General features: G+C 73.2%; 54 protein-coding genes (2 of these 54 cut by a window edge). 35 read left to right on the top strand and 19 right to left on the bottom strand.

Annotated elements, in window-relative coordinates:
• The 3 genes in view from GXW83_RS23405 to GXW83_RS23395 are tightly spaced (at most 36 nt apart) and all read left to right on the top strand, a layout consistent with a single transcriptional unit that may run on beyond the window.
• Positions 1-221, top strand: the 3' portion of a protein-coding gene (locus GXW83_RS23405; RefSeq protein WP_182445022.1) for an arginine deiminase. Its footprint begins 1,012 nt before the window's first position; only the last 221 of its 1,233 coding nucleotides appear in the window; the start codon falls outside the window, past its left edge; it ends in the stop codon at positions 219-221.
• Between the two features lie 36 nt (positions 222-257).
• The gene (argF, locus tag GXW83_RS23400; RefSeq protein ID WP_182445021.1) at positions 258-1,259 is read left to right on the top strand and encodes an ornithine carbamoyltransferase; all 1,002 of its coding nucleotides are present in this window, start codon (positions 258-260) and stop codon (positions 1,257-1,259) included.
• 1 nt (position 1,260) lies between these two features.
• Positions 1,261-2,238, top strand: a complete 978-nt coding sequence (locus tag GXW83_RS23395; RefSeq protein ID WP_182445020.1) for a carbamate kinase — start codon at positions 1,261-1,263, stop codon at positions 2,236-2,238.
• Positions 2,239-2,251: 13 nt separating this feature from the next.
• Here the strand turns inward: GXW83_RS23395 and GXW83_RS23390 are convergent, their stop codons facing one another.
• Positions 2,252-2,884, bottom strand: a complete 633-nt coding sequence (locus tag GXW83_RS23390) for a hypothetical protein (protein ID WP_182445019.1) — start codon at positions 2,882-2,884, stop codon at positions 2,252-2,254.
• Positions 2,885-3,280: 396 nt separating this feature from the next.
• On the opposite strand from GXW83_RS23390, the gene efeU reads away from it, so the two are divergent.
• Positions 3,281-5,389: an iron uptake transporter permease EfeU gene (gene efeU / locus GXW83_RS23385; RefSeq protein WP_370466755.1), complete on the top strand. Its 2,109-nt coding sequence runs from the start codon at positions 3,281-3,283 to the stop codon at positions 5,387-5,389.
• A gap of 73 nt (positions 5,390-5,462) precedes the next feature.
• Positions 5,463-6,695: an iron uptake transporter deferrochelatase/peroxidase subunit gene (gene efeB / locus GXW83_RS23380; RefSeq protein ID WP_182445017.1), complete on the top strand. Its 1,233-nt coding sequence runs from the start codon at positions 5,463-5,465 to the stop codon at positions 6,693-6,695.
• 39 nt (positions 6,696-6,734) lie between these two features.
• Here the strand turns inward: efeB and GXW83_RS23375 are convergent, their stop codons facing one another.
• The 3 genes from GXW83_RS23375 to GXW83_RS23365 form a co-directional block, all read right to left on the bottom strand.
• Entirely contained in the window at positions 6,735-7,136 is a 402-nt protein-coding gene (locus GXW83_RS23375; protein ID WP_182445016.1) for a hypothetical protein, read from the bottom strand.
• A 9-nt stretch (positions 7,137-7,145) separates the two neighbouring features.
• Positions 7,146-9,425, bottom strand: coding sequence for a hypothetical protein (locus GXW83_RS23370; RefSeq protein ID WP_182445015.1), 2,280 nt, complete (start codon positions 9,423-9,425; stop codon positions 7,146-7,148).
• A 257-nt stretch (positions 9,426-9,682) separates the two neighbouring features.
• On the bottom strand, positions 9,683-11,185 hold the full coding sequence (locus GXW83_RS23365) for a bifunctional phosphatase PAP2/diacylglycerol kinase family protein (protein ID WP_182445014.1): 1,503 nt from the start codon (positions 11,183-11,185) through the stop codon (positions 9,683-9,685).
• A gap of 125 nt (positions 11,186-11,310) precedes the next feature.
• Here GXW83_RS23365 and GXW83_RS23360 point away from each other — a divergent pair, with 125 nt between their 5' ends.
• The 17 genes from GXW83_RS23360 (at position 11,311) to GXW83_RS23280 (ending at position 23,549) form a co-directional block, all read left to right on the top strand.
• On the top strand, positions 11,311-12,156 hold the full coding sequence (locus tag GXW83_RS23360; RefSeq protein WP_370466754.1) for a DUF1206 domain-containing protein: 846 nt from the start codon (positions 11,311-11,313) through the stop codon (positions 12,154-12,156).
• Positions 12,157-12,389: 233 nt separating this feature from the next.
• Positions 12,390-12,596, top strand: coding sequence for a hypothetical protein (locus GXW83_RS23355; protein ID WP_182445013.1), 207 nt, complete (start codon positions 12,390-12,392; stop codon positions 12,594-12,596).
• A 215-nt stretch (positions 12,597-12,811) separates the two neighbouring features.
• On the top strand, positions 12,812-13,618 hold the full coding sequence (locus GXW83_RS23350; protein WP_182445012.1) for an AfsR/SARP family transcriptional regulator: 807 nt from the start codon (positions 12,812-12,814) through the stop codon (positions 13,616-13,618).
• 180 nt (positions 13,619-13,798) lie between these two features.
• The gene (locus tag GXW83_RS23345; RefSeq protein ID WP_182445011.1) at positions 13,799-14,557 is read left to right on the top strand and encodes a thioesterase II family protein; all 759 of its coding nucleotides are present in this window, start codon (positions 13,799-13,801) and stop codon (positions 14,555-14,557) included.
• Between the two features lie 128 nt (positions 14,558-14,685).
• Positions 14,686-14,946, top strand: coding sequence for an acyl carrier protein (locus tag GXW83_RS23340; RefSeq protein WP_182445010.1), 261 nt, complete (start codon positions 14,686-14,688; stop codon positions 14,944-14,946).
• A gap of 79 nt (positions 14,947-15,025) precedes the next feature.
• The gene (locus GXW83_RS23335) at positions 15,026-15,409 is read left to right on the top strand and encodes a SchA/CurD-like domain-containing protein (protein WP_182445009.1); all 384 of its coding nucleotides are present in this window, start codon (positions 15,026-15,028) and stop codon (positions 15,407-15,409) included.
• Positions 15,410-15,445: 36 nt separating this feature from the next.
• Positions 15,446-15,901, top strand: a complete 456-nt coding sequence (locus GXW83_RS23330) for a DUF1772 domain-containing protein (protein ID WP_182445008.1) — start codon at positions 15,446-15,448, stop codon at positions 15,899-15,901.
• A 452-nt stretch (positions 15,902-16,353) separates the two neighbouring features.
• Positions 16,354-16,785 carry a cupin domain-containing protein gene (locus GXW83_RS23325; RefSeq protein WP_182445007.1) on the top strand — a complete coding sequence of 144 codons (432 nt, stop codon included), beginning with the start codon at positions 16,354-16,356 and terminating at the stop codon, positions 16,783-16,785.
• Positions 16,782-18,059 carry a beta-ketoacyl synthase gene (locus GXW83_RS23320; protein ID WP_182445006.1) on the top strand — a complete coding sequence of 426 codons (1,278 nt, stop codon included), beginning with the start codon at positions 16,782-16,784 and terminating at the stop codon, positions 18,057-18,059. The genes GXW83_RS23325 and GXW83_RS23320 overlap by 4 nt, the downstream gene beginning before the upstream one ends.
• Before the next feature lie 2 nt (positions 18,060-18,061).
• Positions 18,062-19,321: a ketosynthase chain-length factor gene (locus GXW83_RS23315; protein WP_182445005.1), complete on the top strand. Its 1,260-nt coding sequence runs from the start codon at positions 18,062-18,064 to the stop codon at positions 19,319-19,321.
• Positions 19,322-19,375: 54 nt separating this feature from the next.
• Positions 19,376-19,843, top strand: a complete 468-nt coding sequence (locus GXW83_RS23310; RefSeq protein ID WP_182445004.1) for an SRPBCC family protein — start codon at positions 19,376-19,378, stop codon at positions 19,841-19,843.
• A 27-nt stretch (positions 19,844-19,870) separates the two neighbouring features.
• Positions 19,871-20,332, top strand: coding sequence for an anthrone oxygenase family protein (locus GXW83_RS23305; RefSeq protein WP_182445003.1), 462 nt, complete (start codon positions 19,871-19,873; stop codon positions 20,330-20,332).
• 57 nt (positions 20,333-20,389) lie between these two features.
• The gene (locus tag GXW83_RS23300) at positions 20,390-21,142 is read left to right on the top strand and encodes an SDR family NAD(P)-dependent oxidoreductase (protein ID WP_182445002.1); all 753 of its coding nucleotides are present in this window, start codon (positions 20,390-20,392) and stop codon (positions 21,140-21,142) included.
• Positions 21,142-21,492, top strand: coding sequence for an antibiotic biosynthesis monooxygenase (locus tag GXW83_RS23295; protein WP_182445001.1), 351 nt, complete (start codon positions 21,142-21,144; stop codon positions 21,490-21,492). The genes GXW83_RS23300 and GXW83_RS23295 overlap by 1 nt, the downstream gene beginning before the upstream one ends.
• 10 nt (positions 21,493-21,502) lie before the next feature.
• Positions 21,503-21,793, top strand: coding sequence for an antibiotic biosynthesis monooxygenase (locus GXW83_RS23290; RefSeq protein ID WP_225447201.1), 291 nt, complete (start codon positions 21,503-21,505; stop codon positions 21,791-21,793).
• Between the two features lie 136 nt (positions 21,794-21,929).
• Complete coding sequence (locus GXW83_RS23285; protein ID WP_182444999.1) at positions 21,930-22,667, top strand: SDR family NAD(P)-dependent oxidoreductase; 738 nt, start codon at positions 21,930-21,932, stop codon at positions 22,665-22,667.
• A 24-nt stretch (positions 22,668-22,691) separates the two neighbouring features.
• Positions 22,692-23,549 carry an LLM class flavin-dependent oxidoreductase gene (locus GXW83_RS23280; protein ID WP_182444998.1) on the top strand — a complete coding sequence of 286 codons (858 nt, stop codon included), beginning with the start codon at positions 22,692-22,694 and terminating at the stop codon, positions 23,547-23,549.
• A 115-nt stretch (positions 23,550-23,664) separates the two neighbouring features.
• Here GXW83_RS23280 and GXW83_RS23275 read toward each other — a convergent pair whose 3' ends face one another.
• Both GXW83_RS23275 and GXW83_RS23270 read right to left on the bottom strand, forming a co-directional pair.
• Positions 23,665-24,957 carry a cation:proton antiporter gene (locus GXW83_RS23275; RefSeq protein WP_182444997.1) on the bottom strand — a complete coding sequence of 431 codons (1,293 nt, stop codon included), beginning with the start codon at positions 24,955-24,957 and terminating at the stop codon, positions 23,665-23,667.
• 137 nt (positions 24,958-25,094) lie between these two features.
• Positions 25,095-26,720: an FAD-dependent monooxygenase gene (locus tag GXW83_RS23270; RefSeq protein WP_182444996.1), complete on the bottom strand. Its 1,626-nt coding sequence runs from the start codon at positions 26,718-26,720 to the stop codon at positions 25,095-25,097.
• Positions 26,721-26,990: 270 nt separating this feature from the next.
• Between GXW83_RS23270 and GXW83_RS23265 the strand changes: the two genes are divergently transcribed.
• Positions 26,991-28,010, top strand: coding sequence for a methyltransferase (locus GXW83_RS23265; protein ID WP_182444995.1), 1,020 nt, complete (start codon positions 26,991-26,993; stop codon positions 28,008-28,010).
• A gap of 79 nt (positions 28,011-28,089) precedes the next feature.
• Here GXW83_RS23265 and GXW83_RS23260 read toward each other — a convergent pair whose 3' ends face one another.
• Positions 28,090-30,225, bottom strand: a complete 2,136-nt coding sequence (locus tag GXW83_RS23260) for an MMPL family transporter (protein ID WP_182444994.1) — start codon at positions 30,223-30,225, stop codon at positions 28,090-28,092.
• Between the two features lie 538 nt (positions 30,226-30,763).
• Here GXW83_RS23260 and GXW83_RS23255 point away from each other — a divergent pair.
• Positions 30,764-32,302 carry a right-handed parallel beta-helix repeat-containing protein gene (locus GXW83_RS23255; RefSeq protein ID WP_182444993.1) on the top strand — a complete coding sequence of 513 codons (1,539 nt, stop codon included), beginning with the start codon at positions 30,764-30,766 and terminating at the stop codon, positions 32,300-32,302.
• A 68-nt stretch (positions 32,303-32,370) separates the two neighbouring features.
• Here GXW83_RS23255 and GXW83_RS23250 read toward each other — a convergent pair whose 3' ends face one another.
• Complete coding sequence (locus GXW83_RS23250; protein ID WP_182444992.1) at positions 32,371-32,850, bottom strand: hypothetical protein; 480 nt, start codon at positions 32,848-32,850, stop codon at positions 32,371-32,373.
• A 146-nt stretch (positions 32,851-32,996) separates the two neighbouring features.
• Here GXW83_RS23250 and GXW83_RS23245 point away from each other — a divergent pair, with 146 nt between their 5' ends.
• The 5 genes from GXW83_RS23245 to GXW83_RS23225 are packed head-to-tail and all read left to right on the top strand — an operon-like array spanning position 32,997 to position 37,692.
• The gene (locus tag GXW83_RS23245; protein WP_225447200.1) at positions 32,997-33,425 is read left to right on the top strand and encodes a cupin domain-containing protein; all 429 of its coding nucleotides are present in this window, start codon (positions 32,997-32,999) and stop codon (positions 33,423-33,425) included.
• Positions 33,415-34,788, top strand: a complete 1,374-nt coding sequence (locus GXW83_RS23240) for a class I tRNA ligase family protein (protein ID WP_182447516.1) — start codon at positions 33,415-33,417, stop codon at positions 34,786-34,788. The genes GXW83_RS23245 and GXW83_RS23240 overlap by 11 nt, the downstream gene beginning before the upstream one ends.
• Entirely contained in the window at positions 34,785-35,915 is a 1,131-nt protein-coding gene (locus GXW83_RS23235; RefSeq protein WP_182444991.1) for an FAD-binding oxidoreductase, read from the top strand. The genes GXW83_RS23240 and GXW83_RS23235 overlap by 4 nt, the downstream gene beginning before the upstream one ends.
• Positions 35,912-37,294, top strand: coding sequence for an FAD-binding oxidoreductase (locus GXW83_RS23230; protein WP_182444990.1), 1,383 nt, complete (start codon positions 35,912-35,914; stop codon positions 37,292-37,294). The genes GXW83_RS23235 and GXW83_RS23230 overlap by 4 nt, the downstream gene beginning before the upstream one ends.
• The gene (locus GXW83_RS23225; RefSeq protein WP_225447199.1) at positions 37,291-37,692 is read left to right on the top strand and encodes a hypothetical protein; all 402 of its coding nucleotides are present in this window, start codon (positions 37,291-37,293) and stop codon (positions 37,690-37,692) included. Before GXW83_RS23230 ends, GXW83_RS23225 begins: the two co-directional genes overlap by 4 nt.
• A gap of 110 nt (positions 37,693-37,802) precedes the next feature.
• Here the strand turns inward: GXW83_RS23225 and glnT are convergent, their stop codons facing one another.
• Positions 37,803-39,170, bottom strand: a complete 1,368-nt coding sequence (gene glnT, locus GXW83_RS23220) for a type III glutamate--ammonia ligase (RefSeq protein ID WP_182444989.1) — start codon at positions 39,168-39,170, stop codon at positions 37,803-37,805.
• Positions 39,171-39,341: 171 nt separating this feature from the next.
• Here glnT and GXW83_RS23215 point away from each other — a divergent pair, with 171 nt between their 5' ends.
• Positions 39,342-40,025 (top strand): SDR family oxidoreductase, encoded by a 684-nt coding sequence (locus GXW83_RS23215; protein ID WP_182444988.1) that lies wholly within the window; start codon positions 39,342-39,344, stop codon positions 40,023-40,025.
• A 117-nt stretch (positions 40,026-40,142) separates the two neighbouring features.
• On the top strand, positions 40,143-41,897 hold the full coding sequence (locus GXW83_RS23210; RefSeq protein ID WP_182444987.1) for a tryptophan halogenase family protein: 1,755 nt from the start codon (positions 40,143-40,145) through the stop codon (positions 41,895-41,897).
• 107 nt (positions 41,898-42,004) lie between these two features.
• On the opposite strand, the gene metK is transcribed toward GXW83_RS23210, so the two are convergent.
• The 3 genes from metK to GXW83_RS23195 form a co-directional block, all read right to left on the bottom strand.
• Complete coding sequence (gene metK / locus GXW83_RS23205; protein ID WP_182444986.1) at positions 42,005-43,225, bottom strand: methionine adenosyltransferase; 1,221 nt, start codon at positions 43,223-43,225, stop codon at positions 42,005-42,007.
• A gap of 120 nt (positions 43,226-43,345) precedes the next feature.
• Positions 43,346-44,236 (bottom strand): NAD(P)-dependent oxidoreductase, encoded by an 891-nt coding sequence (locus tag GXW83_RS23200; protein WP_182444985.1) that lies wholly within the window; start codon positions 44,234-44,236, stop codon positions 43,346-43,348.
• A 67-nt stretch (positions 44,237-44,303) separates the two neighbouring features.
• On the bottom strand, positions 44,304-44,663 hold the full coding sequence (locus GXW83_RS23195; protein WP_182444984.1) for an antibiotic biosynthesis monooxygenase: 360 nt from the start codon (positions 44,661-44,663) through the stop codon (positions 44,304-44,306).
• 217 nt (positions 44,664-44,880) lie between these two features.
• On the opposite strand from GXW83_RS23195, the gene GXW83_RS23190 reads away from it, so the two are divergent.
• Positions 44,881-46,101 (top strand): NAD(P)/FAD-dependent oxidoreductase, encoded by a 1,221-nt coding sequence (locus tag GXW83_RS23190; protein WP_182444983.1) that lies wholly within the window; start codon positions 44,881-44,883, stop codon positions 46,099-46,101.
• Between the two features lie 81 nt (positions 46,102-46,182).
• Here GXW83_RS23190 and GXW83_RS23185 read toward each other — a convergent pair whose 3' ends face one another.
• From GXW83_RS23185 to GXW83_RS23175, 3 genes are all read right to left on the bottom strand, one after another.
• Positions 46,183-46,935, bottom strand: a complete 753-nt coding sequence (locus GXW83_RS23185; protein ID WP_182444982.1) for an SDR family NAD(P)-dependent oxidoreductase — start codon at positions 46,933-46,935, stop codon at positions 46,183-46,185.
• Between the two features lie 82 nt (positions 46,936-47,017).
• Positions 47,018-48,367, bottom strand: coding sequence for an NAD(P)/FAD-dependent oxidoreductase (locus tag GXW83_RS23180; protein WP_182444981.1), 1,350 nt, complete (start codon positions 48,365-48,367; stop codon positions 47,018-47,020).
• Between the two features lie 58 nt (positions 48,368-48,425).
• Positions 48,426-49,715: a lysine N(6)-hydroxylase/L-ornithine N(5)-oxygenase family protein gene (locus tag GXW83_RS23175; protein ID WP_182444980.1), complete on the bottom strand. Its 1,290-nt coding sequence runs from the start codon at positions 49,713-49,715 to the stop codon at positions 48,426-48,428.
• Positions 49,716-49,984: 269 nt separating this feature from the next.
• Here GXW83_RS23175 and GXW83_RS23170 point away from each other — a divergent pair, with 269 nt between their 5' ends.
• Positions 49,985-50,506, top strand: a complete 522-nt coding sequence (locus tag GXW83_RS23170; RefSeq protein WP_225447198.1) for a flavin reductase family protein — start codon at positions 49,985-49,987, stop codon at positions 50,504-50,506.
• Between the two features lie 101 nt (positions 50,507-50,607).
• Here the strand turns inward: GXW83_RS23170 and GXW83_RS23165 are convergent, their stop codons facing one another.
• The 4 genes from GXW83_RS23165 to GXW83_RS23155 form a co-directional block, all read right to left on the bottom strand.
• A complete protein-coding gene (locus tag GXW83_RS23165; RefSeq protein ID WP_182444979.1) occupies positions 50,608-51,372 on the bottom strand; it encodes an SDR family NAD(P)-dependent oxidoreductase in 765 nt (254 codons plus the stop codon).
• An 89-nt stretch (positions 51,373-51,461) separates the two neighbouring features.
• On the bottom strand, positions 51,462-52,655 hold the full coding sequence (locus GXW83_RS23160; RefSeq protein WP_182444978.1) for a cytochrome P450: 1,194 nt from the start codon (positions 52,653-52,655) through the stop codon (positions 51,462-51,464).
• A gap of 133 nt (positions 52,656-52,788) precedes the next feature.
• Positions 52,789-53,172 carry a glycosyltransferase gene (locus tag GXW83_RS34365; protein ID WP_225447197.1) on the bottom strand — a complete coding sequence of 128 codons (384 nt, stop codon included), beginning with the start codon at positions 53,170-53,172 and terminating at the stop codon, positions 52,789-52,791.
• The gene (locus tag GXW83_RS23155) at positions 53,085-53,981 is read right to left on the bottom strand and encodes a nucleotide disphospho-sugar-binding domain-containing protein (protein ID WP_225447196.1); all 897 of its coding nucleotides are present in this window, start codon (positions 53,979-53,981) and stop codon (positions 53,085-53,087) included. The genes GXW83_RS34365 and GXW83_RS23155 overlap by 88 nt, the downstream gene beginning before the upstream one ends.
• 178 nt (positions 53,982-54,159) lie before the next feature.
• On the opposite strand from GXW83_RS23155, the gene GXW83_RS23150 reads away from it, so the two are divergent.
• Positions 54,160-54,870, top strand: coding sequence for a TenA family protein (locus GXW83_RS23150; protein ID WP_182444977.1), 711 nt, complete (start codon positions 54,160-54,162; stop codon positions 54,868-54,870).
• Between the two features lie 159 nt (positions 54,871-55,029).
• Positions 55,030-56,001 carry the 5' portion of an asparagine synthase (glutamine-hydrolyzing) gene (gene asnB, locus GXW83_RS23145; RefSeq protein ID WP_182444976.1) on the top strand. Its footprint extends 888 nt past the window's final position, so only the first 972 of its 1,860 coding nucleotides appear in the window; its start codon is at positions 55,030-55,032; its stop codon lies off the right edge, out of view.

The raw sequence follows: 56,001 nt of genomic DNA, 5'->3' as shown, positions 1-56,001 counted from the left end.
AGGACGTACGGGCCGCCGAACGCGAGCAGTGGGACGACGGCAGCAACTTCCTCGCCCTGGCCCCCGGCGTGGTCGTCGGCTACGAGCGCAACGTCACCACCAACACCTACCTGCGCAAGCAGGGCATCGAGATCGTCACCATCGCCGGCGCCGAACTCGGGCGCGGACGCGGCGGACCGCGCTGCATGAGCTGCCCGATCCAGCGCGACCCCGCCAACTGACCACCCTCCGCCCGCCACACACCACCGGAGCACCTGATGACCGCTGACCTCACCGGCCGCCACTACCTGGACGAGCTGGACTTCACCGCCGAACAGATCCACCACCTGCTGGACCTGGCCGCCGAACTCAAGCACGCCAAGCAGAACGGCACCGAGACCCCGCGGCTGACCGGCCGTCACCTGGCGCTGATCTTCGAGAAGGCGTCCACCCGCACCCGCTGCGCCTTCGAGGTCGCCGCCGCCGACCAGGGCGCCACCACCACCTACCTGGGCCCGGACGGCTCCCACCTCGGCCACAAGGAGTCCGTCGCCGACACCGCCCGCGTGCTGGGGCGGATGTACGACGGCATCGAGTACCGCGGCTTCGCCCAGTCCACGGTCACCACCCTGGCCGCCCACGCGGGCGTGCCGGTGTACAACGGCCTGACCGACGAGTGCCACCCCACCCAGAGCCTGTGCGACGTGTTCACCATGCGCGAGCACAGCGGCAGGCCCCTGACCGGGATCTCCTACTGCTACCTCGGCGACGCCCGCAACAACACCGCCCACTCGCTGCTGGTCATGGGCAGCCTGCTGGGCATGGACGTACGCATCGCCGCGCCCGAGGCGCTGTGGCCCGCAGCCGAGCTGGTCACCCGCTGCCGCGAGCTCGCCGAATCGAGCGGCGCGCGGATCACCGTCACCGAGGACATCGAGGAGGCCGTGCGCGGCGCGGACTACCTCTACACCGACGTGTGGGTGTCCATGGGGGAGAGCGCGGAGACCTGGGCCGAGCGGATCGGCCAACTCCTGCCCTACCAGGTCAACGCCAAGACCCTGGCCGCCACCGGCAACCCCGACACCGCCTTCCTGCACTGCCTGCCCGCCCTGCACGACCGCACCACCGGCCTCGGCGCGGACCTGTTCGCCCAGTACGGGCTGGACGGCCTGGAGGTCACCGACGAGGTGTTCGCATCGCCCGCCTCGCTGGTCTTCGACCAGGCCGAGAACCGCATGCACACCATCAAGGCCGTGCTCGTCGCCACCCTGGGAGCCTGACATGCGCATCGTCGCCGCACTCGGCGGAAACGCCCTGCTCCAGCGGGGGGAGCACCCCGACGCCACCGTCCAGGAAGCCCACATCCACCAGGCCGCCACCACCCTGGCCGAACTCGCCCTGGCCGGACACGAACTCGTCGTCACCCACGGCAACGGCCCGCAGATCGGGCTGCTCGCCCTGGAGAGCGCCGCCGACCCCGCCCTGGCCGCGCCCTACCCCCTGGACGTGCTCGGCGCCCAGACCCAGGGCATGATCGGCACCCTGCTGGTGCGCGAGCTGCGCAACAGGCTCCCCGACCGGGACGTGGTCGCGCTGGTCACCCACACCCAGGTCGACCCCGCCGACCCGGCCTTCCAGCACCCCACCAAGTTCATCGGCCAGACCTACACCCGGGCCCGGGCCGAGCAGTTGACCCGCGACCGGGGCTGGACCACGGCCCCGGACGGCGACGACTGGCGTCGCGTCGTCGCATCACCCCTGCCCCGGAGCATCCTGGAAGCCGCCACCGTCCGGTCGCTGGTCGCGGCCGGGACGGTGGTGGTCTGCGCCGGCGGCGGTGGCATCCCCGTCACCCGCAACCCCAACACCGGCCTGCTGCACGGCTGTGAGGCCGTGGTCGACAAGGACCGCACCGCCGCCCTGCTCGCCGGGCAGCTCGACGCCGACGCCCTGCTGATCCTCACCGACGTCGCCCACGTCTTCACCCACTACGGCACCCGCCGCGCCCGCGCGCTGCTCTCGGCCACCCCCGCCGAACTGCGGGCCCTGGCCCGGGAGCTGCCCGAGGGCTCGATGCGCCCCAAGGCCGAGGCCGCCGCGGCCTTCGTCGAGGACACCGGCGGCATCGCCGGGATCGGCCCCCTCGACGACGCGCTCGGCATCCTGCTGGGCACCACCGGCACCCTCGTCCGCCCGGACCGGCAGACGTCCCGGGACGGCGCGGTACCCGACCAGGCCCCGATGGAGGTGCGCTCCTGAGCGCACCCCGGGGTCAGCCGGTGCCGGGGGACTTGTCGGGGATGAAGTACATGACGAGGAACATCAGCAGGACCCAGGGGTAGCCGACGGTGTGCAGCACGGCGGTCGTCCATGCGCCCCCGGCCCAGCGCGTCAGCAGGGCGACCAGCAGGAGGTAGAGGGCGCCGGCGAGCGCCAGCAGCACGGCGGCGGGGGCGTCGTGCCAGGTGAGGCCGTGGTCGGAGGCCCGGTGCAGGGCGCTGGGCAGGTGCCTGGCCAGGGACCACAGGCCCAGGTAGAGGCCCAGGCAGGCGACGCCGAACGGCAGCGTCTTGAGCAGGCGTACGAACTTGCCCGACATCAGCGCCACCGCGAGCGTCGCGGCGACGGCGTCGGTGATGTCGCCGAGGACCGGGAGCGCCACCGCGATGCCCCCGGCCAGCAGGTCCGCCAGGACGCCGGCCACCACGCGTCCGGTGACGCTGGCGACGACGAAGCCCGCTGAGGCAAGGCTGGCCACGGCGAAGAACTCGATCGCGTGCGCGCGGTTCCACAGCGACCAGGCCAGGGCCACCGCATAGCAGGCCGTCAGGAGGACGGCCGCGGCCTCCCGCAGGGACGCCCTCCGCGTCCGCTCGCCCACACCGTCCGACGCGAGGTCCGACACCGGCGCTCCCCTCGCAGCATGCCGTCGTTACCTCCGCGTCTGCCCGCCGGGGCACGGCCTACGCGCCCGCTGCCGCTCGGTCGGGACGGTCGGCAGGAGATGGGTGTGAGTTCAGCGAGGGCCCGGGTCGGCCCGGTGAGGGCGGGAGCGCCGGAGCCCTGGGTCCGCCGCCGACAGGGAGCTGGAGACATCGCAGGTCAGAGCCGTGATCGTGGCGAGTGGCCGGGCCCCGGCGGGCAGCCGGGCAGCGTGCGGGTAAGCCCTCCTCAGCTGGTGCTCGGCGTTCGGAGCGGGTTCGGCGGGCGGAGGGGCGGCCCCTTGCAGCGGCCTGATTAGGGGTGCCTTACCTTATCTTCTGTGACTTGGGCTGAGGCTGTACCTAATCTGCTGATCGGTTTGCGCGAGGGCCTCGAGGCCGGGCTCGTGGTGAGCATCCTGCTGGCCGCGCTGCGCAAGACCGGGACGGACGGGCACCGGGTGTCGTCCGCGCCGGTCTGGCTGGGCGTGCTGGGCGCGGTGTCGGTGGCCGCCGGCTTCGCCGCGGTGCTGACGTTCTCCACCAGCGTGCTGTCCAGCGCGGGCCAGGAGGCCGTCGGCGGGCTGCTGAGCGTGCTCGCGGTCGGCCTGGTCACGGCGATGGTGTTCTGGATGCGCCGCACCGCCGCCGGACTGTCCCGGCAGCTGCGCGGCGAGGTGGAGCGCGCGGCGGCGGTCGGCGCGGGCGCGCTCGCGCTCACCGCGTTCCTCGCGGTCGGCCGCGAGGGCCTGGAGACCACGCTGTTCCTGTGGACGGCCGTCAAGGCGTCCGGCTCGACGGCCGCCCCGCTGGTGGGCGCCGGGCTGGGGCTGGCCGCCGCCGTGTCGGCCTGCTGGCTGCTGTACCGGCAGGCGGTGCGCCTCAACCTGGGGGTCTTCTTCAACCGCACCGCGCTGGCGCTGATCATGGTCGCCGCCGGGGTGCTCGCGTACGGCCTGGGCGACCTCCAGGACGCGGGCCTGCTGCCGGGCACGCACTGGATCGCCTTCGACCTGACCGCGCACCTGGACCCGAACTCCTGGTGGGTGTCGATCATCACCGGATGCACCGAGCTCGCGCCCCGGATGACGGTGCTCCAGGTGGTGGCCTGGACCGTCTACCTGGCCGTGGTGGTCCCACTGTTTGTCCGCGCCGCACGCCCCGCCCCCGCACCCCGGACCGCAGCCGAAGCCCCCGCAGCCGCCACCATGCCCGCCGCGACGCCCGCAGCCACGACGCCCGCCGCCCCCGACGCGGCCGAGGCCCCCGGCCGCTGGGTACGGCTGGCCGGGCAGCGCCCCTGGCCGGTGGCCGCCGTGCTGGTGGTCGTCCCGACGCTGGCCGCCACCGCCGCCGTCCTGGCACTGCCCTCCGCCGCCGCGGCCACGGTGACGGTCACCCGCACCCGCTGCGCCCAGGAGTGGACCTCCGCCCGGGCCGGCAGCCAGACCATCGCGGTCGACAACAGGACCGACAGGGCGGGCGAGATCGACCTGGTCAACGCCTCGGGCGCAGTGGTCGCCGAGATCGAGACCATCGGGCCCGCCACCACCGCCGACATGACCGCGACCCTGGGCAGCGGCTCCTACGCCATCAAGTGCCTGATGTCCGGCCAGGCCGCGGCCTCCTCGGCCAGCGTCCAGGTCAGCGGCTCCAGCGCCCAGGCCGCGCCCGCCGCGGTGAAGCCGGTCACGCTCCAGGAGCTGACCGGCCCCAACGACGCCTACCAGCACTACGCGGCGGGCGTGCTGGCCCGGCTCACCGCCGACGTCGCCGCCCTCCGCACCGACCTGACCGCCGGCAACCTGGCCGCCGCCAAGGCCGACTGGCTGACCGCCCAGCTGGACTGGGAGGAGGTCGGAGCCTCCTACGACAGCTTCGGCGACGCGGGCACCGCGGTCGACGGACTGCCCGACGGCCTGCCGAACGGCGTCCAGGACAGCGGCTTCACCGGCCTGCACCGGCTGGAGTACGGCCTGTGGCACGGCCAGAGCGCAGCGCAGCTGCTGCCGCAGGTGGCCACGCTCGGCGCAGACGTCGCCGACGTGAGCCGGAACCTGGCCACCGACGACGAGGCGGGCGACCCGACCAACCTGCCGATCCGCGCCCACGAGATCATGGAGGACGCGCTGCGCGACCACCTCTCCGGGATCGACGACGAGGGCGCCGGAGCCGCCTACCCGGAGACCTGGGCCGACGTGCAGGTCACCCGGACCGTGCTCGGCGAGCTGTCCGGCCCGCTCACCGCCCGGGCGCCGAAGCTGCTGCCGCTGGCGGAACAGCAGCTGGACGCGCTCCAGTCCGCGCTGCTGGCCACCCGCGCCGACGGCCAGTGGCAGACCCCGCAGCAGGCCCCGCAGCAGGCCCCGCAGCAGTCCATGCAGCAGCCCCCGGCCGCCGCCCGCCAGCAGGTGGACGCCGCCATCGGCGCCCTGCTGGAGACCCTGGACCAGGTCCCGGACCTGCTGGAAGTCCCGCCCAGCCACTGACCTGCCCGACGACACCCCCACCCGACGACACCCCCACCCGATGAGCACGTACCAGGAAGACAGGCGTCCGAAGATGAATGTCAGCCGTCGCAGGTTCCTCTCCGGCGCCGCCGCGGGCGCCGCCGGCACCGCCCTGACCGGCGGAGTGCTGATCGGCGGCGCGCAGGCCGACGCCCGCGCCGCCGACAGCGGCCCGGCCACGGCCGACTCCTACCCGTTCCACGGCGCCCACCAGGCCGGCCTGCTCACCCCCGGCCCGGCCGACAAGCAGGCCGCCGCCTGCTACGCGGCCTTCGACGTCACCGCCACCGGCAAGGCGGAACTGGCCGAGCTGATGCGGACGCTGACCGGACGGGCCCGCTTCCTGGCCACCGGTGGCACGCCCCCCGACCTGGGCGTCGGCCAGCCGCCCTCGGACAGCGACGTCCTGGGGCCGGTCGTGCCCGCCGACGGACTGACCGTCACCGTCTCCGTCGGCTCCAGCCTCTTCGACGACCGCTTCGGCCTGGCCGCGGACAAGCCCCGCAAGCTGACGCCCATGCGGATCTTCCCCGACGACTCGCCCGATCCGGCCTGGATGCACGGAGACCTGCACCTCCAGATCTGCGCCAACCACCCTGACACCGTCCACCACGCCATCCGCGACATCGCCAAGCACACCCGCGGCGCGATGCAACTGCGCTGGAAGATCGAGGGCTACAACTCCCCGCCCCGGCCCTCCGGCACCGGCCGCAACCTGCTCGGCTTCAAGGACGGCACCGCCAACCCCACCGGCACCACCGCGCAGCAGCTGATCTGGGTGGACGACCCGGCCGAGCCCGCCTGGGCCCAGGGCGGCTCGTACCAGGTGGTCCGGCTGATCCGGATGCTCGTCGAGTTCTGGGACCGGGTCTCCATCAACGAGCAGGAGGGCATGTTCGGCCGCCGCCGCGACTCCGGCGCCCCGCTGGACGGCACCAACGAGTTCGACACCCCCGACTACGCCGCCGACCCGCACGGCAACGTCATCCCCCTCGACTCGCACATCCGGCTCGCCAACCCGCGCACCCGGCAGACCGCCGACCAGCGGCTGCTGCGCCGCTCCTACAGCTACGACCTCGGCCTGGACCAGAACGGCGACATCCAGGCCGGGCACATCTTCACCTGCTACCAGCAGGACGTGCACCGGCAGTTCGAGACCGTGCAGACCCGGCTGATCGGCGAGCCGCTCATCGACTACGTCCAGCCCTTCGGCGGCGGCTACTTCTATGTCCTGCCCGGCCTGGCCGACACCACCGACTGGTACGGCCGCGCCCTGCTGGCCTGACCCGGCCCGGCCCGGCCAGCGGGGCAGCGCGGCCCCGGGTCAGAGGCGGATCTGCGACAGCAGGGCCAGCAGGGCGGTGGTGGCCACTCCGCCCAGGCCGTGCTCGAGTACCGCCCGGATCGACGCCAGGACGTCCTTGAGCAGGTGCTTCTCGGGCTCCGGCGAGTCGATCTGCCGACGTACCGTCTCCACCCGGGGGGCGATCTGCTCCAGGGCCTCCGCGCTCTGCTCCTGCCGCAGTTCCGGCAGCCGCTGCAGGTACTCCTCGATGAAGGCGCGGATCCGGTCGTCCTCGCCGCCCGGCTCCGCGCCGCCGCCGGAGACGGCCCGAGCGCCGGGGCCGACGGCCATCGCACCGATCCGGTTGTGGCCGCCGAACTGCTGGAAGCCGTGGTTCACCGAGGGCCCGCCGGGTACGTCGCCGGGTGTCTGACTGGACATCGCAACCGCCTATCGTGAGGTGGCCGGCTCGGTCTTCGCGGGGCCGGCCGGACTGACACTGGCTCCTTGGCCCACCGCCAGGTTCTCGACGGTGCTGGAGCCGCCCTGCTGGATGATCCCGTGGTTGAGGATCGTCTGCTGCTGCTGCTGGAAGTCGGTGGTGTCCACGCCGTGCGCGTCCAGGAAGTCCTGGAGCGCGGCCAGGGTGTGCCGGGTGAGCGCGTTCAGCACCCGCTTCCCGTCGTGCGGCTGGTAGTAGTTGGCGTAGGTCGGCTGGGTCACCCGCTCCCTGATGCTCAGCCGGGCGCCGTAGTCGAAGCCGCCGTCGTGCTCGATCGCCTGCCAGTCCCGCAGCATCCGCCGGTTCCGACGCTTTTCGAACCCCGCGTGGTCCACGGCGCCGAAGGGCGCCCCGAACAGCAGCGAACGGGTCCTCGGCAGGGCGGAGAGCATCACCGCCGTGCGCCGCCCGGCGGTGAGCGCGGCGGGCAGCAGGTCGACCGCGTGGTAGCTGCCGCGCACGCTTCCCAGCGTGTGCAGGTTGCACTGCACATGCACCGTCCGGCCGGTGAGGTCGACGTTCAGCAGCATGGACGGCACCACGTCCCCGCCCCACATCGGCAGGCACCCGGTCAGCCAGTGGCGCGCGGTACCGCTCGGGCTCAGGGCGATCTGCCGCAGCTGCTCCGGCTCCAACAAGGTCACCGGCACGCCGCGTTCGGGCAGGAAGCGCGGATCGCGGCCGACAGTGGCGCCGTGCACGAAGACCCGGTCCTGCACCAGCAGGCCCGCCAGCCGGTCGTGGTCCCGGTCGGGCTGCCGCTGCGACAACTCCGACCAGCACAGCCGGAGTTGCTCGACCAGCTCCCAGGCGTCGAACTCGGTCACCGGCGCACCGCCGCCGTCGGCGCCCCCGAGCGGGTGCGACGCGGGAAGGATGGGTATGGACAGCGACCAGCCGTCCTCGGGCGCGGCGAAGCCCGTGAACGGCGACCAGCCGCTGTAGAGGGTCACATTGCCCTGCTGCGCTTCGGCCAGCGCCTCCAGCCGGTCCTCGATCCAGGGGGCGGCGGGCGCGGGTTCGGGGGCCTGATCCGGACGGAAGACCGGCCGCCGCAGGGTGGTGCGCAGCAGCTCGTCGGTGGCGAGTGCGTCCCGCGCCACCAGGGTGAAGGCGGCGAGCAGCCCGAAGCCGAGCGCGAACAGCGCCGGCACGCCGTACAGGTAGCCGCCCAGCAGCCACTGGAGGAGCCCCGGCAGGTGCAGTGAGGAGATCCCGATGCCCAGGGCCAGGCAGAGCAGCAGCAGGAGCAGGCCGGTGAGGGTGAGCCGCAGGCCCGAGCGGCGGACGTTGATCCCCCCGCGCCCGCGATCGGCGGTCCGGTGCGCGCCGCCGAAGGCGGCATCGGTCACGCAGCCGCTGAGGGCGGACAGCACCAGCCCGGCCACCAGCAGCCACCCGGGGGCGACCAGCGCCATGCCCGCGAACACGGCGGACAGCCGCAGGTCGCGCCGGTAGCGCAGCTCCTGGGCGGTCAGGCAGTGCCGGGCCACCGGCAGCAGATCGAGCCCGGGGGAGGGGGCGACCGCGCCGAAGGTGTCGGCCAGCACCTTCTCGACCACCGTGCGGGCGAACGACCGGTCGGTGTACGCGGCCGCGCAGAGGTAGCGGGTGGTGTCGCCGGGCACCTGTCCGAGCGGGGCCGGGGACGCGTCTGTCACGGTGTCGATGCCACTTCTCCGTTCCTGCGGAAAGCCCTGCGGAAGGCCCTGCGGGGCCGGTGCCCGGCCCCGGTCGGCGGCGGCGGTGGCCGGGGCGGCCGGGTCGCCCAAGGCGTCCCCGGTGTGCAGCAGCCCGGTCACCGCGCCCATCAGCGCGCCGAACACGGCCGAGGTCGGCACGAAGGAGACGAACAGCTGCCCGTGCGGCTCCCCGACGCTGTGCCCGAAGCCGATCAGCACGGCCCAGCCCAGCAGTCCGGACAGGGCGCCGATCAGGGCCCCGGCGCCGATCGCGGCGGTCCAGCGGACCCGGCCCGCCTCCGCCCGCGTCATCAGCCCCGGCAGCAGCGCCAGTGCGCCGATCAGCAGCGTGGCGACCGAGGCCACCATGCTCCACTGCGCCGCGTCGCCGACGCCGGCGATCTCCGCGGACGACGCCTTCCACTCCGGCGCGGACACCACCTGCTGCATCCAGGAGACCAGGTAGTCCTGCGAGGCCGACGCCACCAGCGGCCGCTGCACCCAGGGACTGCCCACCACCAGCACGCCGGCACACACCGCGGCCACGCGTAAACGGGCCAACCCGACCACCCCCGTGGTAGTTCACCCTGCCCCGGTCCAAGCGGGGCCCGGGCGTTTCACTCTACCGCCGGTGCTGGCCCGGGCATGCCCGATGTGCGAAGGTCGTACCCGCCCGGGGGGACGCCCGGCCGGGGACCGGAACGGGTCCTGCGCCGTGCACGTCAGCGTCCGCAGCCCGCTCGTGGTTGCCCAGGGGAGGGAAACCGCAGCAGGCCGCCCGTGAGGACGGCGCCGGTGAGCAGTCAGCCCTGGTTCTGCGGCGGGAGGTAGAGGGTGAGGGCGCGGGGTGCCTTGTCGAGGATCAGGGTCCGGGCGGCGGGGCGTATCTCTCCGTCGTGGGCGTAGTGCTGCGTGTCGTGGAGGACGTCGATACGCAGCTGGGAGACGGCCGCGGCCTGGTAGACGCGCGACCGGGCCAGCGTGCCGGTCATGAAAGCCGCCACCAGCCGGGTGCGGGCAAACGGATGACCACCGTCCACGGCGCGGATGTCGAGGGCTCCATCGCCCAGGTCGCGCCTGAAGCTGGGGGCGAAGCCGGGCGGGTCGTAGCGCCCGTTGCCCGCGAACAGCAGCCACAGGCTGCGCTCCTGGCCGTCGACGACGGCGCGGGTCGGCTTGCCCTGGGCCAGCACCCTGGCCAGTCCGACCCCCAGCGCAGGCCACTTGCCCAGGTACTTCTGCAAGGACTCACGAGCGCGCACCAGTTCGGGATAGACCCCGATACTGAAGGTGTTCAGGAAGTACGCCGCATCCGGTTCGCCTTCTGCTCCGGCGTTCCGAGGGCCTTTGGACGTGACGCGTCCGAGGTCGACCGATCCGCCGTGCCCCTCCCGCACGGCGGCGACCGCGTCCTGCGGGGTGAAGATGCCCATATCGGCGGCGAAGTGGTTCAGGGTTCCGCCGGGAAAGACCGCGAGCGGGAGCCGGTGCCTGACGGCGATCGTAGCGGCGGCGCCCACAGTGCCGTCCCCGCCTGCCACGCCCAATGCACCGGCGCCTTCCGCTGCCTGCACGTCAGCAGCGGCCTGTTCCAGGAGGGCGACCAGGTCCTGGCCCTCCTCGCGCACGCGCACGTCCGCCTCGGGCAGGTGGGCGAGCAGTTCCGCCGTCACACTGTCGGCGCTGCCCGAGGACCTGTTGACCACGACCACCAGGCCCCGTCCTTCAGGCAGAGCCGGCAGCCGGACCCGCGCCGGGGCTGCCTGCGCCGGCTCGTCGTCGCGCAGCGGCCACCACCGGAGCGTCAGCGCCGCCACACCGGCGCCCAGCGCGGCCCCGGCCACCACGTCGCCCGGATAGTGGGCCCCGGTGTAGACACGGGATCCCGCGACCGCCAGGGCCAGGGGAATGGCGACGGCACCGAGCCAGGGTGACTCCAGGGTGACGGCTGTGGCGAATGCGGCAGCGGAGGCCGAATGGCCGGAGGGGAACGACGTGGTGATCGGTGAGCGGAGCAGGCGTCGCGCGGTCGGGACACTGGTGGTGACGGGCCGTCGACGGCCGACGAGTTGTTTGGCGACCACGTTGGCCGCGGTGGACGCCAGCGCCAGGGATCCGACGCCGCGCATGGCGGCCCGGCGGGCGCTGCGGTTCCTCGACAGCGCGAGGACGGACGCCCCGGCCAGCCACAGCACACCGTGGTTGGCCGCGCGTCCCAGCCGGGGCAGGACGGGGTCCAGGCCGGGTGGATGCGCGGCGGCCACACGGTCGAAGAGGCGCACGTCGAGGTTCTGCAGTCGTCCCATGTCCGCCGGATACCCCGAGTCGAAGCGAAAACACGGTCCTGGCGCGGAGGGTGCACGGGCGGTACTCGGGCAGGCGAAGGGCCAGTGGTGCGCTCAGCGCACCTGTGTCATGAGGGAGAGTCACCGTGGCGTCATCACATGTGCACAGAAGAGACAGCAGGGCCCGCGCCGGTTCTTCGTCGTTCCGCCGCCCCGGCGAGAAGAGTGCGCTGCGCGCCGCCGGCCGTGCGGGCTTCGCAGCGCGAGGCGTGGTCTACGTCCTGATCGGATTCCTGGCTCTGGAGATCGCCTTCGGCAGCGGCGGAGCGGAGGCGGACCGCCAGGGGGCGTTGCACCAGGTGGCCGCCCAGCCCTTCGGCCTGGCGATGCTGTGGATCCTGGTGGTCGGATTCGCCTGCATGACCCTGTGGCGCGCCTCCCTGGCGGTCATGGGGGAGGCCGGCCGGAAGAAGACCGGCAGCCGGGTGCTGAGTGCCGGACGCGCGGTTTTCTACGCCTCGGTGTGCTGGGGGACGGCAACCTACGCGGCTGGCAGCGGAAGCCAGTCGGGCGGCGATGCCAAATCCCAGGACTGGACCGCCTCTGCGCTCAAACTCCCGGGCGGGCAGGTCCTGGTGGCGATCGCCGGTGTCGTCCTGATAGGAGTCGGCACAGGCATCGCGGTCAACGCGGTCCGGCGCACGTTCCTCAAGAAGCTGGACACCGCCGCAATGAGCGCACGCACCCGCAAGGTGGTGACCACACTCGGCCTGGGCGGCAACGCGGCACGGGGCAGCGTCTTCACCGGTGCCGGGGTCTTCATCGTGATCGCCGCCATCGACTTCGATCCGCACCAGGCCAAGGGGATGGACGCCACCCTGCGATCGTTCGCCCATACCCCGGTCGGCCCCTGGCTGCTGGTCCTCGTCGCTGTCGGCCTGGTCTGGTTCGGGGCCTTCTCGTTCGCCTCCGCCCGCTGGCGCAAGCTCTGACCCCGGGTCGTCTTTCCGACGAACCGGGCGGTTTTCGGACGTTGTGAGCGCAGCCCTGTCCCTGCGCGTACCGGCGTGATCACATGGGCGGAACCGACAACCTTGGAGTGTCCATGCCCATGATGCCCCGCGCCCTGTCCGTCCTTGCCGCCGCAGCGCTGTCCGCGGGGGGTGTGCTCGCCGTCGGGAGTCCTGCTCAGGCGGACACTCCGCGGACGTCGTGTACGAGCGGCATGGGCAATGCGTTCTACAGCGAGATCTGGTTCTCGGGCTGCGGGACGCTGGTGCCCGCGCAGGACGGCTTCTACCCGTTCACGGTGGGCAACCTGTTCATCACCGACCAGAGCCACTACTACAACGACCAGGCTTCGTGCATGGTGTTGACCGCCGACGGGGCGGGCAAATATTTCGGCCAGGACTGCAGCTGGCTGGTCAACTGAGCTGAGGCCGCCGACCCGGCCCGCCCCCGCGGTCTGCGCGCCGGGGGAGGCCGGGGGCGGTGAGCCGGTGCCGGAGGTCGTGAGGAACTCACTGTTCGCGGGGCCCGGGCTCGTGGAACGCTCGGTCCAGGCCTCGCTTCAGGACGTGCTTCCCGCTTTCGAGCAGCCTGTCGTGAGTGCGCCGGTGCAGCTCCCGACGGGAAGGACGGCATCACGTGGAGATCAATGTACTGGGCCCGCTGACCGCATCCGAGGCAGGCGTCTCCATCGTCCCGAGCGCGACCAAGCCCCGCCAGATCCTGGCGCTGCTCGCGCTGAACGCCAATCAGGCCCTGACCGTCTCCGGGCTGATGGACGAACTCTGGGGGCCGGTGCTGCCCCGCAGCGCACCGGCGACGCTGCAGACCTACATCCTGCAACTGCGCCGCAAGCTGGACGGGGCGCTCGGCGCCTCGGTGCGCGGTGCGAAGGACGTACTGGTGACCCGCAACTGCGGCTATCTGCTGGCGGTCGACCCGACCGTCGTCGACGCCTGGGAGTTCGAGCGGCTCACCGCCGAGGGCCATGCCGCGTACGCGGCGGGCGACCCGCAGGCCGCGTCCCGGCTGCTGTCCGAGGCGTTGGCGCTGTGGCGCGGCCCGGCCCTGGTCGACCTCCAGCAGGGCCGACTGCTGGAGATGGAGGTGACCCGGCTCCAGGAGAGCTGGATCGCGGCGCTGGAGTGCCGCCTGGACGCGGACCTGAGGCTGCGCCGCCACCATGAGGTGCTCGGCGAGCTGGCCGGTCTGACCGTCCAGTACCCGCTGCGGGAGAAGCTGCACGCCCAGTTCATGCTGGCGCTCTACCGCTGCGGCCGGTCGGCCCGGGCGCTGGAGGCGTTCCGGCGGCTGCGGGCCGGATTCATCGACGAGCTGGGCCTGGAGCCCTCGGTGCGGATGCAGCAGCTGCACCGGGCCATCCTCAGCGCGGACCCGTCGCTGAACCGGGCGGACCTGATGGCGGGCGCGCGCGGACCTGCCTGAGGGCACGGCGCCGAGTCGGCCTCGAGGTCGCATTGAGCAGCCTTCCAGACCTGTTGTGGACGATCGTCGTATCCGCGAGAGCGGAGGACCGTCCACCAGGCGGCTGCCGGGCCCCTCGGGCCCGGTCGCCGTCCGTCCCGAGGAGGCGCTCATGACCGGTGTGCACACGGGATCGCCGGAGTGAGCGCGACGAGCGGATACCTGGCCGTCCAGCCGCGCCCGGCGGCGTCGCTCCGGCTGTTCTGCTTCCACCACGCCGGCGCCGGGGCCTCCTGCTACGCCCGGTGGGGCCAGCGGCTGGGGCTGGACGTCAGTGTCGTCCCGGTCCGCCTGCCCGGCCGCGAGGTCCGGCTGCGGGAGCCCCGGCACACCAGCGGCGAGCGGCTGCTGCGCGATCTGGAGCAGCACCTCGGCCCGCTGCTGGACGAGCCGTACGCGTTCTACGGCCACAGCCTCGGCGCGCTGGTGGCGTACTCCTTCGCGCTGCGGCACGCCGGGAACGGCGGCAGGGCGCCGGAGCTGGTCGCGGTCGGCGCCTGCTCCGCCCCGCACCTGGGGATGCCGCTGCTGGAGGACTCCGAGATGTCCGACGCCGAGCTGCTCGCGGTGCTGCACGAGACCGGCGGCATCGCGGAGCAGATGCTGCAGCGTCCGGCCTGGCTGCAGCTGACGATCGACATCATGCGCGACGACCTGCTGCTGGCCCGGAGCCTGCGGGCGGCGGCCGGGGAGCAACTGCCGTGCCCGCTGCTGGCGGTGGCCGGCCGGGACGACCTGCTGGTCTCGCCGGACGCGGTGCGGGCCTGGAACTCCTACACCCGTGCGGGATTCCGGATGCGGACGCTCGACGGCGACCACCTCTTCGTCCGCCAGACGGCGGTGACGGAGCTGCTCGGCGCCGCGCTGGTCGAGGAACTGCCGCTGGCCCCCGCACCCTGACGCCCGACTGCCCTGCCCGAGATGCCCCGCCCCCGATGCCCCGCGCCGGTCGTACGGCGCGGAACGGCGCACCGCCGGTCCGCCGTGACGTTGTTCTGCTGATCACCAGGAAGGACACACAGCACACCATGAGCGAATTCACGTTGCTGGAGCTGACCGCGAGACTGCGCGAGTGTGCCGGGGACGCCGAGGAGGGGGTGGACCTGGACGGGGACGTCCTGGACACCCCGTTCATCGAACTCGGCTATGACTCCCTGGCGTTGCTCCAGGTGACCGGAGTGATCAAGCGGGAGCTCGGCATCGAGCTGTCCGACGACGCCGTGGTCGAGGCGGAGACCCCCCGGCTGCTGCTCGACATGATCAACGCGAGTTCCACCCTGGCCGCCTGAGCCAGGCCCGATCCCCGGTATCCCTGATCCGTCCGGTGCCGCCGGCGATGGCGGCACCGGCCACCCCTGGAGGACTCCCATGCCGTACGCAGCGATCACCTATCGGGTCAAGCCCGGCCACGAGGAGGAAATCGCCCAGATCTTCGGCGGTTTCCAGCGCGTCGACACCCCGGCGCTGCCCGGCGCCGACGGCGAGCAGGCCGGACGCCTGCTCGGGACCGGCGTGTTCATCAAGGACGACATCCTGGTCCGCGTCATCCACTACGAGGGCGAATTCGCCGCCGTGGGCCGCCACATGGCCGCCCAGAAGGGGGTGCACCTGCTGGAGGAGAAGCTCGCGCCCTACCTCGCCGAGCAGCGGGACACCTCCAGCCCGCAGGGCTTCGCCGCCTACTTCCGCGACGCCACCATGCGGTCCATCGCCCAGCTCAGCGTGGAGACCCACCCGGCGGCGCAGGGCTGAGCCCGGGGCCCGGGCGGACGACAGGAGGGAGCCGCCGTGATCGACGTACTGACCGTCGCCGCCTCGCTCGGCAGCGGGATCACCGCCGGAGTGCTGTTCGCCGTCGCGCTGAGCGTGCTGCCCGCGCTCTTTGCGATGCCGACCGGGACGTACATCTACGCGCACAAGCTGCTGGGCCGGAACTGGGATCCGGTGATGCCCGTGATCGTGCTGAGCACCACGGCGCTGGACCTGGCGCTGGCCTTCACCCACCCCGGAGCCGGGGCGCGGTGGCTCTACGCGGGGGCCGCCGTGGTGATGCTGTCGGTGTCCGCGGTGTCGCACCTGTGCAACGTGCCCATCAACCGGCGGGTCAAGGCGGTGGACGACCCCGGGCGGATCCCCGCCGACTGGGAGGATCCGCGGCCGCTGTGGCGCCGCTGGCACCTGCTGCGCACCGGCCTGTCCGTGGCGGCCCTGCTGCTGTGCAGCACCGCCGCGGCCCTGCACTGAACGGCCCTGCACTGACGGGCTCCGCACTGAACGGCCCCGCACAGCAAGGGGCCCACCGGGGCCCGGTACCGGCGCCGCGCTGACGGGTGGTCACGTCGGCGCGGCGCCGACGCGCTCCCGGCGGGCGGGCCGGTCCGGATCCGGGGGACAGATCCGGTCACGCGGCCCGCCCGCGGCAGGCGCCCGCCGGGGGTGCGGGCGAGGGAGCGGCTCGCTCCCGGGAACCATCCTCACCCCGCCGCTAGCAGGCGACTCGAACCCGGCTGGGGCCGGTCCGCTCCACCTGCGGATGAAGGCCGATTCGAGCCTGTCTTGAGAGCCATCGGGGACCGTTCCGGACGTTGCTTGAGTCCGGTCGATGCGGACCCGGACATCATGCCCGATCCCGGCCGGACCCGCGGCACCGCGTTCCGGGTCCGCGTCGACACTGGCCTGCCCGAGGGAAGGATCCGATGACCGGCAAGAAGGCTCTCAGGGTTTCGGCGGACGAAGTACGCCCCAACCGCAGGCGCGGAGGTGACATCCGGGTCACCCTCAGTCCGGCCACGGCCGGCTCCACCTCCGGCTTCGGCGGAGTGCTCTACCTGGACCGCGCGGAACATGTGACGGAGCACTACCACCCCTACTCCGAGGAGTTCATCCACGTGGTGGCGGGTGAGCTGGAGATGACCCTGGACGGGGACGAGACGGTCAAGCTGGGCCCCGGCGACTCGCTGCTGGTGCCGATCGGGGTACGCCACCGGCTGGTGAACGTGGGTGACGTGCAGGCGTACTGCGCCTTCCACCTCTCGCCGCTGGCGCCCCGCCCCGAGCTGGGGCACGTCGACACCGAGGAGCCGCTGATCCCCGGAGGGCCCAACCCGCACGTGGGCGGTGCCCCGTGAGCCGCCGTGCCGTGATCACCGGGATCGGTGCGGTGGCGCCCGGCGGCGTGGGCCGGGAGGCGATGTGGGACCTGCTCTCCAACGGCCGCACCGCGACCCGGCGGATCACCCTCTTCGACCCGGCCCCGTTCCGCTCCCAGGTGGCGGCCGAGGTGGACTTCGACCCGCTCGCAGCAGGTCTGACCACCCGTCAGGTGCGGCGGATGGACCGGGCCGCGCAGTTCGCGGTGGTCTCCGCCCGGGAGGCCGTGGCCGACAGCGGGATCGGCCTGGCCGACACCCCGCCCGAGCGGGTCGCGGTCTCCATCGGCAGCGCCGTCGGCTGCACCATGGGCCTCGAGCAGGAGTACGTGGTCCTCAGCGACGGCGGCAAGGACTGGCTGGTCGACCACAGCTACGGGGTGCCGCACCTGTACGGCTACATGGTGCCGAGCACGCTCGCGGTCGAGGTCGCCCAGGACGTCGGCGCCGAAGGCCCGGTGGCCCTGATCTCCACCGGCTGCACCTCGGGCCTGGACGCCATCGGCCACGCGGTGCAGCTGATCGAGGAGGGCAGCGCGGACCTGGTGCTGGCCGGCGCCACCGACGCCCCGCTGTCCCCGATCACCGCGGCCTGCTTCGACGCCATCCGGGCCACCACCCCCAACCGCACCGACCCCGAGCACGCCTCGCGGCCCTTCGACCGCGACCGCGACGGCTTCGTCCTCGGCGAGGGTGCCGCGGTGCTGGTGCTGGAGGAGAAGGAGGCGGCGGAGCGGCGCGGCGCGCGGATCTACGCGGAGATCGTCGGCTTCGCGGGGCGCAGCAACGCCTTCCACATGACCGGGCTCAAGCCCGAGGGCAAGGAGATGGCCGAGGCGATCCGGGTGGCCCTGGACCAGGCCCGGCTGGACCCGACCGCGGTCGGCTACATCAACGCCCACGGCTCGGGCACCAAGCAGAACGACCGGCACGAGACCGCCGCCTTCAAGCGCAGCCTGGGCGACCACGCCTACCAGGTGCCGGTCAGCTCGATCAAGTCGATGGTCGGCCACTCGCTGGGGGCGATCGGGTCGATCGAGGTGGCGACCTGCGCCCTCGCGCTCGACCGCCAGGTGGTCCCGCCGACCGCGAACCTGCACACCGCGGACCCGGAGTGCGACCTGGACTACGTGCCCGTCACCGCCAGGGACCACCGGATGGACGTGGTCCTGAGCGTCGGCAGCGGGTTCGGCGGGTTCCAGAGCGCGATGCTGCTGGCCCGCCCCGGCGTCGTCCCGTACGAGAGGAGCTGACCATGGGAAGCCCGCCGAAAGGCCGCCCGCGCGGTCCGCTGATCACCGGACTCGGGGTGGTCGCGCCCACCGGCATCGGAGCCGAGGAGCACTGGGCCGCCGTGCTCGCCGGCAAGTCCGGGATCGGCCGGATCAGCCACTTCGACGCCTCCGGCTACCCGGTCCGGCTGGCGGGGGAGGTCCCGGGCTTCGTCGGCCGGGAGCGGGTGCCCAGCCGGCTGGTCTCGCAGACCGACCGCTGGACGCACCTGGCCCTGGCGGCCACCGAGGCCGCCCTGGCCGACGCCGCGGTCGACCCCCGCGAGCTGCCCGAGTACGAGATGGCTGTGGTGACCTCCTCCTCCTCGGGCGGGACGGAGTTCGGCCAGCACGAGATGGAGAACCTCTACCAGCACGCGCCGTCCTGGGTGGGGGCCTACCAGTCCATCGCCTGGTTCTACGCCGCGACCACCGGGCAGGTCTCGATCCGGCACGGGATGCGCGGCCCCTGCGGCGTGGTCTGCTCGGAGCAGGCGGGCGGGCTGGACGCCGTCGGCCAGAGCCGGCGGCTGCTGCGGCGCGGCGCCCGGCTGGCGGTCACCGGCGGCACCGACGCCTCGCTTTGCCCGTACGGCTTCACCGCCCAGCTCAGCACCGGGAAGCTGTCCACGGTGGCCGACCCGTCCCGCGCCTACCTGCCGTTCGACGCCGACGCCTCGGGATACCTGCCGGGCGAGGGCGGCGCGATCCTGATCCTGGAGAGCGCGGACTCCGCCGAGCAGCGCGGCGCGGGGGCCGGCTACGCCCGGGTCCTGGGCTACGCGGCGGGGTTCGACCCGCTGCCCGGCTCCTCGCGGCCCCCGGCGCTGCGCCGGACCGTGGAACTGGCCCTGGCCGACGCCGGCCTGGCGCCGGAGGACGTCGACGTGGTCTTCGCCGACGCGTCCGGCGTGCCGGAGGAGGACGCCGCGGAGGCGGACGCGATCCGCCGGGTCTTCGGCGCCGGGAAGGTGCCGGTGACCGCGCCCAAGACGCTGACCGGCCGCCTCTACGGCGGCGGCGCCGCCCTGGACGTGGCGACCGCGGCGCTGGCCCTGCGCGACGGGATCGTCCCGCACACCGTCGGACCGGTCTCCCCGGTCCCCGGCTACGGCCTGGACCTGGTGCTCGGCGAGCCCAGGTCGGCGCGGCTGCGCACCGCCCTGGTGCTGGCCCGGGGCCGCGGCGGCTTCAACGCGGCGCTGCTGCTCGGCAGCACCGCTTCGTCCCACCAGACCGTTTGAGCACACCGTTCGAGCTGACCGTTCGACTGGCGCGAGGAGAGGGAGGGCTTGGCGATGGCCGGGCACACAGACAACGAGATCGTGATCGAGGCACCCCTGGACTTCGTCTGGTCGACGACCAACGACCTCGAGTCCTGGCCGCAGCTGTTCAGCGAGTACGCCGCGGTGGAGGTGCTGGAGCGGAGCGGCCCCACCGTGCGGTTCCGGCTCACCATGCACCCGGACGAGCAGGGCCAGGTGTGGAGCTGGGTGTCCGAGCGCACCCCCGACCCGCAGACGCACACGGTGCGGGCGCACCGGGTGGAGACCGGGCCGTTCGAGTTCATGGACATCTTCTGGGAGTACACCGAGGTCCCCGGGGGCGTCCGGATGCGCTGGGTGCAGGACTTCCACATGAAGCCCCAGGCGCCGGTCGACGACGACGGGATGACCGCGCACCTCAACCGCAACACGGTGATCCAGATGGAGCTGATCAAGAAGAAGGTCGAGGCGGCCGCCCGCTCCCAGGCCGCCCGCGGCTGAACCGGACCGCATCCAGGGAGGATTCCGGTGCTCACTCTGCTCACCCCGCTGGTGCTGCTGCTCAACGGGCTCGCCGCCGGTGTCCAACTCGGCACCCTGCTCGGCGGGTGGCCGCTGCTGGCCGCCCTGCCGGCGGACCGCTACGTGCACGCGCACGCCTTCTTCGCCACCCGCTACGACCCGACGATGCCGCTGTGCCTGCTCGGCACCGTGCTCGGGGACGGGGCGCTGGCCGCCACCACCCGGGACGGCTGGGCCTCGGCCCTGTTCGCCGCGGCGGCGCTGCTGGCGCTGGCCACGGTCGTCATCTCGCTCACCCAGAACGTGCCGGTCAACAAGTGGGTCCAGACCCTCGACCCGGACGACCTGCCGTCGGACTTCGCCGCCCAGGACCGCCGGCTGCACTGGGGCCGGTGGAACCACCGGCGCAGCGTGCTCACCATCGTCGCCCTGCTCGCCAACTGCGCGGCGCTCGCCGTGCTGCTCTGAGCGGCAGGGGCACCACAGCGTTTCCGCATCCTCGCACGACCTACCAAGGAGAAACCGATGGATCTCGAACTCGGCGGAAAGACGGCACTGGTCACCGGCGGCACCAGGGGTGTCGGGCGGGGCATCGTGCTCGCGCTGGCCCGGGCCGGCGTCGACGTCGCCACCTGCTACAAGCAGGACGGGGAGGCGGTCGAGTCGCTGGAACGCGAGCTGAAGGAGATCGGCGGCGACCACCACGTGATCAAGGCCGACCTGGCCGACCCCGCCCAGATCGAGGCCCTGCTGACCGAGGTGGGCAGCCACTACGGCCACCTGGACGTGCTGGTCAACAACGCGGGCACGATCAGCCACATCCCGTACGCGCAGCTCCCGCTGGCGGAGTGGCAGCGGATCATCAACACCAACCTCACCGCCGCCCACCTGGTGATCCAGGGCGCGCTGCCGCTGCTGCACGAGGGCTCCTCGGTGGTCAGCATCGGCTCCAAGTCGGCCGAGGTCGGCATCCCGCTGCGGGCCCACTACACGGCGACCAAGTCCGCGCTGATCGGCCTGACCCGCTCGGTCGCCAAGGAGCTGGGCTCGCAGGGCGTCCGGATCAACGTGGTGGCCCTCGGCGTGATAGAGACGGAGGCGCTGCACGCCCTGCCCGAGGAGCAGCGCACGCTCATGCTGAAGCGCTACAGCGACAAGACCGCCCTGGGCCGGCTCGGCCTGCCCGACGAGGTCGCGGGCGCCATTCTGTGGCTGGCCAGCGACCTGTCCCGGTACGTCACCGGCGCCACCATCGCGGTCGACGGGGGGATCTCCTGATGCCGGACGGAACCTTCCGGGTCCTGCTGCAGATGCGGATCAAGCCGGGGATGTCCGAGGGCTTCGAGCAGGAGTGGCGGGACGGCACCGAGGCGGTCACCGGGCACCCCGCCAACCTGGGCCAGCGGCTGGCCCGCAGCACCTCGGACGAGAACGACTACTTCATCATCAGCGACTGGCTGGACGAGGAGGGCTTCCGGGCCTTCGAGGACAGCGGCGCCCATGTCGCGCACCGGGAACGGCTGCACGCCTACCGGGCCTCGGCCACGTTCGCCACCATGCGGATCGTGGCCGAGGTGGAGGGAGCGGGCGCGGCGGTCAGGCAGGGGGCGTCCGCCGATGCCGGCTGAAGTGCGCGTCATGGTGTACCAGCGGGCCCGTGACCAGGCCGAGCTGTCCGCCATCCAGGAGGCCTACCACCTGGTCAGCAAGCGGATGGAGGGGGTGCCCGGGCTCCTCGGCAACGAACTGCTGCGCTCGGCCCACGATCCGTCCGGCCTGGTCGTGATGAGCCGCTGGAGCGACCTGGCGGCGTTCCAGGCCTGGGAGCAGGGCTCCGAGCACCGGGCGGACACCGCCCCGCTGCGGCCGTACCAGGACACCCGGATGGAGATCCCGTTCGGCGTGTACGAGGTCGACGCCGCGTACTGACACCCGCGCGGGGCGTCCGCGCCGGGCGCTCCGCGCGACCGCCGGCCCGTCCGGGCCGCTTCGCGGACCCGCATTCGCAGATTCGCAGACATCCGTAGCGCGATGCGTCAGTTGACGCTGCATCAGGAGGAAGACGATGGACCAGGGACTGCAGGGCAAGCGGGTGCTGATCACGGGCGGGACCCGAGGTATCGGGCGGGCCGCGACGCTCGCCTTCGCGCGTGCGGGGGCCCGCGTCGTGGTGGTCTCCCGCACGGCGGGGGAGGACGCCGACGCGCTCGCCCTGGAGCTGAAGGAGATCGGCGCGGACCACCTGCTGCTGCAGGCCGACGTCACCGACGGGGCGCAGGTCGCCACCCTGGCGACGCAGGTCGGTCGGCAGCTCGGCGGCCTGGACGTGCTGGTGAACAACGTCGGGGTGGACGGCCAGGTGTGGTTCGGCGAGCTGGCCGAGACCGAGTGGCACCGGGTGCTCGACCACAACGTCACCTCCGCCTACCTGGTGACCCAGGCCGTGCTGGACCTGCTGGTGGACGGCGCCTCGGTGGTCAACGTGGGCTCGTCGGTGGCGACCAGGGGCCGCGTCCGCGGCGTGCACTACACGGCCTCCAAGGCCGCCCTGATCGGCCTCACCCGGGCGCTGTGCAAGGAGCTCGGCCCCCGCTCCATCCGGGTCAACACGGTCGCGCCGGGGCTCACCGAGACCGAGCCCGGCGCCGGACTGCCGCCCGAGGCGGTGCAGCGCATCGTCGGCATGACCGCGCTGGGCCGGATCTGCCAGCCGGAGGACGTCGCCGGCGCCGTGCTCTTCCTCGCCGGTGACACCTCGCGCTACGTCAGCGGCATCACCCTCAACGTCGACGGCGGCGTCTGACCGACCGACCGGAAGGAGAAGCCCATGGAGATCGGAGTGGGCCTGCCCACCACCGTCCCGGACAAGGACGGGACGACCCTGCCGCAGTGGGCGCGGCTGGCCGAGCAGTACGGCTTCGCCAGCCTGGGCGTCCTGGACCGGCTGGTGTACGACAACTACGAGTCGCTGGTGTCGCTGGCGGCCGCGGCGGCGGTGACCGAGCGGATACGGCTGGCCAGCACCATCCTGATCGCCGGGTACCGGAACGGCGGCGCGCTGCTCGCCAAGCAGGCGGCCACCGTCGACGCGATCTCCGGCGGCCGTTTGGTGCTCGGCGTCGCCGCCGGCGGCCGGGAGGACGACTACGCGGCGACCGGCGCGGAGTACCTCGGCCGGGGCAAGCTGCTCGACCAGCTGCTGACGGAGCTGCGGGAGACCTGGGACGGCGCGGGCCCGGTCCCCGGCATCGGCCCGCGTCCGGTCCGCGACGGCCGCATCCCGCTGCTGGTCGGCGGCCACTCGGCGGCCGCGATGCGGCGCTCGGCCAGGTTCGGCACCGGCTGGATCGCCGGCGGCAGCTCGGTCACCGCCTACGCGGAGCTGGTCCGCCGGGCGAAGCAGGCCTGGACCGACGAGGGGCGCACCGACCGGCCGCGGATGGTCTCGCTGGTCTACGCCTGCCTCGGCCCGGACGCCGGGCGGGTGGCGGGCGGCTACCTCCGCGGCTACTACTCGTTCGTCAGCGCCAAGGCCGAGCGGACCGCGACCGGCGTCCTCACCGACGCCCAGCAGATCCGGGACGCCGCCCAGGCCTACGCGGAGGCCGGCTGCGACGAGCTGATCCTGCTGCCCTGCTCGGCGGAGCTGGAGCAGCTCCGGCTGCTGGCGGACGCGGCGCTGTGAGCCCGCGCCGGAGCTGACCGGACGACACGTACGCGGACGAGGCGGTCGGCACCCCACCCCGGTGGGGTGCCGACCGCCTCGTCCGTGCCCGCCCGCCCGCCCGGCTGGCGTGGCGTCAGGCGCCGGGCGCGGTACGGCCGGCCCCTGCGGCGGTCAGGCCGTCCGCGTGCTCCGCCTCGGAGGCCGGCCGCAGCTCCTCCTCGGTCCTCGCGTCCGGGTGCACCAGGCGCAGGATCGGTCCGGTCATGAAGGTGGTCAGCACCGCCATGACGACCATCAGCGAGTACAGGGACTGGTCCAGGACGCCCAGTTGCAGGCCCACCGAGAGGATGACCAGCTCGGTCAGGCCGCGGGCGTTCATCAGCGTGGCCATGGTCCTGGCCTCCTGCGTCGGCAGGCCCTGCAGCCGGGCTCCGGCGAACGCGCCCAGGGCCTTCCCGGCGACGGCCGTCAGCAGGATCAGCGCCAGCTCGCCGAGCGACTCCCCGCCGAGGTGGGACAGGTTGACCTTGAGGCCCGCGATGACGAAGAAGACCGGCAGCAGGAACACCACGCCGATGCTGCCCAGGCCCTTGAGGACGGCCTCCGGGGCCTGTCCGGAGGTGCCGCGCGGCAGCACGGCGCCGAACAGGAACGCGCCGAAGATGAACTGCAGGCCCATCCACTCCGTGGCCCAGCAGGACAGCATCAGGCCGCCCAGGACCACCGCGAGCAGGGCCGGGTCGGCTCCGGTCACGGTGGCCCTGCGGGCGGTGACCAGTCGGCGCAGCAGCGGCCGGACCGCGCCGATCAGCACCAGCAGGTAGACCGGCAGAAGCAGCAGCCGCCACTGCGCGGGGCCGCCGGAGACCATGACCACGGCCGCCAGCAGCAGCCAGGCCGCGACGTCCGCGAGGGCGGCGGCGGCCAGCGCGGTCCCGCCGATCCTGGTGTACTGCATGCCCCGGTCGCCGAGGATCCGCGCCAGCACCGGGAACGCCGTCACCGACATGGCCGCGCCCAGGAACAGCACGAAGGCGGCCTCGCTGCCCACCCGGTGGTGCTGGAACAGGTCGGTCGCCAGCAGGCAGCCGAGCCCGAGCGGCAGCAGCACCGAGCCCGCCGCCACGCCGACCGCGGCCCGCCCCTGCGCGCGCACCACGGCGTGCTCCAGCTCGGCGCCGGTGAGGAACATGAACAGCGCCAGGCCCAGATCGGCCAGCGCGGTGAGGAAGGGCTGCACCCCGACCGGGAACAGCAGGTGGGAGACGGCGCCGTGGAAGAGCGTCGGCCCCACCAGGATGCCGCTCAGGATCTCGCCGAGGACGGCCGGCTGGCCGATGGCTCTCGCGGCCGCGCCCAGCAGCCTGGCCAGCACCAGCACCGCGGCTAGGGCGAGGAAGAGGGACGCTACCTGGCTCGTGGTCATCTGTGTTGCTCCTGTCTCACGGTCGTCCACGGCCTGGTGCCGTGGCAGCGCATGGCTCGGCGCCCGGAGTCGGCGTCGACAAAGGGGCGGCCGGTCCCGTGGGTCAGGACCGGCCGCCCCGTGGTGCGCGGAGTGCGTCAGCGGGCGGCGGTGGTGGCCGGAACCCGGCCCGCGGCGCGAGCGACGGCCTCCGCGAGCACGGCGGCCGGGTCCTCGGCCGGGCCGGCGCTGCGCCAGGTGACGATGGCGTCCGGCCGGACCAGCACCGCCCCGCCGGGGCCGACCCCGTAGGCCGTGTGCCAGTCGCGGTCCTGGGGCTGCAACTCGCTCTCCGGGCCGACCTCGTGGGTCTTCAGCGGCACCCCGAGCTCCTTGGCGGTGCGGGTGGCCGCGGCGGCCCACTCCGATCCGGCGGAGTCGGTGAGCAGCACGTAGCTGTCCCAGAAGAGGTCGATCGTGGAGATGGTCTCCTCGCCGCGCTTCAGCCACACGTGCGGGGCACGGGTGCCGGGCTCGCCGACCAGCTGCAGCTCCGGGGTGAGCACCGGACCGGTGCCCTCGCTGCTGATCGCCGAGGAGGAGTAGCGGTAGCCGAGGGTGATGATGATGTCGTCGACCATCGCCGCCCGGTCCTCGTCCGTCGCGTAGCCGTGGCGGATCCGGTTGCGCACCATCGCCTGCTCCGCCATGGCCGCGCCCACGGCCCGGCGCTCGGCGCCGTAGGTGTCGAGCAGCGACTCGCCGGCCCACCCGTGCAGCGTGGCGGCCAGCTTCCAGGCGAGGTTGTGCGCGTCGTGGATGCCGGTGTTGGCGCCGAACCCGCCGGCCGGCGGGTGCACGTGGGCGGCGTCGCCGGCCAGGAACACCCGGTCGGCGCGGAACCGCTCGGCGACCAGCTGCGCCCCCTGCCAGGGCACCTTGGCGACCACCTCGACGTCCAGGTCCGCCTTGCCGGCGGCGGTGCGCACGATGTCCTCGCAGCGCTCGTCGGTGAAGTCCTCGGGCTTCTCGCCGCGCTCGGGGTGGTAGATCGGCGCGGCCAGGTACGGGTCGCAGCCGTGCAGCCGGGACAGCCCCATCAGGGTGCCGTTGACGTTGGCGTAGCAGAGGATGAACCGGCGGCCCTTGAGGATGGTCTCCAGCTCCGGCGCCCGGAAGTAGATGCTGAGGGCGTTGAAGACGGTGCCCCGGCCGACCCGCTCCACGCCGAGGATCCGGCGCACCTTGCTGCCCGCGCCGTCCGCGCCGACCAGGTACTGCGCGCGGATGGTGAACCGCTTGCCGGTGCCCAGGTCCTCGGCGACGGCGGTGACGCCCTCGTCGTCCTGGGTGAACTCGATCAGCTGGGTGTTGAAGCGCACGTCGGCGCCGAACTCCCGGGCCTTGTCGACCAGTACCCGCTCGTAGCGGTCCTGGCCGCAGCCCATCACCCGCTCCGGGCTGACCGTGGGGCCGTCCAGCGAGGGCGACTCCAGGACGACCGCGTCGTCGATCTCGGCGAAGGTGTTGACCTGGATGATCCCGCCCTCGAAGTAGGGGTGGGAGTCGCCCATCTCCAGGGCCCGGATCTCGTCGTGGATGCCGGCCGCCCGGAACAGCTCCAGGGTGCGTGCCTGCAGGCCCGGGGCCCGGGGCAGAGTGGAGGTGGCGTCTCGCTTCTCCAGCACCATCGTGCGGATCCCGTGGCGCCCACTGAAGAGGGCAGTGGACAGGCCAACCGGTCCACCTCCCACAATCAGCACAGGGATGTTCACGTCATACATGTGTTTCCCCTCATGAATCATGAACTCTGCCTCGTGTGCGGCAGGTACGGACCGGATGGGACCGCGCTGGTGCGCGGAGGAGGTGGCCAGGTCCGCAGCACGTGGAAAGAGGTACCGATCGCGCCTTGAGGATCCCTGGTATTCCGGTCGGGCCCCCGCCGTGGCCTGCTGTTCGAGGCCGCTTCAAGGGCGGCTCCATGTCCGGCTGACAGCGTCGCCCCGACCGGTACGGCGCCTGCAGGCAGGCGTCCTGGAAGGAGCCTCATCGCTATGACGACCAATGCCCCGGACATCGGCACGGCTGCCGGAATCCTCCGGCTCGGGAACGCGTTCTGCGACGCCAAGGCACTGCTGACCGCAGTGGAACTGGACCTGTTCACCCATCTGCACGGGGCCCCGGGCGGATCGGCCACGGTGGACGAGATCCGCGAGGGGCTGTCCCTGCACGGCCGGGGGCTGCGTGACTTCCTCGACCTGCTGGTGGCCCTGAAGATCCTGGAGCGCTCCGACGGCCGCTACAGCAACGCGCCGGGTGCCGAGGCGCACCTGGTCCGGGGCAGCGAAGCCTACGTGGGCGGCTTCCTGTTCCGCTCCAGCCGCAACCTCTACCCCGCCTGGGGGCGGCTGGAGGAGGCGCTGCGCAGCGGCAAGCAGCAGTCCGGCAGCGACTTCGACGAGGTCACCCGGAACCCCGCGATCCTGCGCCAGTTCATCGGCAGCATGGACGCGTTCACCAACGTGCTCGGCGCCCAGCTGATCGAGGCCTTCGACTGGTCCGGCCACACGTCGGTGCTGGACGTCGGCGGCGCCCGGGGCAACCTGGCCTCGCAGATCCAGCGGGCGCAGCCGCACCTCAGCGCCCACGTCTTCGACCTGCCGGCGATGGAGCCCTTCGCCAAGGAGCTGAAGGCGGAGCTGGGCCTGGGCGACGAGCTGCAGTTCCACGGCGGCAGCTTCTTCACCGACCCGCTGCCCTCGGCCGACGTGGTGATCCTCGGCCACGTGCTGCACGACTGGGACCCGGAACAGCGCAGCGCGCTGGTGCACAAGGCGTTCGACGCGGTCCGGCCCGGCGGCGCGCTGCTGGTCTACGACCGGATGCTGGACGACGAGCCGGACCACGCCGAGAACCTGGTGATCAGCCTGGACATGCTGCTGGTGACCGACGGCGGCTCGGAGTACCCCGCGTCGGAGATCGTGGAGTACGCGGAGCACGCCGGCTTCGCCGGCACCGAGGTCACCCCGCTGGGCGACTACGACACCCTGGTGGTCGCCCGCAAGGCGGCCTGACCCGGCACAGCACGGACCACTGCGGCCCCGGCCCCCGCGAGGGGGACCGGGGCCGCAGTGGCGTTCCCGGGGGAGCGGGTCAGCCCACGAGCGGACGCTCGGTCCGCTGGGCCGGGCCCCGGCCGCCGGAGCCGAGCGGCCCGAAGACCGTCCGGGACGGCCACCAGATCTTCCGGTCGAGCTCCAGCGCCAGGGCCGGGACCAGCAGCGAGCGCACCAGGACGGTGTCCAGCAGCACGCCGAAGGCGACGATGAAGGCCTGCTGGGCCATGGAGACCATCGGCACCACCGACAGCGCGGCGAAGGTCGCGGCGAGCACCACGCCCGCGGAGGTGATCACGCCGCCGGTGACCCGCAGCGCCACCAGCGTGCCGTGGCGGGTGCCCAGGGACAGGGACTCCTCCCGCACCCGGTGCATCAGGAAGATGTTGTAGTCGACGCCGAAGGCCACCAGGAAGACGAATCCCAGCAGCGGGACCGACGGGTCGGCCCCGGCGAAGTCGAACACGTGGTTGAACACCAGGGCCGACACGCCCATGGTGGCGGCGTAGGAGAGCACCACGGTGCCGACCAGCAGCAGCGGCATGACCAGCGCCCGCAGCAGCAGCACCAGCACGATCAGGATGACCAGCAGCACCAGCGGGATGACCAGCTTGAGGTCACGGGTGCCGGAGTCCCGGGTGTCGATGTTGGTCGCGGTGTACCCGCCGACCTCCGCGTTCGCCCCGGGCAGCCGGTGCACCGCGGCCCGCAGCTGCCGCACCTCCGAGATGGCGGCCGGGCCGTCCGGGGTCGACGACAGCACCGCGTCGACCTCGACCCGGCCGTCGACCACCTTGGGAGCGGCGCCGGCGCTCCCGCCGGTGTACGGCGCCACCGAGGTGATGCCGTGGATCCCGTGCAGGGTCTGCACCACCTCGGGGGCGGCGGCGGCCTCGGCGATCACGAACACCGGGGTGCCCGCGCCGCCGGGGAAGTGCGCGCTCAGCACGGTCTGGCCGACCGCGCTGTCGGTCGTCCGGTCGAAGCTGTCGGACAGGGCCAGCCCCGACGCCCGGAACTGGGTGGTGAACGCCGCCGCGATGACCAGCAGCAGCCCGGACGCCACCCACACCAGCCGCTGCCGACGGCCGACGAAGGCCGCCACCCGTCCCCAGAAGCCGTGCTCGGTGCGCTCGTCGCTGCCGTAGGCCGGGCGGAACGGCCAGAACGCGGCGCGCCCCATCAGCGCCAGGACGGCCGGCATGAAGGTGAGCCCGGCCAGCAGCGAGGCGGCGATGCCGAGCGCGGCGACCGGTCCCATGCTGCGGTTGCTGTTGAGGTCGCTGACGAGCAGGCAGAGCACGGCCAGGATCACCGTGGAGCCGGAGGCCAGGACCGGCCACAGCACCGCGCGCCAGGCCTTGGCCAGTGCGTCGTACTTGTTGGCGTGGCGGCGCAGCTCCTCCTGGTAGCGGCTGATCAGCAGCAGCGAGTAGTCCGTGGTCGCGCCGACCACCAGCACCGAGAGCACGCCCTCGCTCTGGCCGGTGAGGGTGATCCAGCCCTTGTCGGTGAGGGCGTAGACGACGGCGGCGGCGATGCTGCTGGCGAAGGCCACCCCGATCAGCACCAGGAACGGCAGCGAGGGGCTGCGGTAGACCAGCAGCAGCACCAGGATCACCAACCCGACCGCGACCAGCAGCAGTTGGCCGTCGATGTCGCTGAACGCGCCGCCGAAGTCGGCATAGAGGCCGCCCTCGCCGGTGACGTGGCCGGACAGCCCGGGATGGCTGCCGACCCGGGCGCGCAGGGCCTTCACCGCGTCCTGGAGCGGGCTGCTGCGGTCCACGATGGGCACCGTGAACGTCAGCGCCTTGCCGTCGGCCGAGGCGGTCACCGGGCTGACCCGGCCCACGAGTTGCGGCAGCTTGGCGGCGGCGGCAGCGTCGGCCTGCACCGCCGCGCGGTCCGCGGCGGTGATGCCGGAGGCGCGCTGGTAGACCACGACCGCGGGGTACGTCTTGTCGTCGGAGAAGCCGGACTGGAGCTGGGCGGCCTTGACCGATTCGGCGCTCCCGGGCAGGTAGGCCGCGCCGTCGTTGGTGGCCACCGAGCCGAGCTTGCCCTCGTAGGAGCCCGTCCCGCTGCCGATCACCAGCCACGCGACGATCAGGAGCAGCGGGACCAGCCAGCGCAGTCGGCGCCCGGTTCCTGCTGGTTGCTTACGGGTCATGGTGGGAGACCTCCAAGGGCCTTGTGAGACGGGACGAGGGCGCTGGGCCCTCCGGCGAACAGGGTCGGCGGCGCGTGCGGAGGTCGTTCCCGGCCGGTTCGCGGGCCCGGTCGTCGACCGGTCCGCACCGCCCGGCAGGGACCTCGGCCCGCGCCTCCCCCCACACCCCCGGATGCCGGACGTCCGGCGGGTGCGGCATGGTCGCGGGGATCACTCGAAACCCGTCGGAGTGCCGATCGAGGCTGTTGTCATGGCTTGATCATTACTCTGTCCGGGGCGGCCCGGCCGGGCCGCCGGGCACCGGCCCGGTCAGGGACCGGCGCCGACCGGGATCAACGGACTGCAGGTCATACGCATGCAAAGGGCTCCTGCGGGACGGGGGGAGACCAGGATCCCAACGATCACTCCAGCGCCGCTCGAGCGCGTCTCGAACGGGCCACCAGGCTCCCGCGAGCGATTGCCGTCACTATCCGGCCAGCACTCAACCACTGACCGAAAAGGGCAAGCGGGGGGATACCGCGCGCCTGGAGGGGTAAACATGCCAAGACCGAGGCTCCAGCGTACGTTCGCCGGGCTGGCCACCACCCTCGCACTGCTGATCGCAGGCGCCGGCACCGCAGCCGCGAGCGGCCCCGCGACGTACTACGTCGACTGCTCAGGGGGCAGCGACACCGCGGCGGGGACCAGCCCGACGACCGCCTGGCACAGCTTCACCCGGGTCGACGCGACGGTGCTCCGGCCCGGCGACACGGTGCGCTTCCGCGGCGGCGTCACCTGCGACGGCACGCTGGCGCCGCAGGGGTCGGGGACGGCGGCGCAGCCGATCACCCTCGACTCCTACGGCACGGGCAGGGCGCAGATCGACGGCCAGGGCGCCACCGCCGCCATCCTGCTGCACAACGTCCAGGGCTACGACCTGACCGGCCTCGACGTCACGGACACCGGCCCGGCCCCGACCGCCGGACAGCAGCGGGTCGGGGTGTACGTGCTGCTCACGGACTACGGAACCGGGACGCACTACAAGCTGACCGGACTGAACGTGCACGGGGTCAACGGCAGCGACGACCGCTACCCGGACCCGAGCGGCGGCATCATCTTCGAGGCGGGCGGCACCGCCGAGCCGACCGGCTTCGCCGGGATCGACGTCCGGAACAACACCGTGACGGACGTCGACCGCACCGGCATCGGGATCGTCTCCGGCTGGCAGAAACGATCCGTCAACCCCACCGGCCCGGGCGCCTCGTTCGCGCCCAACACCCGGGTGCTGATCGCGGGCAACCAGGTCACCGACGTCGGCGGCGACGGGATCATGGTGTTCAACGGCGAGCACGCGCTGGTGGAGCACAACGTCATCGACGGCTACAACGAGCGCTCCACCGACTACAACGTCGGTGCGTACGCCTGGAACTCGGACGACAGCGTGTTCCAGTACAACGACGTCTCCCACGGCGTCTACCCGGCCATGGCCTTCGACTTCGAGGGTGCCGACACCGGCACCGTCTACCAGTACAACCTGTCCCACGACAACGGCGGCGGGGCCCTGTTCAGCTGCCCGTCCGAGGGCACCACGTCCAGCGGCGGCATCTTCCGCTACAACATCAGCCAGAACGACGTCGGCCCCGGCTACCTCGGGGTGATCACCCTGCTGTGCGGGGACGAGCCCGGCACGCAGATCTACAACAACACCTTCTACGACCCCACCACGCCCAACATGGTGGAGTCCTCGGGCGCCTCCACCTTCCGGATCACCGACAACATCTTCGTCGGCCAGCCCGGCGGCTCGGCGCTCGCCGACACCGCCAACACCTACGCCTACAACGCCTACCAGGACATCACCGGCTCCGGCTCGGTCGACCCGCACGCGGTGCTGGCCAATCCGCTGCTGGTCGCGCCGGGCACGGCGACCTCGCGCACGGACGCCGGGGGCTACCGCCTCGGCACCGGCTCGGCGGCGCTCGGCGCCGGCACCCCGATCGCCGGGAACGGGGGCCGCGACTACTTCGGCAACCCGATCCCGGCCACCGACCCCAACCTCGGCGCCTACCAGGGCGGCGCCGTCGCGTCCCGAACGCACTGAGCGAAACCCCTACCGCTGCGGCTCCCCCCGGGGGCCGCAGCGGCACGTCCGGCCGGGCCGGGGCCGGCTCAGAAGCGCCCGGAGACCGTCGAGGCGAGGTAGGCCGGGTAGTCGGGCTCGGCCGGCTGCAGCACGTGGCGCACCCAGGCGTCGCGCTCGTGGCCCATCGCCACCAGCTCCCAGACGCACGCCGTGGCGCCCTCGGGGGCCTCGGTCAGCGCGGTCAGGTCCTGCCACTCGGCCAGCCAGGTCCGCGAGTGCAGGATGACCCGGTTGGGGCTCCACCAGCCCACCACCACGTAGCACCCGTCCTCGTCCTCGTGCACCACGCTGTAGCCGTGCGCCGGGGCGTCGCCGTCGGCCGGCGGCAGCGAGCGCTCCACCGCCCGCCGGGCGAACTCCAGCACCTCCGGCGGAGGGGTGTCCCGCAGCGCCGAAACGCCGTAGCGCTTCACCGTCCAGCCGCGGACCTGATCTGCCGTCAGCGCCGTGAGCGTTCGCGGGCTGTACTGCACCGGGCGCCTACCAACCTGCGTCTGTGTGGACATGCCGCTGATGGTGGCACGGCGCCCGGCCGCCGCCAACCTCCCGTCGAGCGGGCTTCGAGTGAGAGCCGCGACGATGACGCCGAGAGACCGGCCCCCTCCCGAGCATGCGGCGGACCCGGCTCGACCGGACGGACAGGGGAGGACCTGTGCAGACCTTCGCCATCGGCGACAAAGAACTCACGGACGAGTACGGAATCCAGATCGGACGCTGGGAGCGCTACGCGGGAACCGGCGGCCTCCCGTTCAACGCCATGTGGTGCCAGGTCCCGGCCGACTCGCACAGCGTCGTGGACAGCCACCCCGAGGTGGAGCTGGCGGTCGTGGTCGGCGGCAGCGCGACCTTCACCGTGGACGGCCGGGACACGGCCGCCCCGGCCGGCACCGCGGTGCTGCTGCGGCCGGGGGAGCGGCACGTGATCACCGCCGGCAGCGAGCCGGTGCGGATCCTCAGCATCTACTGGCTGCCGGAGGACGGGCGGCCCGGAGCCGAGGAGCCCGGGGCCGAGGAGCCCGGGGCCGAGGAGCCCGGGGCCGAGGAGCCCGGGGCCGCCGAGGAGGCCCCCGATGGCCGCTGACCCCGCCCTGCCGTCCGGGCAGCGCGTTCCCGGCACCACCGTGGTGCTCTCCCCTCCGCCCACGCCCAACGGCCCGCTGCACGTCGGCCACCTCTCCGGCCCCTACCTGGCGGCCGACATCGCGGTACGGGCCGCCCGCCGCCGCGGCGAGCAGGTCTTCGCCCTCTGCGGCCTGGACGACCACCAGAACTACGTGCTCGCCAAGGCCCGCGAGGAGGGCGTCGGCGTGCACGAGCTGCGCGAGCGCAACGCCGACCTGATCCGCGGCGTCCTCGACCGGGTCGGCGTGGTGCACGACGGCTTCACCGAGCCGCTGGCCGACCCCGACTACCGGGCGGCGGTGGTGGGCTTCCTCGACGAGCTGGTGGCCTCCGGCGCACTGCCCGTGGCCGAGTGGCAGACCCCGGTCTGCGCCGACTGCCCCGGAGTGCTGCACCACGCCTACGTCTCCGGGCGCTGCCCGCACTGCGCCGAGCCCTCGGGCGGCGGCACCTGCGAGGGCTGCGGCGGCTACGTCCCCGCGTCCGCGCTGGTCGACCCGCGCTGCACCCGCTGCGGCGGGCCCGCCACCGGGCTCCGGACCGTACGCGGGCCGGTGCTCCGGCTGGAGGACCACCGCGCCGTGCTGGAGGCCACCTGGATCCGCGGCGTGCTCCCGCCCCGGGTACGGGAGCTGGCCCGGCGGCTGCTGCGGGACGAGCTGCCCACCGTGCCGTTCAGCTACCCCACCGACTGGGGCATCCCGCTGCCCTCCGTCCCCGGCCACCGGATCGACGTCTGGGGGGAGATGGGCCTCGGCTACCTGTACACGGTCGGCCGGCGGCTGGCCCCCCGGGCCACCGGACTCGCCGAGCACGTCGCGGCCTGGCGCGGGGTCGACGCGCTGTGGGCCTTCCTCGGCCTCGACAACGCCTTCTACTACCTGGCCCTGTTCCCGGCGCTGTTCGCGGCGGCCGGGCTGCCGCCGGAGGTCTTCGGCGGCCTCGTGGTCAACGAGTTCTACCGGCTGGACGGCGCCAAGTTCTCCACCAGCCGCAACCACGCCGTCTGGGCGCACGAACTGCTGGACCAGGAGGACCCGGCGGACGTCCGGGCCTTCCTGACCTGGGACCGTCCCTCGCCGCGCCCGACCAACTTCACCTGGGAGCGCTACCGGGCCGCCACCGCCGCCTGGGCGGCCGGCCGGGCGGCCGCCGCCGAGCCCGACCCGGCCGAACTGGCCCGCGCCGAACACGCCCTGACCCTGGAGCACTTCGACGCCGCCCTGGCCGCCCGCTGCCTCCTGGGCACCGGCGCCGCGGCGGCGGGCGGGGACGGACTGCTGGAGGTCCTCACCGGCGCCGCCGGGGCGGTCGTCCGGTGAGGGTCTGCGTGGTCGGCGCGGGCATCGCCGGGATGCTGCTCGCCTGGCGCCTGGTACGCCACCCCGGACTGGAGGTCGTCCTGCTCACCGGCGGGGCCGGGGCGCGCGACGCCACCCACGCCTCCGGCGGGCTGATCCGCGGCTTCGACCCGGACCCGGACCTCGCCGGGCAGGCCCAGCGCAGCCTGGAGGAGCTGGGCTCCAGCGCCCTGCTCCGGCAGTGGGCCGGCTACCGCGCGGTCGGCTCGCTGTACATCCTCGGCACCGCGCCGCCGCCGGACCGCGTCGCGGCGCTCGAACGGCGGATGCCCGGCTCGGTCTCGGTGCTGGACCGCGGCGAGCTGGAGGCCAGGTACGGCCTGGCCGGGCTCCCGGCCGGGGCCACCGCCGTGCTGGAGCGGCAGGCCGGCTACTTCTCCCCGGAGCAGCTGCGCACCCGGGCCCGGGCCGACTTCGCCGCCCGCGGCGGCGTGCTGGACCTCGGCCCGCTGCGCGGCCTGCGGCCCGCACCGGGCGGCGTCCAGTACCGCACCGACGGCGCCTGGACCGGCGCGGACGCCGTGGTCCTGGCCACCGGCGCCTGGACCGGCCCGCTGCTCGCCGAGCTCGGACTGCCCGCGGCGGGGCTGCGCACCAAGGTCATCCAGTGCGCGGTCTACAGCGTCGGCGGCGACCGGCCGCCCGCCTTCGTGGACGAGAACAGCGGCCTCTACGGCCGCCCGGCCGGCCCCGGACAGATGCTGTTCGGGCTGCCCACCGAGCGCTGGGACTGCGAGCCCGGCACCCGGGTGTTCCTGGACCGCGAGGAGCGGGCGGTCCGGCCGGCCATCGCCGCCACGCTGCCCGGGCTCCGGCTCGGGGCGCCGCACCGCTACATCGCCGCGGCCGACGCCTACAGCACCGAGGGGCGGCTGGCGCTGCACGCCCTGCCGACCGGCGAGGGCCGGGTGTACACCTTCACCGGCGGCAGCGGCGGCTCCGCCAAGACCACGCTGGCCGCCGGCGCCGACGCCGCGGCCGAACTGCTGCGCCGGCTCGGCGCCGAGCCGCCGCAGCCCGAGGCCGAGGCCGCGCCCGAGTCTGAGCGGGTCCGACCGATCCCGATACCCGAAGGAGGACGCACATGACTGCCGGCGCCCGCGAGGCCCTGGAGACCATCTGCCCGGACCGGGTGATCACCCCCGGGCACCCCGCGTACGACCGGGTGCGGCTGCTCTTCAACGGGATGCACGACCGCAGGCCCCGGCTGATCTGCCTGCCGCGCGACACCGCGGAGGTGCAGCGGGTGATCCGGGCCGCCCGGGAGCACGGCCTGCCCACCGCGATCCGCGGCGGCGGCCACAACATCGCCGGCTCCGGATCGCTCGACGACGGGCTGGTGGTCGATCTGCGGCTGCTCGACCGGGTCGTCGTGGACCCGGTCCGCCGGCTCGCCCGCTCCGGCGGCGGCGCGACCTGGGCCGGGTTCGACCTGGCCGCGGGCACCTACGGGCTGGCCGTCACCGGCGGCACCTTCGACGACACCGGCGTGGGCGGGCTCACCCTCGGCGGCGGCATCGGGCACCTGATGGGCCGTCACGGCCTCTCCTGCGACAACGTCGAGTCCTACACCCTGGTCACCGCCGACGGGGAGCGGACCGAGGTGGGCCCGGCGAGCGACCCCGATCTGGACTGGGCCCTGCGCGGCGCCGGGCACAACTTCGGCGTGGTCACCGGGTTCACCTTCCGGCTGCACCCGGTGGACCGCGTCTACGGCGGCTTCGTCGCCTACTCCGGCGCCGACCTGGCCGAGGCCGTCCGGCTGTTCCGCGACCTGATGACCGACGCGCCGGACGACCTCACCTGCACCCTGCTGCTGGAGCGCTACGGACCGGCGCAGGGGCCGGCCGCGGTGATGAGCGTCTGCTACTCCGGCGACGACCCCGAGTACCCGGCCGTGCTGGACAAGGCCCTGCGCCGGCTCGAGCCGATCGACTGGCGGATCGAGGAGCGCAGCTACGTCTCCATGCAGCTGTGCCTGGGGCGGCTGCCCTTCGGGCTGCGCCACTACTGGAGCGCGCGCTGCGTGGACGGCCTGCCCGGCGAGCTGGTGGACGGCATCGTGGACCGCTTCCGCGAGGGCCTGATCACCGACCCCTTCAACGACACCGTGCTGATCGAGCCGATCCACGGCGCGGTCCGCTCGGCGGACCCGGCCCGCAGCGCCGTCCCCTTCCGCTCGGCCCGGTTCAACGTCACCGGAATGGCGATCTGGGATCCCGGCCACCCGGAGGCCGACGCCCAGCAGACCGCCTGGGCCAAGTCGGTGGCCGCCGTCGCCGAACCCTACGGGCGCTGGGGGGACGGCTACATCAACTACGTGGGCGACAGCGGTGCGGCCGGTCCGGAGCGCGCGCTGCGCACCTTCGGGCCGGAGTCCTACGGCCGGCTCGCCGCCCTCAAGCAGCGGGTCGACCCGGACAACTTCTTCCGGTCGAACTACAACGTCTCCCCGGAGCCCCGATGACGACCGGGGCGGCCGAACCGGACGGCTCGGCCGAGGCCCTGCGGTGGTGCGGGGCGTTCGACTACGACGGGCGGCGCTTCCGTTCCGTCTCGGCGCAGACCGCCGCCGCCGGGGCCACCCCGGTCGGCCACTACCACCAGCAGGCCGATCTGGTCTGGGCCGAGTTCTCCGGCGGCGCGGTGCGCACCGGCCGCCTGGTGGGCCGGTGCGCCCCGGACGGGGTGCTGACCCTGGCCTACAGCCAGGTCATGACGGACGGCCAGGTGGTCTCCGGGGAGTGCGTCAGCACCCCGGAGCTGCTGGCGGACCGGCGGATCCGGCTGCGGGAGGCGTGGCGCCGCGCGGACGGGTCGCAGGGCGTCTCGGTGATCGAGGAGCTGCCCGCCGGGCCGTCGTAGCCCGCCCGGCGCGGGGCCGCATGGGCGCCGCGGGCACACGTCCGGCCGCCACCCGCTCGGGTGGCGGCCGGACGGTCGCGCTGCGCGCCGGAACCGGTTGCGCGGCGCTGTCAGAACATCAGGTAGCGGTCCAGCTCCCAGCCGGTGACCTGGCGGTGGAACGCGTTGAACTCGGCCCGCTTGACCGAGGCGAAGTAGTCCGCGTAGAGGCCGCCCGGCACCTTGCCCAGGCCCTCGCGCAGGACCCCGTCCCGGACCAGTTCGTCCACGGCGTGCAGCAGCGTGGGCGGCAGCGGGCGCAGCCCGGCCCGCAGGCCGGCGGCCTCCAGGTCGCCGGTGACCGGGTCGCCGGGGTCCGCGCCCCGGGCCATCCCGTCGGCGCCGGCGGCGGCGATCCCGGCGATCGCCAGGTACGGGTTGGCCGCGCCGTCGACGCAGCGGATCTCGATCCGGCCGCCGTCCGGGATCCGCACCAGGTGGGTGCGGTTGTTCCCGCCGTAGCTCGCGTATCCCGGCGCCCAGCTGGAATGTGACTGGGTGTCAGCTCCCGCGCCCAGCCGCTTGTAGGAGTTGACGGTGGGACAGGTCAGCGCCATCAGGCCGGGGGCGTGCTCCAGCAGCCCGGAGATGAAGCTGTAGCCCAGTTGCGACAGGCCCATGCCCCTCGGGTCGACCGGATCGGCGAACAGGCTGGTGTCGGTGTCCCGGTCCCACAGCGAGACGTGCAGGTGCAGCCCGCTGCCGGTGAGGTGGGTGAACGGCTTGGGCATGAAGGTGGCGACCAGGCCGGCCCGGTGCGCCGCCATCTTGGCGAGGTGCCGGAACACCACCACCCGGTCCGCGGTGCGCAGCGCGTCCGCGTAGCCGAAGTTGTGCTCGAACTGCCCGTTGGCGTCCTCGTGGTCGTTGGAGTAGTTCTCCCAGCCCAGCGCGTCGACGGCCCGGCTGACGGTGGCGAGGTGGTCGAAGGCCCGGGTCGCCGCATTGGCGTCGTAGCAGGGCGAGTCGGCGGTGTCGAGCTCGTCGGCGACCGCGATCGAGCCGTCCTCGGCCCGGCGCACCAGGAAGTACTCGGGCTCGGCGCCGACCTTCAACTGCCGCCCCTGCTCGGCCAGCAGCTCGAGCTGGCGGCGCAGGATCCAGCGGGGCGCGTACGGCCACGGCTCGCCCTGGACGTAGAGGTCGCACTGGACGATGCCCAGGCCCTCCTGCAGCGGCGCCTTGACGTACGAGGTGACGTCGGGGATCGCCACCACGTCGGGGTCGGCCGAGGACTGGCCGAGGCCGTCGGCGGCGTTCCCGGCGAAGCCCAGGCCCTCGGCCAGCAGCCGGTCCAGGGTGCGCACGGGGGCCAGCTTCGCGCAGGGCTTGCCCTGCAGATTGACGAACATGACCAGCAGGAACTCGATTCCGTCCCGGGCCACGGCCCGGGCGAGCTCCTCGGCGTTCTTCGGTGGCGCGGTTGGCAGCACCGTCATCGTGCCCTCCAGGGTGGGAAGTTGTGGCACTTCGTGCGCCCAGCGTCTCCGGCTGGACTCGCGCGGTGCTCGAACGGCTCTGCTCGGCGGCGCCTGCACCAGCGGGATTCGAGCCGCGCCGGGCAGCATGGGTCCGACGGCGGACGAGCGCGTGCACCCCAGGAGGAACAAGTGGCCCAGCAGCGGACAGTGCTGATCACCGGAGCCAACCGCGGCCTCGGCCGCGCCGTGGCGGCGGAGCTGCACGGGCGCGGCCTGCGGGTGGTGCTGACGGCGCGTCACGGGGAGGAGGCGGCGGAGGCCGCCGCCGCGCTCGGCGCGGGCGCCACCGGCCAGGCGCTGGACGTGACGGACGCGGAGAGCGTCAAGCAGGCCCGGGAGCGGATCGGCCCGGTCGACGTGCTGGTCTCCAACGCGGGTGTGCTGCTGGACAGCGGGACCGATCCGCTGACCGTCCCGCTGGAGCTGGTGCGGCAGACGCTGACCGTCAACCTGCTCGGGGCCTGGCAGGTCGCGCAGGCCTTCGTGCCCGACATGGTGGCGCGGGGCTGGGGCCGGGTGGTCTTCGTCTCCAGCGGCACCGGCTCGTTCAGCAACGGCCTGTTCCGGTCCAGCCCGGGCTACTCGGTGTCCAAGACCGCCGTCAACGGGCTGACCCAGATGCTGGCCGCGCAGACCCTGGACTCCGGGGTGCTGGTCAACGCGGTCAACCCGGGGCCGACCCGGACCCGGATGATGCCGGGGGCGACCCGCACCGCCGAGGAGGCGGCCCGCGACATCGCCGACGCCGCCACCCTGCCGGACGGCGGCCCGACCGGCACGTTCCGGCGCGGGGAGCAGACCTTCGACTGGTGAGCACGACCTCCATCCCGGTTCCAGTCCGCCTCCAGCGGCCCTTATCAGACTGCTGCGGGCAGGTCCCCGCAGACAGGCTGGGACGCCCCGCAGTCGGATGGGAATGGGGAGTGCCGAATGGACCACAAGATTCTGGCCAGTGGACTGGGGCCGGAGGAACGCAACGCCCTGGACAGGCTGCTGGAGTCCTTCCCGGAGCAGGACGCGGCAGGCGTCAGGGACTGGCTGCCGGGCAGGGAGGGCAGCGCGACCGACCCGCTGGCCCTGCTCGGCGCGCTGGCGGCGACCGGTAGCGACCTGCGCCCGGCCGAGGAGGGCGACCCGCGCGGCATCCGCCGGATCGGCGTGATCGGCGGCGGCACCGCCGGCTTCCTGACCGCGCTGGCGCTGAAGGCGCAGCGGCCGTGGCTGGACGTCACGCTGATGGAGTCCAAGTCCATTCCCATCATCGGCGTGGGCGAGGCGACGGTCTCCTACTTCACCCTCTTCCTGCACCACTACCTGGGCATCGACGCCGCCGAGCTGTACGAGCGGGTGCGGCCGACCTGGAAGCTGGGCATCAAGTTCGACTGGGGCCCCGGGAAGGACGCCTTCATGGGCCCCTTCGACTGGTCCGCCGACTCGGTCGGCCTGGTCGGGGCGATCCGCACCGGCGGGTCGATCAACGGCTCGACCCTGGGCTCGGCGATGATGCAGGCCGACCGGGCGGCCGTGTACGACGTGGACGGCAGCCCGCTGTCGCTGATGAAGTACCTGCCGTTCGCCTACCACCTGGACAACGGCCGGCTGGTCGCCTACCTGCACGAGCTCGCGGAGCGCCGCGGCATCCACCAGGTCGAGGCGACCCTGGACGACGTGGTGCTCAGCGACGACGAGTGGGTCGACCACGTGGTCACCACCGACGGCCGCGAGCTGTCCTTCGACCTCTACGTGGACTGCACCGGATTCCGCTCCCGGCTGCTGGGCACGGCGCTGAAGACGCCCTACAAGAGCTTCGGCAGCACCCTGTTCACCGACTCCGCGGTGACCGGCAACATCGACCACGGCGGCAAGATCGTCCCCTACACCCAGGCCACCACCATGAACGCCGGGTGGACCTGGCGCATCCCGACCCGGGAGAACGACCACCGCGGGTACGTCTACTCCTCGTCGGCGATCTCCGACGACGAGGCCGTGGACGAGTTCACCAAGCGCTTCCCCGGCATCAGCGAGCCGAAGCAGGTGCGGTTCCGCAGCGGCCGGTTCGAGAAGGCCTGGCGCGGCAACGTGGTGGCGGTCGGCAACTCCTACGGGTTCGTGGAGCCGCTGGAGTCCACCGGCCTGCTGATGATCGCCACCGAGGTGCTGACCCTGGTGTCGACGCTCCCGGCCTCCTGGTCCGACCCGCAGCCCCGGGACGCCTTCAACGTCGGCCTCGGCCAGAACTGGGACGCCATCCGCTGGCTGCTGGGCATCCACTACCGGTTCAACACCCGCCTGGACACGCCGTTCTGGAAGGAGTGCAACGCCTCCGCCGACGTCTCCGGGTTCCAGCCGCTGCTGGACCTCTACGCGGCCGGCGCGCCGCTGTCCCGCCGCAACGCGCTGGTGCAGGACCTGGCCAACCGGGTCGCGCCGTCCTTCTTCGGGCTGTTCGGCATCGACTACCTGCTGCTGGGCCAGCAGGTGCCGACCAGGCTGCTGGACCTCGGCGAGCCGCTGGAGCAGTGGCAGGCCAGGAGCCGGGCCGCAAGCAGCCTGGTGAGCCGGGCGCTGCCGACGCGGGCGGCGCTGGAGGCGTTCGACGCCTTCCCCGAGCTCAACCAGCAGCTGCTGACCGACGCGGACAGCTGGGCCGGGCCGGACATCGCCCGGCGCATGGGCCTGCTCTGACAGTTCGGGCCCGCCGGTTCCGCGCGCCGCCCGCAGCGGCGCCGGAGCCGGCGGGCCCTCGGCCGTGCGGCCGGACCCGCCCGCAGGCGGGTCCGGCACCGGGGCGGTCAGCCCCGGACGGCGGCGCGCAGCTTCTCCACCCGGTCGGTGCGCTCCCAGGCGAGGTCCGGCAGCTCCCGGCCGAAGTGGCCGTAGGCGGAGGTCTGGGCGTAGATCGGGCGCAGCAGGTCCAGATCGCGGATGATCGCGGCCGGGCGCAGGTCGAACACCTGGGGCACGGCGGCCTGGATCGCCTCGACCGGCACGGTCTCGGTGCCGAAGGTCTCCACGAACAGGCCGACCGGGGCGGCCTTGCCGATGGCGTACGCGACCTGGACCTCGCAGCGGCGGGCCAGGCCCGCGGCGACGACGTTCTTGGCGACCCAGCGCATGGCGTACGCGGCGGAGCGGTCGACCTTGGACGGGTCCTTGCCGGAGAAGGCGCCGCCGCCGTGCCGGGCCATGCCGCCGTAGGTGTCCACGATGATCTTGCGGCCGGTCAGCCCGGCGTCGCCCATCGGACCGCCGACCTCGAACCGGCCGGTCGGGTTGACCAGCAGCCGGTAGCCCTCGGTGACCAGCTCGATGCCCTGCTCGGCCAGGGCCCGCAGCTCCGGCTCGACCACGGACTCGCGGATGTCCGGGGTCAGCAGCGAGTCCAGGTCGATGCCGGGGGCGTGCTGCGAGGACACCACCAGGGTGTCCAGCCGCACCGCCCGGTCGCCGTCGTACTCGATGGTGACCTGGGTCTTGCCGTCCGGGCGCAGGTACGGGATGGTGCCGTTCTTGCGCACCTCGGACAGGCGCCTGGCCAGGCGGTGCGCCAGGGCTATCGGCAGCGGCATGAGCTCGGGCGTGTCGTCGCAGGCGTAGCCGAACATCAGGCCCTGGTCGCCGGCGCCCTGCTGGTCCAACTCGTCGGTGCTGCCCAGCTCCTGGGCGGCGTGGCGGGCCTCGTAGGCGTCGTTCACGCCCTGGGCGATGTCGGGGGACTGCGCGCCGATGGAGACCGACACCCCGCAGGAGGCCCCGTCGAAGCCCTTGGCGGAGGAGTCGTAGCCGATGTCCAGGACCGCCTCCCGGACCAGGGCGGCGATGTCGGCGTAGGCGCTGGTGGTGACCTCCCCGGCGATGTGCACCTGGCCGGTGGTGATCAGAGTCTCGACCGCGACCCGGGAGGCCGGGTCCTGCCGGAGCAGCGCGTCCAGGATGGAGTCGCTGATCCGGTCGGCGATCTTGTCGGGGTGGCCCTCGGTGACGGACTCAGAGGTGAACAGGCGAAGCGACACGGTTCCTCCAGATTGACGTCGGCGGCCCGGCCGGGATGCTGCTCGGGCCGCGGTGGGCGGTGCGTTCGCGCAGCCGCGGGACGGACGGCGCTGCGCGGGGCGTCAGCGGTGCGCTGGGCGTCAGCGGTGCGCGGGCGGCTGCGCGTGCGCGTGCGCGTGCTCGGCGATGACGGAGGCGTCCTTGTCCCCGTCGCCGGCCGCGACCACCCCGGCGAAGCGCTCCCGCACGGCCTCCAGCACCGGCAGCCCGACCCCGGCCTCCCCGGCGGCGGTCACCGCCAGCCGCAGGTCCTTCTCCATCAGCGCCGAGCGGAAGAAGGCCGGCTCGTAGCTGCCCTTGCGCATCAGCTCGGCCCGGAAGCGCATCACCACCGAGCTGAAGCCGCTCCCGGCGATCGAGGACAGCAGCTGGTCCCGGTCCAGCCCGGCCTCCACCCCGTAGGCGACGGCCTCGGCCAGCGAGGCCACCTGGGCGCCGAGCAGCAGGTTGAAGATCAGCTTCACGGTGGTGGCGGTGCCGGGCGCGCCGGTCGGCACGACCTCCGAGCCGATGGTGTCCAGGATCCCGCGCACCTCCTCGACGTCGGCCTCCGCGCCGGACACGTAGACCCGCAGCTCTCCCGCCCGCGCCTGGAACGGGTTGCCGACCACGCAGGCCTCGACCCGGCGCAGTCCCAGCGCCTGGAGCCGGGCCGCGGCCGACCGGGCGTAGCCGGGGGAGACCGTGGAGGTGTCCACCACCAGCGCGCCCGGCTCCAGGACCGGGACCAGCTGCCGGAAGAGGACCTCCTCGACCGCCGCCTCGTCGCTCAGGCTGAGCAGCACCACCCGCTGCCCCCGGGCCGCCGAGGCCGCGTCGGGGGCGCTCCGGGCGCCCAGCGCGACCAGCGGCTCCGCCTTGCGCGCGGTGCGGTTGTGGACGCTGAGCGTGTATCCGGCCCCGATCAGGCAGTGGGCCATGCCGCCGCCCATGTTGCCGAGGCCGATGAAGCCGATCTCCGTGGTGCTCATGACTCTCCTAGGTCGTGGTGGTGCCCCGGGCCGCTGCTGCGGGGCCGGGGCGGACGGTGGGTCGGGCTCATGCCCGGGCGAGCGCCGCCCCGGCGCCCGGCAGCTGGTACACGACCTCGGTCAGCGACATCCCGCCGCCGGTGCGGAAGGGCTTCAGCCGCCGCCGGTGCTCCACATGGGCCGCGCTGTGCTCGAACGTGTGGAACTGGGCCTTGCTGCGCCAGTCGGTGATGACGTAGTAGACGCCCTGCTCCTCGACGCTGCGGACGAGCGCCTGGGCCAGGTTGGCCGGCTCCTCGGCGATGAGCGCCCCCACCTCCAGCCAGACCTGCTCGAACTGCTGTGCCAGCTCTGCCCTGACCTCCATGCGCAGGATCACGCGGAAGGGCAGGGCGGTCCGCGTGTCGGTGCCCTCGTCGACGTCCATGCCACCGTCCCGATCGTTGCTCGCGCCGCCGGCCGGGCCCGGCGGGTCGTCGGCGGAACGATCGCAGGGCCGGATCGAGGACAGCTCAAGGCGGTGTGCACGGGCACGCGGGCGCGCCCGGTACGCCGCCTCAAGACCGGCTCCAGCGCTTTCCGAGCGGGCGGCCGCACGGTGGCAGCCCGCCCCATGTGCCGGTCGGTCTAAGGAGAAGGTGTCGATGAGCAAGCGGACCAGCCCACCACCCCTGCGGGTCCTCGTCGTCGGCGGCGGCATCGGCGGCCTGTGCCTCGCCCAGGGGCTGCGCCAGGCCGGGGTCGACGTGGCCGTCTTCGAGCGGGACGCGTCCGCCGACGGCCGCCGCCAGGGGTACCGGCTGCGGATCAGCCCCGAAGGGGAGCGCGGGCTGCGCGCCTGCCTGCCGCCCCGGCTGCAGCAGCTGCTGGTGGCCACCTCCAACGAGCGCGACGACAGCGGCCTGGCCGCCTACGACGAACACCTGGTCGAGCAGTGGGCCCCGAGCTTCGAGGACCCTCGCTCCGGCTCCCCCGACAAGGTGGACGCGGTCGACCGGGTGACGCTGCGCCGGATCCTGCTGACCGGGCTGGGCGACACCGTCCGGTTCGGCCGGAACTTCCAGCGCTGCGGGACCGGGGCCGACGGCCGGGTCACCGCGTACTTCGAGGACGGCAGCACCGAGACCGGCGACGTGCTGGTCGCCGCCGACGGGGCCAACTCCCGGGTCCGCGCCCAGCTGCGCCCGTCCGACCTGCCGGAGGACCTCGGGGTGCGGACGGTGTTCTCCCGGATCCCCCGGGAGGCGGCGCTCGGCGCGGGGCTGCCGGAGGCGCTCCGGGACCGGTTCAGCTACGTGATCGGCACCGACGGGCACCACCTCGGGCTGATGCCGATGACCTTCCGCACCCCGCCGTCCGAGGCCGCCCGGCAGTGGCCGGAGGCCGGCCTGGTGGACACCGGCGACTACTACATGTCGGTCTTCAACGTGCACCTGGCCGACCTCGGCCTGGACGACGCGGCCTTCTTCGCGCTCGACGGCGAGCAGCTGTGCCGGCTGGTGGTGGACCGCACCTCGGACTGGCACCCGGAGCTGCGCGGGATCTTCCTCCACGCCCAGCCCGAGGAGACTTTCGCGGTGGCGCTGCGGGCCACCCGGCCGGTCGAGCCGTGGGAGACCGGCCCGGTCGTCCCGCTCGGCGACGCCGCGCACACCATGCCGCCCTCGGGCGGGGTCGGGGCCAACACCGCGATCCGCGACGCGGAGGCGCTCAGCTCGGCGCTGGCCGCCGTCGCCCGCGGGGAGCGGGAGCTGGCGGAGGCGGTGGCCGAGTACCAGAAGGCCATGGTCGAGTACGCCACCGAGGGCGTGGAGCTGTCGCTGCGGATCGCCGAGTGGTCGATCAGGAAGGCCGCCCGCGAGTAGCCCGGCCCCGGGCCCTGCCGGACGGCAGCGGCCCCGGGCGACGCCGACGGCGTCGCCCGGGGCCGCTCTCGCGTCGGCGTGTCAGCGGCCGCCGGCCGTGTGCACGACCTCGCCGTTGACGTTGCCGTTGGCCTCCGAGCAGAGGAAGACGATCAGGCGGGCCACGTCGTCCGCCGTGCTCAGCCGCCCGCTCGGGGTGTCCTGGGCGCTGCGGGCGATGATCTCCGGGTCGACCGCCTCCAGGCTCTCGGTGAGCGTGCCGCCGGGAGCCACCACGTTGGCGAGGATGCCGTCCCGGGTCCACATCAGGCCGCGGGCGAAGCCGTGCAGGGCCGCCTTGGCGGCGCTGTAGATCTCCGAGCCCGGGCTGCCGTGGTCGGCGGTGACCGAGGACAGCAGCACCACGCGCCCCCAGCCGCGCTCGCGCATGCCGCCCAGCGCGCTGCGGACCGTCAGCATGTGGCCCTCGACGTTGGCGCGCAGCTGCGGGAACCAGTCGTCCACCGAGAGGTTCTCGAAGTGCGGCAGCTGGTTGGGGTCGACCCAGCTGAAGGTCTGGGCGTTGGCGACGACCACGTCGATGCCGCCCCAGCGCTCCTCCACGGCGGCGACCGCCGAGGTGACCGACTCGTGGTCGTACAGGTCGAGCCGGTGCGCGGAGGCCCGCTGGGATCCGCCGAGCTCCTCGACCACGCTCTTGGCGTCGTCCTCGGCGGAGTGGTAGGTGATGGCGACGGACGCGCCCTCCTCGGCGAAGGCCTTGGCGGTGGCCCGGCCGATCCCCCGGGTGGCTCCGGTGATCAGGACGCGCCTGTCCTTCAGACCCAGATCCATGGGCAGTGGCTCCTTAACTGCGTTGGGAATTAACGGTGTTGCATAAGGTGGACAACTCTACGCGGGGTGGGCGGCCGCGCACTCAGTCCTCGCGGTCGCCGCCGCGGTAGATGTAGATGTCCTCGGCCATCTTCCGCTTCATCGACGGCACCCGCGCCGCCACGAAGAGGAAGGCCCGCATCCCGGCGAGGGCCAGCCGGCCGATGTACGGCTTGTGCACCGGCTGGTCGCCGCTGGTCTGCTTCTTGGACTCGATGACCGCCTCGAAGCCGTACTTGACCATCTTGGTCTCGTAGTCCCGCACCGCGTCGAGCAGCGTGGACCGGCCGTCGCGGAACGCGACGAGGTTCTTGGTGATCAGGGCGGCGTCGCGGAGCGCGGTGTTGGCGCCCACGCCCTGACCGGGCGTCATGGTGTGGATGGCGTCGCCGAGCAGCGTGACCGTGCTGGCCTCCCACTGCGGGATCGGCACCGAGGTGCGGATGTTGATCGGGAAGCAGGTGCTGGGGTCGCCCAGGCCGAACAGGGTGCGCAGGTCCTTGCTCCAGGTGGGGGTCATCTTCAGCACCAGCTCGATCAGGTCCTCCCCCCGCATCTTCATCACGTCGGCGGGGAACTTGTCGGTGGAGGCCCAGAAGCCCCAGTTGATGTAGTCCCGGGTGTTGTCGAACAGCATGCCGGGCCAGTGCTCGATCAGGTCCGCGTCGTTCCCGCCGATCCCGCTCTTCAGCTCGCCGTCGGCGCCCCAGGGGAACTCCATGGTGTGCAGGATGCAGGTCCCGCCCTTGGGGCCGAGCACCAGCCCGATGCCGTTGAAGACGTTCTCCGGCAGCAGCTTCTTGGTCTTGGGGGTGATCGGGACCTTGGCCGTGATGGAGATGATCTTGGCGTCCTCGACGCCGGCGTGCGGGAGGTACTGCCGGCGCACCCGCGAGGACGCGCCGTCGGCGGCGACCAGCAGGTCGCCCTCGGCGTGCGTGCCGTCCGCGAAGAAGGCGGTCACCCGGCCGTCTGGGCGCTGCTCGTAGTGGGTGAACTCCTTGTCGAACTCGACGACGTCCTCCATGCCGGTGAACAGCACCTGGCGCAGCGTCATCCGGCTGACCGACTTCTCGCCGTTGACGTCGTCCTCGGCCTGCCGCAGCGGGAGCTCGATGCTGGTCTTCAGCTTCTCGGTGAGCATGATGAAGTAGCGGGGCTCGCGGGCGCAGGTGGCGACGAAGGTGTCGTACAGCTCGGGCGGCAGGAGCTTCTTGAGCGAGCGGCTGCCGTCCGGGTCGATGCCGACGCGGTAGCCGTGCAGCCCGCTGGTGCGGGTCCGGTCGCGCTCGTAGACCGCGACGCTGATCCCCGCCCGCTTCAGGCCGTGGGCCAGGGCCATCCCGCCGGTGCCGCCCCCGATCACGATGACGTGGAACGGTGAGGTGGTCATGAGTGGTGCTCCCCTTTGTCTCTGAGAGGTGTGCGGTGGGTTCGGGCCGCGCCCGGGGTCACGCCCAGACGGTGTTCATCTGCTCGTCCCGGATGGCGAACGCCTGGCGCTCCAGCACCGAGTTGAGGATGACGGCCGAACGCACCGCCAGCAGGCTGAGGTTGGGGTCTGCCAGGCCGTGGCCGACCCTGCTGCGGTTCTGGACGTACATGCGGTTGGTCTCGGCGTGCTTCCAGCGGAGCGAGTAGTCGGAGTCGATGACCGGTTCGTCCCCGGCATCCAGCTCCATCAACCCGGCGAGTCGGGAGGAGATCGGCAGCGCGGCCTGCCGCCGTCCGGTCGCCAGCACCACGAACCGGGCGGCGTGCCGCTCGCGGCCGCCCCAGTCCCGCTCGCACCAGAGCGCGATGGAGCCGTGGCGCTCCGCGACCTCGACCACGTTGCGGCCCGGGAGCATCATCACCGGCGAGCGGCCCTCGCTCAGGAACGCCTCGTAGTTGGCCTGGTACAGCTGCTGCAGGGTGACCATCGACACCCCGTCGCTGGTCAGCGTCTGCTCGCCGACGTAGCGCGCGCGGATGTCCTCGGGCAGGCCCTGGAAGAAGCGCAGGTAGGTCGGGCGGTAGAAGTCGTTGGCCGAGGGCGAGTCGTCCATGGGTGCGAACCACTGCCGCCGGCCGATCCAGCGGATGTCCCGGAAGCCCCGCTGCATCAGGTGCAGCACGCACTCGGCGCCGGTCTGGCCGCCGCCCACCACGATCACCTGTTCGTAGGGCAGGCTGGACACGGTGGACAGGTGGGCCTCCAGGTGCTCCGCCAGGATCGCGCCGCCCGCCCCCAGACCCTCGAAGCACGCCGGGACCTCCGGCCGGGTGCCCAGGCCGAAGACCACGTGGTCCGCGGTGGCCAGCGGCCCGGAGGCCGAGGAGACCACGAACCGGCCGCCGGAGAAGTCGACCTCCGCGACCTCCGTCCCGTAGTTCACCGTGCCCAGCTGCGCCGAGGCCCAGGCCAGGTAGCGGGCGTACTCCAGCCGGGGGATCGCGTCGTACTGGGCGTTCAGGAAGGCGTAGATGCGCCCGGTGCTGACCAGGTAGTTGAGGAAGGACAGCGGGTTGCACGGATCGGCCAGGGACACCAGGTCCTTGATCCAGGAGGTCTGCAGCTGGGTTCCGGTGCGCAGCAGGCCGGGGTGCCAGGCGGGCCCCTCCCGGCGCTCGAACAGGGCTACGCCCCCGGGCACGGTGTTCGCGCCCAGGGCGGCCAGGCTGAGGTTGGCAGGCCCGGCGCCGAGCCCGACGACGTGGTGGTGCGGCAGTACGGATTGGGTTCCTTCTGGTATCTGCATGACAGCTCCTGTCACCATCGGTCCTCCACTGCGGCACCGTGTCGGCCGGCACACGGCCCCCGGCCAGCCATGATCGACGCGGCCCATGGAGCGGACCTGGAGCGGCAGTGGAGCGGCCTGCGGCCCGCGCCCGGCCGGTGCGTCGAGCCCACCCCGAGCCGAGCCCGAGCGGTACGGAGCAGCCTGCCTGCAACGGAGTCCGCGCCGTCCCGGTCCGGATCAGCGTGCGGCCGCCCGGCCCTCGGCGCCCGTCCACAGAAGGGCACACGGTGACCACTTCCTTCCCCAGCCCGCTCGCCACGGCGGCCGCTCCGGAGTTCCGTGCGCTGATGGCGCGCTTCCCCACCGGGGTGTCCGTGGTCGCCGCCTACGACGAGGACGGCGTCCCCCGCGGCATGACCTGCTCGGCCGTGTGCAGCGTGACGCTGGAGCCGCCGACCCTGCTGGTCTGCCTGCGGACCGGCAGCCAGACCCTGGCGGCGGTGCTGGCCTCCGGGCTGTTCACCGTCAACCTGCTGCACGAGCAGGGGCGGGAGGCCGCGGAGCTGTTCGGCTCCGGCGCGCCGGACCGCTTCGAGCGGATCCGCTGGCAGGACGGGCCCGGGCGGACCGGCCCCGGCCTGGTCGACGACGCGCACGCGGTGGCCAACTGCCGGGTGGCCATGGCGCACCCGGTCGGCACCCACACCGTGGTGTACGGGGAGGTGACCCGGATCGTGCTGGAGCCCGGCTGCCGACCGCTGCTGTACGGCATGCGCGGGTACGCGGGCTGGCCCCCGCCGCACCTCTGACCGGCCGCCGCGGTGGCCGCCGACGGCCGGTGACGGCCGAGGGTCCGGGTGGTGGGGCGTCAGGCCCCGCCGCCCGGACCCTCGGCCGTCCGGCCGGGCCGTCAGACCGACTTGAGCATGCCGGCGTCGATCAGCCAGTCCGTGCCGGTGGTGCTGGGCAGCCGGTCGGACGCCAGCAGCAGCACGATCGAGGCCACCTCCTCCGGGGCGATGATCTTGCCGGTGGTGAGCCCCATCCACTTGGGCACCGCCGCGACCAGGTCCTCCACCGACATGCCCATCCGCTCGGCCCGCTGCGGGCTGTTCCAGGTGTCGGTGAGCACCGGCCCGGGGGAGACCGTGTTGACCCGGACCCCCTGCGGCCCGAACTCCTCGGACAGCGCCTTGGTGAGGTTGGTCAGCGCGGCCTTGGCCGCCGAGTACTCCGCCAGCCGGGGCACGGCCAGGCGCCCGTTGACCGAGCCGATGTTGATGATCGACCCCCGGCTCTCCACCAGGCTCGGCAGGGCGGCCCGGATCGCCCGGACGGCGCTGAAGAAGTTCAGGTCGAAGCCCTTCTGCCAGCCGTCGTCGTCCAGGTCGAGGAAGCCGTTGGCGGAGACCGTGCGGCCGCCGACGTTGTTGACCAGGATGTCCAGGCCGCCGAAGGTCTCGACCGCGTGGGCGACCAGGCGGGCCGGCCCGTCGGCCTCGGTCAGGTCGACCGCCAGGGTGTGCGGGGTCGCCTCGCTCAGCTCCGCGCCGATGGTCCGGGCGCCTCCCAGCACCTCGACGCCCTCGGCGGCGAGCGCCTGGACGATGGCCAGTCCGATGCCCCGGCTCGCACCGGTGACGACCGCCCTCTTGCCCTTCAACTGCAGATCCATGACGTCTCCTTGGCTCTCGTGGCTCTCATGGCTGTTCGGTCGGGTGTGTGATCAGGTGTTCGATCGGTCGGCGGTGCGCCCGGGGCCGTTCACCAGGCGACGGGCAGTGCCTGCGGGCCGCGTACCAGGCCGCCCGTGCACCAGGTGATCTCCTCGGCCGGGACCGCCAGCCGCAGCGAGGGCAGGCGCTGCAGCAGCGCCCCCATCCCCACCTGGAGTTCCATCCGGGCCAGGGCCGAGCCGAGGCAGCGGTGCACCCCGTAGCCGAAGCCCAGGTGGGGGTTGGTCCTGCGGTCGAAGTCGACCTCCTCGGGGGCGTCGAAGACCGACGCGTCCCGGTTCGCGGAGGTCATCACCGGCAGCACGTACTCCCCGGCCCGCACGGTGATGCCGCCCAGCTCGACGTCCTCGGTGGCCCGCCGGGGGGATCCGGTGCTGACCCCCAGCGGGGTGTGGCGCAGCATCTCCTCCACCGCCGAGGGGATCAGTTCCGGGCTGTCGAGCAGCCGCCGGTGGTGGCCGGGGTGGGTCAGCAGGAAGTAGCTGAAGTTGGCGAGCTGGTCGGCGAGGACCTCGTGCCCGGCGATCAGGATGGTCACCGCGATCCCGACCAGCTCCTCGTCGGACAGCTCCGCCTCCGTCACCAGGGTGCTGAGCAGGTCGTCGCCGGGGTCGTGGTGCCGGCCCGCCACCAGGCCGACCAGGTAGCCGCGCAGCTCCTGACCGGCCTGGCCGATCTGCTGCGCCGTCAACTGGTGCAGCTTGGCGGCCAGGAACGACTCCGCCAGCTCCCGGAAGCGCAGCCGGTCCTTGGGCGGGACGCCCAGCAGCTCGCAGATCATCAGGATCGGCAGCGGCAGCGCGAACAGCTCCATCAGGTCGGCCGGAGCGCCGTGCTTCTCCACACCGTCCAGCAGCTCGCCGACGATCGCCTCGGTCCTGGGGCGCAGCCGCTCCACGCCGCGCACGGTGAAGGCCGCGGCCAGCCGCCGCCGCAGCCGGTCGTGCTCGGGGCCGTCCGAGGCCATCAGCAGGTTGGCCCGCTGGACGATCGGGAGCAGCCGGGGCTCGTCCGGGCCCACGGACTCCGCCCGGCTGAACCGGGGGTCGGTCAGCAGCGACTTGACGTCCTGGTGGCGCACCGCGAGGAAGGCCGGGCCTCCGTAGGGGAGTTGGACCGGGCACAGGCCGGGGGTGTCGCGCAGCCGCTGGAACTCCGCCTCCACGGCGAGCCCGGGGGGATCGCCGAACGGGAAGGCCAGGGGCTCGGGGGAAGTGCTCATCCTTCGGGACCTCTTCCTGGACGGATCTGACCGGGCCGACGGGCGCGGCCCGGGGGGTGCTTCGCCGACCTCTGCCGACCGTCGGCTGCCGACCGCGCCGACCGCGCCGACCGCGCCGACCGCGCCGACCGCGTCAGCCGACCGGGCCGGTCGACCGCGCCGCCCCCTGCTGCCGGACCAGCGCCTCCAGCTGCGTCGCCACCGCGGCGGGCGCGGGCTGCGCCAGCATCTCCTGCCGCAGCGCCCGGGCCGCGGCGCGCTCGGGGCCGTCCGCGAGCAGCCGTCGGACCTCGGCGGCGACCCGGGAGCCGGACGCCTCGTCGCGGGTGAGCACCTCACCGGCTCCGGCGGCCACCACCCGTCCGGCGTGCCCGGCGTGGTCCGGCAGCTGCGGGACGAGCAGCAGCGGCAGGCCGTGCCGCAGCGAGGTCAGCACCGTGCCCGCGCCGCCGTGCGACACCACCAGGTCGCAGTCGGGCAGCAGGTGGTCCAGCGGGGTGTCGACGGCGACCCGCACGTCCGGGGGAGCTCCCCGAGCAGCGGGCGCTGGCTCGCGGAGACCGCCAGCAGCACCTCGGCCCCGGTGGACGCCACCGCGCGGGCCAGCTCCCCGGCCAGGAAGAGCGACGGGTCCAGCCTGGCCATGGTGTGGCCCCAGGTGACGCACACCCGGGGCCGCGCCCCGCGCTCCGGGAGCGGCGCCGGGCGCGGCCCGGGGCCGTTGAAGGCGGTGTAGCGCAGCGGGATCCGCTGGTAGTCGGTGGCCACCTGGAGGCTCGCCGGGGTCGGGTCCACGGTGGCCGCGCCGTACGGGTCGAAGCCGGTCACCCCGAACCTGGCCGCCAGCGGCGCCAGGGCGTCCGGCAGCACCTGCCGGGCCCGGAGCATCAGGTCGGTGCCGTAGAGCAGCCGTACTGCGGGCACCCCGGCCGCGGCGGCGGCGATCGGTCCGGCGAGCGCCGTGGGCTCGAACACCACCAGATCGGGCCGCCAGTCCTTGGCCAGCTCCACCAGCCCGCCGGTCATCGACTCGGCGTGGGCCAGGAACATCTGCATGGCGCGCGGCCCGCGCCCGCCGCCCGGGGCCACGCCCACTCCCGGCGGCGCCCCGGCGACCGAGGGCAGCACGTACCCGCGGACCAGCCCCGCGGCGTCGACGTCCGCCCCGACCGAGGCGGCGGGCAGCCCCGTGCCGACGGTCTGCTCCAGCAGCTCCGGCTGGCTCGCCACCAGCACCTCGTGCCCGGCCGAGCGGAAGGCCCAGGCCAGCGGCACCAGTGCGTACAGATGCGACGGCCAGGCCCAGGTGGTGAACAGCACCCGCATGTCTCGCCCCAAACCTCTCACCGATCCGGCGTGCCGCCGCCCGGCTGGGCGGCTGCCGTCCGCCACCCTGTCGGGCGGGCCCTGTCTTTCCCTTGAGGGCCGCTTGAGAGCGGACGGCCGGGTGCAGGACCACCCCGGTTCGAGCGGGGATCGAGCAGCACACGGAACCCTCCGCAGCATGGTGATTCCCATCCCGGCCGGACCGGCCGGCACGGCACTGCGGGAGGAGCTCGGCGGGTTCGTGGCCGAGGGCGCCCGGCGCATCTGCACGCACCCCTACTACACGGGTCTGTGCGACGGCACGCTGCCGGGCCGGTCCCTCGTCCACTTCACCCTTCAGGACTCCTGCCACCTGCTGCCCAGCTACGGCCGGGCGCAGGCCCGCTGCTCCGCCCTCGCCCGCAACGGCAACCAGGCCCGGGTGCTGAGCCGGATGGCGACCAGCGCCCTGGAGGACGCGGAGGTCAGGCTGGACGGCTTCGCCAAGACGGCGGCCAGGCTCGGCCTGCCGCTGCCGACCGGACCCGCCGCCCCGGCGCCCGCCCCGGCGACGCTGGCGTACGCGAACTTCCTGACCGCCGCCTCCTCGACCTCGCTGGCGGCGGGGGTGGGCGCGGTGCTCCCGTCGGCGTGGCTCTACATGCTGGTCACGGACGACCTGCTGGTCAGGCACGACCCCTTCTCGCGCTACGCGGAGGAGGTCGAGAAGGCCCACCCGGGCGAGTTCTACCGGGGGATGCTGGGGGAGTTCCTCGACCTCGCCGAGGAGGTGGCGGCGGGGAGTTCGGCGGCCGAGCGCGCGGAGCTGGTCCGCCACGCCGAGCTGGCGGTCCGCTACGAGTGGGCCTTCGTCGACGCCGCCTGGCAGCTCCAGTCCTGGCCGTTCTGAGACCCGCAGTCGAGTGCGGCTTGAGCCGGTGTCCAGACCGGTGTTCCAGGCTGGCGGGGCATCGCGGCAGGTCGCAGCAGGCGTCCCGGCCACGGGTTCCGCAGGGGTGCTCGGATGGTCCGGACATCTCCAAGACCGAGATGAACAGAGGAGTTTCGTATGTGCGGTATCGCCGGCTGGGTGGATTTCGGGCGCGATCTGACCGAGGAACGGCTCACCATCGACGCCATGACCGACAGCCTGGGCAAGCGCGGCCCGGACGCCCGAGGCGTGTGGGTGGCCCCCCACGCGGCCCTGGGCCACACCCGCAACTCGATCATCGACCTGGCCGGCGGCGTGCAGCCGATGGCGGCCGAGGACAACGGCCGCACCACCGCCGTCCTCACCTACAGCGGCGAGGTCTACAACTTCAAGCAGCTGCGGTCCGAGCTGGAGGGGCGCGGCCACCGGTTCCGCACCCGCAGCGACACCGAGGTGGTCCTGCGCTCCTACCTGGAATGGGGCGTGGACTGCGCGCTCCGGCTCGAGGGCATGTTCGCCTTCGCGGTCTGGGACCAGCGCACCGAGGAACTGGTGCTGATCCGCGACCGCATGGGCATCAAGCCGCTGTTCTACAAGGCGCTCCCCGAGGGCCTGCTGTTCGGCTCCGAGCCCAAGGCGCTGTTCGCCAACCCGCTGGTGAAGGCCACCGTGGACGCGGACGGCCTGCGCGAGCTGTTCTCCACCGCGAAGGTCGCCGGCCAGAGCGTCTTCCGGGAGCTGCGCGAGCTGCCCCCGGGCCACACCCTGACCATCGGGCGCAAGGGCGCGAAGCTGCGCCGCTACTGGGCGCTGGAGGCGCGCGAGCACACCGACGACCTGGACACCACCATCGCCACCGTGCGCGGCATGCTGGAGGAGATCGTCACCCGCGAGCTGGTGGCCGACGTGCCGCTGTGCACGGCGCTGTCCGGCGGCATCGACTCCAGCTCGATCACCGCGCTCGCGGCGATCGCCCGGGCCGAGGCCGGGGACGAGGCGGTCCGCACCATCACCGCGACCTTCGTCGGCTACAGCGAGAACTTCCGCCCCGACGACCAGCGGGACACCCCGGACGCCCCCTACGCGGCCGAACTCGCCCGCCACGTCGGC

Source organism: Streptacidiphilus sp. PB12-B1b (genome assembly GCF_014084125.1).
In the GTDB taxonomy this organism is placed as follows: Bacteria; Actinomycetota; Actinomycetes; order Streptomycetales; family Streptomycetaceae; genus Streptacidiphilus.
The sequence above is the reverse complement of the archived record's forward strand: the minus strand, read 5'-3'. Positions and strand labels throughout refer to the sequence as shown.

Bases quoted from the DNA above. Each gene is read 5' to 3' on its own strand.
- GXW83_RS23250 (WP_182444992.1), bottom strand. From the start codon at position 32,850: ATGTCCACACAGACGCAGGTTGGTAGGCGCCCGGTGCAGTACAGCCCG.
- GXW83_RS23165 (WP_182444979.1), bottom strand. From the start codon at position 51,372: ATGGATCTGCAGTTGAAGGGCAAGAGGGCGGTCGTCACCGGTGCGAGC.
- GXW83_RS23300 (WP_182445002.1), top strand. From the start codon at position 20,390: ATGGATCTCGAACTCGGCGGAAAGACGGCACTGGTCACCGGCGGCACC.
- GXW83_RS23175 (WP_182444980.1), bottom strand. From the start codon at position 49,715: ATGCAGATACCAGAAGGAACCCAATCCGTACTGCCGCACCACCACGTC.
- GXW83_RS23255 (WP_182444993.1), top strand. From the start codon at position 30,764: ATGCCAAGACCGAGGCTCCAGCGTACGTTCGCCGGGCTGGCCACCACC.
- GXW83_RS23180 (WP_182444981.1), bottom strand. From the start codon at position 48,367: ATGACCACCTCACCGTTCCACGTCATCGTGATCGGGGGCGGCACCGGC.
- GXW83_RS23225 (WP_225447199.1), top strand. From the start codon at position 37,291: ATGACGACCGGGGCGGCCGAACCGGACGGCTCGGCCGAGGCCCTGCGG.
- GXW83_RS23230 (WP_182444990.1), top strand. From the start codon at position 35,912: ATGACTGCCGGCGCCCGCGAGGCCCTGGAGACCATCTGCCCGGACCGG.
- GXW83_RS23155 (WP_225447196.1), bottom strand. From the start codon at position 53,981: ATGCGGGTGCTGTTCACCACCTGGGCCTGGCCGTCGCATCTGTACGCA.
- efeB (WP_182445017.1), top strand. From the start codon at position 5,463: ATGAATGTCAGCCGTCGCAGGTTCCTCTCCGGCGCCGCCGCGGGCGCC.
- GXW83_RS23290 (WP_225447201.1), top strand. From the start codon at position 21,503: ATGGTGTACCAGCGGGCCCGTGACCAGGCCGAGCTGTCCGCCATCCAG.
- GXW83_RS23280 (WP_182444998.1), top strand. From the start codon at position 22,692: ATGGAGATCGGAGTGGGCCTGCCCACCACCGTCCCGGACAAGGACGGG.
- GXW83_RS23195 (WP_182444984.1), bottom strand. From the start codon at position 44,663: ATGGACGTCGACGAGGGCACCGACACGCGGACCGCCCTGCCCTTCCGC.
- GXW83_RS23285 (WP_182444999.1), top strand. From the start codon at position 21,930: ATGGACCAGGGACTGCAGGGCAAGCGGGTGCTGATCACGGGCGGGACC.
- GXW83_RS23240 (WP_182447516.1), top strand. From the start codon at position 33,415: ATGGCCGCTGACCCCGCCCTGCCGTCCGGGCAGCGCGTTCCCGGCACC.
- GXW83_RS23260 (WP_182444994.1), bottom strand. From the start codon at position 30,225: ATGACCCGTAAGCAACCAGCAGGAACCGGGCGCCGACTGCGCTGGCTG.
- GXW83_RS23210 (WP_182444987.1), top strand. From the start codon at position 40,143: ATGGACCACAAGATTCTGGCCAGTGGACTGGGGCCGGAGGAACGCAAC.
- GXW83_RS23185 (WP_182444982.1), bottom strand. From the start codon at position 46,935: ATGGATCTGGGTCTGAAGGACAGGCGCGTCCTGATCACCGGAGCCACC.
- argF (WP_182445021.1), top strand. From the start codon at position 258: ATGACCGCTGACCTCACCGGCCGCCACTACCTGGACGAGCTGGACTTC.
- GXW83_RS23150 (WP_182444977.1), top strand. From the start codon at position 54,160: ATGGTGATTCCCATCCCGGCCGGACCGGCCGGCACGGCACTGCGGGAG.
- GXW83_RS23365 (WP_182445014.1), bottom strand. From the start codon at position 11,185: ATGGGACGACTGCAGAACCTCGACGTGCGCCTCTTCGACCGTGTGGCC.
- GXW83_RS23310 (WP_182445004.1), top strand. From the start codon at position 19,376: ATGGCCGGGCACACAGACAACGAGATCGTGATCGAGGCACCCCTGGAC.
- GXW83_RS23295 (WP_182445001.1), top strand. From the start codon at position 21,142: ATGCCGGACGGAACCTTCCGGGTCCTGCTGCAGATGCGGATCAAGCCG.
- GXW83_RS23275 (WP_182444997.1), bottom strand. From the start codon at position 24,957: ATGACCACGAGCCAGGTAGCGTCCCTCTTCCTCGCCCTAGCCGCGGTG.
- GXW83_RS23335 (WP_182445009.1), top strand. From the start codon at position 15,026: ATGCCGTACGCAGCGATCACCTATCGGGTCAAGCCCGGCCACGAGGAG.
- GXW83_RS23375 (WP_182445016.1), bottom strand. From the start codon at position 7,136: ATGTCCAGTCAGACACCCGGCGACGTACCCGGCGGGCCCTCGGTGAAC.
- GXW83_RS23395 (WP_182445020.1), top strand. From the start codon at position 1,261: ATGCGCATCGTCGCCGCACTCGGCGGAAACGCCCTGCTCCAGCGGGGG.
- GXW83_RS23265 (WP_182444995.1), top strand. From the start codon at position 26,991: ATGACGACCAATGCCCCGGACATCGGCACGGCTGCCGGAATCCTCCGG.
- GXW83_RS23190 (WP_182444983.1), top strand. From the start codon at position 44,881: ATGAGCAAGCGGACCAGCCCACCACCCCTGCGGGTCCTCGTCGTCGGC.
- GXW83_RS23325 (WP_182445007.1), top strand. From the start codon at position 16,354: ATGACCGGCAAGAAGGCTCTCAGGGTTTCGGCGGACGAAGTACGCCCC.
- GXW83_RS23200 (WP_182444985.1), bottom strand. From the start codon at position 44,236: ATGAGCACCACGGAGATCGGCTTCATCGGCCTCGGCAACATGGGCGGC.
- GXW83_RS23270 (WP_182444996.1), bottom strand. From the start codon at position 26,720: ATGTATGACGTGAACATCCCTGTGCTGATTGTGGGAGGTGGACCGGTT.
- glnT (WP_182444989.1), bottom strand. From the start codon at position 39,170: ATGACGGTGCTGCCAACCGCGCCACCGAAGAACGCCGAGGAGCTCGCC.
- GXW83_RS23160 (WP_182444978.1), bottom strand. From the start codon at position 52,655: ATGAGCACTTCCCCCGAGCCCCTGGCCTTCCCGTTCGGCGATCCCCCC.
- GXW83_RS23355 (WP_182445013.1), top strand. From the start codon at position 12,390: ATGGGCAATGCGTTCTACAGCGAGATCTGGTTCTCGGGCTGCGGGACG.
- GXW83_RS23315 (WP_182445005.1), top strand. From the start codon at position 18,062: ATGGGAAGCCCGCCGAAAGGCCGCCCGCGCGGTCCGCTGATCACCGGA.
- GXW83_RS23340 (WP_182445010.1), top strand. From the start codon at position 14,686: ATGAGCGAATTCACGTTGCTGGAGCTGACCGCGAGACTGCGCGAGTGT.